Source organism: Pseudoalteromonas sp. B62 (assembly GCF_037162565.1).
GTDB lineage: Bacteria > Pseudomonadota > Gammaproteobacteria > Enterobacterales > Alteromonadaceae > Pseudoalteromonas > Pseudoalteromonas fuliginea.
The window spans coordinates 3,113,046-3,170,716 of sequence record NZ_JARLVB010000002.1 but is presented as its reverse complement, the minus strand read 5'-3'; the positions used below and the strand labels follow the sequence as shown (position 1 = coordinate 3,170,716).

Here is a 57,671-nt window from a genome sequence, read left to right as displayed (position 1 = left end):
TTTCCGTGATAAACTATTAAATAACCTTAGTATTGATATACCTTATAATAAATTAGGTATGTTGATTGATTTAGCGCCCACACTGCCAGTTTCTGCAAAAAAATGGGTAATGAGTAATATTGGCTCTCGTTTAATTAAAAATGATCCTGATATGGCACGTGATTGGCTGAAGTCATTAATGCCGAGTAATGAAGCTAGTTATGCAAAACGTTTTGTTGGCGAAAAATCTCTTGAACGTAATTTACCTTTTGCTATAGAGCTTGCTAATGATATATCGGATCAAGATGAGCGAATGTTATTAATAGAATCAATATTAAAATTTGTTTACGGACAAAATGATTTTGATTTTGAATTATTATACGAAACATTAAGATTGTCATCGAGTGAAATAGATCAAGCGAAAATAAAATTTTATAACGCTGATACACACTAGCGCCTGTTTATCTTTTGAGGTTGAATTTACAGCACTGTGTTTGGTATTTAGGCAAGGCAGAGCCTATGTAGTATGGCTATTCTCCTAAATAGGTGACAACTATACATAAAGAACACACGGGCTGCCCACGGTTTCTTTCATAGTTGCCTGTTGTAGGTAAGGAGTGATTAGGACGTGGCAGCAGTTACCCAGCCCACTAGATTACAAATCTCGCGCTGCAATTAAATTACCCCTGAGTTGAACAAATTTAATCCTCAAAGATCAGCAAGCGCTGCTAGCGCCATAAAGCTGTTAGCTTAATGATTAAGCCGACAAAGTATTTATGAACAAATTTATTTTTATGAAGATAATAGTAGATGCCGATTTTTATTTTTAATTAAATAGAGGGTGGTGATGTATTTATTTTTTGAGATTAATTAATCTGAACTTTGGTCAAGATACTTACTAATATATTGAATTATAAAGATGTTTAAATTTATTTTCTCTAGCCTGAGGTTTTCAGTGAAAATAAGGCGAATTCACGCGTCAATAGCTGCTCGAGATAGATTTACTATCCAGAGTTCAGATTAATTATACTCAATGCGGCTTTAATAGCCGCATTGAGTAGTTTTGGGAGCTTAAATTTTATTACTCCGTGTCGTATAACGAGAAGTAATAAAACCTAGTATTACAAATATTTTAGAATGACTTAGTTTGCTTTGTAAACACGTACCCAATCAATCCAAAATATACTTTTGTTTGAATCAGCTAGCTCGGTTGAATTCGGTTTTACATCACGCCAAGGCTGATGTTCCATATCTAAAATGATGTGCATTGGTTTATTTAGCCCTGTGCCGCCTGTATAGCCTTCAGGATCAATTATATTCGGACCCGAAACGCTGCGAACTAATACACCATCAATATAGTAATCTAGGTTCCATGCGTCCTTCCAATGTACACCGTAGCGACGAAATTTATTTCGGTATGTTTCACCGCTATTGTATACCCATGCGCCTGCGTCTTTTGGTTGGTAATCTTGAAATGGCTCACGTATAAAAACATGGTGACTTACGTGCATACGTTGGTCAAACCACTCTTGCCCTACACGATCACTGCCGTAGGACTCCATTGCATCAATTTCTTGAGTTGAATCAGAGCTCAGCATCCATACGGCATTAGCCATAGTGTTATTACTCGGTTTTACCATTGCCTCAAGATAAAGTGGGTATGTAAAAGTTGCTTTTGAAGAAACAATTCCCGAAAGCACTTTATTTGTTCCTGCTTTTTCAGTTGCCTGAAGGCCTAACGCACCACCAGTAGTGTAGGAATGACCTGAACTGAATTCAGTATCACCAGGCCCAAGCCAAGCATTAATATACGAAGCATTCCAACGATTGGTAAATGCTGCCGGTTTATTTGAAGTACCGGCTTGGTAGTTAAATTGGTCGGAAACAGTTTGTAATTGCCATGTTTTACCTGATCCAGCAGAAGCCGGAATACTATATGCGTCCCAATCTGCAGAATGTGTTGCTGTGCAGAGTATTGCGCAAGTAGAACAGGATAGTAGTTTTAATATATTCATATAAAATCTCCATGCAAATTAATGTAGATATGCTTCTTTAACTAGTGCGAGTAACTTTAGTGAATTTAATCATCGAAAGATAAACAGGCCCTAGATGAAACAATCTCTTTTGTGTGTACCTTCTATTATTTGTATCCATATTCAAACTCAAGCTTATGAAAATACCAGCATAAGCACACCGACATGGATACGTTTTAATAAAAGTGAAATAGTGTGTAATGTAACTTTGTTGTACTGATTTTAAAGTAACACCAAAGCAACTGTTTAATGTTTACATAATTACACATTGTTAACAATAGATAATTAAATATTTATTTTGTTAATAACTTAATCGCACCTGTTAACATTGTGTTTTTGCTTGGGCGAGATGTTTTTTCTCTGTATCAATCAGTTTAACTTTTATCAAAATAGAGATATTACTACTGCTAATAAATACCTAATATTGGAACTAGAGAAATATTTTTAATGAAGCAAGGTTGGATTTTTTTATAACTTGATGTATAAATTGAAAAATAATTTGTTTTTATTTTTACAATTTTTATTTAAATCTATAGTAAAGAGCTATGCTAGGGACGTTGAGTTATTAATATTTTAACAATTAGAAATATGAAGTGAATGAACGTTTTACAAAGCAGTGAACGACACTAATATTTAGACAAATGTTTCATGAAACAAAAAATTTACATTTAAAGCGAAGAGCCTTGTAAGCAGCTTCGCTTTTATGTTTTTAGTTGCATCAAAATAAAGGCTAATATCTAGGGTCTTATATGATCAATCTACTCCTATAAATCCGCCAGTTTGGTGAGTCCAAAGTGCAGCGTAAATTCCGGCTTTAGCGATTAGTTCCTCGTGAGTGCCTTGTTCAACCACGCCCCCATCATCGAGTACAATTAATCTATCCATTTGCGCAATGGTTGAGAGCCTATGCGCTATGGCAATAACTGTTTTGCCTGTCATTAAATCATCAAGACTTGCCTGAATTGCAGCTTCTACTTCAGAGTCGAGTGCGCTGGTGGCTTCGTCGAGTATAAGTATGGGGGCATTTTTAAGTAGCACACGTGCAATAGCAATACGTTGGCGTTGACCGCCCGAAAGCGTAACACCGCGTTCGCCCACTTGTGCATCAAAGCCTTTATTGCCTTTGCTGTCGACTAAGTCATTTATAAACTCAAGTGCTTTAGCTTGTTTGGTGGCGTTGAGCATTTCATCGTGGGTTGCATCGGGGCGACCGTACAAAATGTTGTCTTTTACTGAGCGATGAAGCAAGGAGGTATCTTGCGTTACCATGGCTATATATCGGCGTAGGCTTTCTTGGCTTACGTCTGTGATGTTTTGCCCATCAATTTTTATTGTTCCTGAGTTTGTATCGTAAAAGCGCAGTAATAAGTTAACAAGTGTTGATTTACCCGCGCCAGAGCGACCGACTAAACCAATTTTTTCGCCAGGTTTAATATTTAAGTTTAAACCGTTCATTACTGGGCTTCGATTAGTTTCGTTTGCCGCTTTACCGTAGTTAAAGTGTACGTTGTTAAACTCAATGGCGCCTTGGCTTACGTTAAGCGTATCGGCATTTGGTTTATCGGCAACTTCAATAGGGTTAGAAAGTGTTTTCATGCCATCGGCTACGGTGCCAATGTTTTCGAACAAGCTGCTTATTTCCCACATGATCCACTGCGCCATACCGTTTAATCTAAGCGCTAAGCTAACAGCAACTGCAATAGCTCCGGCGCTAATTGCGCTAAGCGACCATAAATAAAGTGATACAGCGGCAACCGAAAATACTAATAGGTAATTTAAGCTTTGAATAACAAAGTTTAAGCTGGTTACTAAGCGCATTTGCTTGTACACGGGCTGTAAAAATACATCCATGCTTTGTTTTGCGTATTGCTCTTCACGTTGGGTATACGAAAACAATTTAATGGTAGAAATATTAGTGTAGCTATCAACAATACGACCAGTCATTTCTGAGCGCGCATCGGCTTGTGAGCTGGCAATTTTTTTAAGGCGCGGTACAAAATAAAGCTGTACGCAAATGTATAAAACTAACCAAATCAGTAAAGGGATCATTAAGCGCCAATCAGCTTCGGCAACTAAAAATACCATTGAGCCAAAATAAACCACGATATACATTAATACATCGAGTAGTTTAGTCACTGTTTCGCGAACGGCTAAAGAGGTTTGCAGTACTTTAGTGGCTATTCGTCCAGCAAATTCATTTTGATAAAAGCTCACGCTTTGACGCAGTAAATAACGATGCGCTAACCAGCGAATCGACATAGGGTAATTGCCCAGCAATGCTTGGTGCAAAATAGCAGAATGAAAAAATACGACTACGGGCAATACCAGTAAGAGCATGACAGCCATTTTGATAAGTTCTGATTTTTGCTCTACAAACAAGGTTTCGGGTGTGTAGGCCGTTAACCAATCAACAAGCTGCCCCATATAGCTAAATAAAGAAACCTCTAAAATAGCGAGTATGGCGGCGCTGATTGACATTAGCACCAACGACAGTTCCATTCCTTTGGTGTAGTGACGACAAAAAGCAAATAAAGTCGAAGGCGGCTGAGTAGGTTGATCCTCAGGAAATGCTTTTGTCATTTTTTCAAATAATCGATACATTTTAAAAACTTAAATGGCAAATAATGGCGAGTATTATACCATTTAAGTATTTTTAAATGCAGGTTTGTAGGTCATTAATTATGAGTATTATTCTTATTTATTGCGTTGGGTTACTTAGATTTATTCCTTCGCTCATGTATAAATCATCGTATTTGAGCCCACCATTACCATAAGGTTTTTTAATTGGGCCCGTATTACAGTTTGCTAAAAAGTATATAAGCGGTTGTTCGCGCTTCATTCTAAATTGTGCATTTTTATATACCAGAGTTCGCTTGCTAAATTCACCACCTTTTACATAAACATCATATTGCTGACCTTGCTCTGAGGTTGCTGCGTTATTAACAACATACCATACGTCGTACCAGGTATTTGTTTGCAGAGGCTTGGCTGATTGCTTACTAGTGTAGTTTTGAATATTGCTATACCCGCTATCGGTTTTAACCATTAATGCGCCATCGTTTACAAGCCCGTTTGATTCTGTTTTATCGGTTACGCGAAGTGTTGGCTCAAATGCATCGTACGCATGTTTATTAATTAACTCCGGAGTAAGATTACTCAGCCCAAAAGCGTGATTATTGGGAAACGCAGCGACGTTTATACGTATATAAAATGTGTAGGTTTGACCAACTTCAACCGCTAGTGGAAGCTTTGTATAAGAAAGCGCTTTACGATTTCCTACAATGCCTTCTGCCGCAGGCTTTTTTAGTAAATAATGATTAACAGATGCGATTGCTTGTTCTGGTTGTATAACTGTTATTTGTGGAATTTTAACTTGTGGTTTGGTTTCATTTTGAGTATCAACACTTTGCCACTTGCTAAGTGAATGTTCAAAGTCATCAATAAGCAGCCAATCGCTCGATGTGTTTTCTTGAATGTTTGAACATGCTGATAGCGTGCTGAATAAGTAAAGAAATAAAATGTGTTTAGAAGACATAATTGGCTCTCGTAATATTATTGATATTTGGTTAACCAATTTAAATTTTGGCTATAGTTTTTATTAAAAGCCATATAACCAATTTAACTTTTTTATGTCAATCATTAAAACATTAGTTATGGTTTGATAGAGCTTGAAAAATGTAATATTGTCATTGTATTCAATCAGCTCAGCGAATTTTAGCTGAGTTGAAATTAATTAAATTATTAGGACGTTTTATGTATACGGGTTCGTGTTTGTGCGGTGAAGTAAGTGTTGAAGTATTGGGTAGTATAACCAGCATTATTCATTGCCATTGTTCACTATGTAGAAAAAATAGCGGGACTGCATTTGCAACTAATGGCTTTGTAAATACAGATGACTTTACAATAACGAAAGGGCAAGAACGACTCAGTGAATATAGTTTTAAAGCAGGGCGTACGCGCTATTTTTGTAAATGTTGTGGCTCTCCTGTTTATAGTAGTAATGCAGATGACAAAAGCAGAATACGAATTCGTCTAGGTATATTTGATAGCGATATTACTGAACAAGTATTGTCGCATAACTTTGTTACATCTAAGGCTAACTGGGAGCTGTTAGAAACAAGCTTACCGTGCTATGAAAAACATGAACCTGGGCGGTAAGACGTTTTATTCAATGTGGTAAATACTGTTAATACTTTTATAAAGGTCTGGCGCAAAATTTTTAAACACAGGTGAGTTTTGTATTTCATCAACGTTAATATGCATCAACGTATGTTGGCACAATATCAATACTATATTTTTATATTCATTAAACTCTATTAGCGCCAAGCATTTAAAATGTTGCCTTATCAGTACCAAAAGGGCTTGTAATTCTTGACCTGTTTGCGGGTTTAAATTAACGATTACTTGAGTATTTGGCTCACTACAGCGATTTATGTTTTGCCAAAAGCTGTCACTGGTTAAAAAAGGCTGATGATGTTCACCACTAAAAATATCAATAGTAATTACGTTAAAGTTAGCTGTGCATTTTGAAATATACTGCTCAGCGCATTGTAAGTGGATATTGTGGTTACTTGGTAGGTTAAATAATTGCGTTGCAATAGAGGCTATATTTGGGTTTATTTCGATTGTACTAAATGTATTAATGATATTTATGTAAGGCGTATGGTTTTGCAGGTGATACATGATTCGCTCAAACCCTGCGGTTCCTAAGCCTAAATTTAATATGTTTAGTGTATTTACAGGTTTAAGTAAAAAGAGCAACATGCATTGATTTACAGGGACGATTACTTGTTCTGGATGCACAAGGCACATAACACCTTGAATAGTAATATCTTCATCTTTTTTTGTGCAAGTGTTAGCCAACGATACTGTTGATTTTGAAATACAGTTATAGGGCCAAAATCAGTTTGTTCTGATTTGATTTGGTTTGCTTCAATGGTATCGTTTTTTAGCTGACGCATAACTTAAACTTTTTTATAAACACATTCATAGTGTGCCACGAAAAATAAATTTTTAAATAGATTATTGTGCAGAACACATGTAATTTCACTTATTACTATAATATTGTATTGGCAATTAACTACTTAAGTATTATTCAAGGATTGAAAATGGGATTAATTTTAGGGCCAGCTGTTTTAGTATGGTTTGCAGTATTTATTTATTCTTTACAATTAGGACATGCGCTTATTTATAAAAATATGAGTCTATTAACGACAGTATCTACTTTTGTAATTAGTATTATTGGTATGCTGGCTTTTATTACGTATGGATATAGGCAGTTTGTAAACAATACCTCTGTTTGGGCATTTGAGATCCCAAGTTACTTTTTATTTAACAAAATTGCTTTTATAGGTGTATTAAGTGGTTTTTTACTTAACTACTATATTAATCCTGCAAATAATTCTGATTTTTTGAGCTGTTTAGCATTTGTATTAATATTTATGTTTTCTGCTGGTGTGCTTGCAAGCTTAGGAGGACATAAGGCGTTTTTAAAAGAATTTGGTATTAAAACCACTCATTAAAGTATACATAATCAGTTTTGGCCCAGTATCTATTGGAATTAAATGGCTTTTACTATCCGCGTAACCTCTTGTAAATGCGCTTTAGCGTGCTCCTTTCTACATCTACCTCAAATGTATTGCCATAAAATCTTAGTTAAGTAATGGTTACACTATAATAATTAGGAGCTAATAAATGCTTAAAACACCTTTGAAAATAACAACAACGTTACTTAAATTTACTGCAATTGCAGGCGCCTGCACACTTGCACTATCAGCACATGGGAAAACACAACTTCAATATACCGACCAACAAAAGTTACATGATATAGCAGCTAAAGTATCAGCCGAACGTATTGGTAGTGACATTCAAACGCTGGTGGATTTCGGTACTCGCCATACGCTTTCAGAAACTAAATCGGATACTCGAGGCATTGGTGCGGCTAGGCGCTGGATAAAAAAGAATTTGAAAAAATATCCGCACAGTGTGGCGGTTGCCTAGAAATTATTGAAGTAAAGGACACTATATCGGGCGAAAAACGCATTCCTAATCCTGTTGAAGTGGTTAATATAGTGGCTATTCAGCGAGGGTCGAGCGAGCCTAATCGGATGGTGATGATGTCGGGTGACATAGATTCTCGTGTAAGTGATGTTATGGACTTTACGAGTGATTCACCTGGGGCAAATGATAACGCATCAGGCGTGGCAGGAGTAATAGAAGCAGCTCGTGTTTTAAGTAAATACAAATTTAATGGTTCGGTAGTTTACGCGGCGCTTTCGGGCGAAGAGCAAGGTTTGTTTGGCGGGAAAATATTAACGGCTTATGCACAAAAGCATAACTGGCAAGTTCATGGCGTTTTAAACAACGATATGATTGGCAATATTACCGGTATTAATGGGGTAACCGATAATACAACTGCACGTATATTTTCAGAAGGTACCCGTGTTGTAGAAACAAAAGAGCAAGCTAATACTCGGCGCTTTACAGGTGGTGAAGTTGATTCTGCGAGTCGTAATTTAGCGCGCTACATAGATACTATTGCTGATAGATACATTCCTAATTTAGATACAATACTTGTATATCGATTAGATAGGTTTGGCCGTGGTGGGCATCATCGTCCATTTAACGATGCAGGTTTTGCAGCAGTGCGTATTATGGAAACTAACGAGCATTACGATCGCCAGCATCAAGATTTACGCACCGAAAATGGGGTTGAGTATGGTGATACTATTGAGGGCGTTGATTTTGACTATACGGCCAAGTTAACTTCACTTAATGCGGTAACGATGGCATCAATGGCGTGGGCGCCCGCACCGCCAAAAGAAGTTAAAATAACAGGAGCAGTTACAGCTGATACGTCGTTTTCATGGCAACAAAGCAGTGATGAAAATATTGCGGGTTACAAAATTTATTGGCGTTACACGAGCGAGCCGCAATGGCAGTTTAGTAAATACGTTGGTAGGGTTTCACAGTACACACTTAAAAATGTAGTGATTGATAATTATTACTTTGGTGTAGCCTCTGTTAGTAAAGACGGTGTTGAGTCTCCAGTAGTTTTTCCGGGTGATGTAGGTTCGTTTGATCACAATATAAAATAGTAGTTTGGCTGAAAATTCAGCAAACAGAGCGCTTGAAGGTGTAAACGGCCATTTTATACTTGCACCTTATTTACTAAGCCCTTAGAGTGTAAAAAAAGAAGTAAAAGGTTATTAAAAATGCAGCAACAAGAAAAAAACCGTTAACAGCACAAGAGCAAGCTTTAGCTGAGCAACAACGTGTTGCATGGCAGCGTGAATGTTTTCAGGCAGCGCAAAAGCACTTAGCTGAAAAGGGCATTATGCCAAAATCAGTAGTTGATAAAGATAGCCGATTTTTAGCGCCACTTTGCGCAATGTGGAAATTTAAAGCACAAAATGGTAAAACATATTGGGTGGTAACAGGGCGGTTACCTACAGATCATGCTGAGGTTAGTGCGGCTACAGATGCCCGCGATGCAATGCGTTACTTTTCTTTGCAGTGGCAATTAAAAGCGGATCAAATTATGAGTACAGGCGTCCGTGACAAAACGCAGGTAGATTTTGCTAACTTACTTATAAATAGAGCACATGGCTTGTATGAAATGTATGAAAATGAACCTCTGTGGGCAAATGAGGCAAAGTAACTACAGCTTGGGTTAAGTAAAAAAGTAGAGGGTGATGGTTTATTTATTGCCCTTTTCTTAATCTAATGGACAAGTGTGAAAGGCGTTGTATTAAACGCCGAAACAGAGCATTGCATACGTTGCCTAGGAATTCCCGCCTCCATAAACACATTTCCTTGCTGAATAAAGCCATTTCGCTTAAAACGTTCTACTTCATCTAGAATACAATTAATACTGACAGCTTCTATCCCCTGATTTGATGCTAAATCAATAATGAAATTGAGAAGCGATTTATATACATTGCGGTTTCGGTGTGCGGGTAGCACAGCTATTCGACCAATTAAGCCATCAGTACATAATCGGCCTGTAGCAACGGGGCAGTGAGTGTCGTCTGTAACAAGTACATGCAACGCAAATTTATCTAGGCTATCAAATTCTATACGTTTAGGTATGTGTAATTCATAAACAAAAACACGCTCACGAATTAGTTGAAGCATATCCTTACGTATAGCCCATTCTACTTTATCAACTTGATAGCCCATGGCAAACTCCTAGTTAAACCAAATTCCCTCATTAACGAGTGTAGTAAAGGTTTGAATAAATACTAGGCTAGGTTTTAAAAATTTTAACTGCGAGGCTTCAAACTCGATATCGTCAGTTAGTAGTTTCACAGCAGCTAAGTCAGTTAATAACACAGTGTAATTTTCGCCGTTTACACTTAACAAAATGTTTTCTTCAAGCAATTGATAAATAGCGCGTGTGCCACCTAAGCGTTCAAACACAATGGTGTTATTAGTTAATGCATTCGTTATTTGCTCAGCTGAAAATGGCTCTTCAACAGGCGCTAAGTCCATTTCATGTTTAGGTTGGCTTAAGGTTGTTCCTAGCCATTGTTTGAATAACGTGTCGTTTTCAAGCAGTCCTTGCATTAATGTTTTAACTTTAGTGACTTCAATATTATTAAGCTCACCTTTAGATTCTCTGAGTGTGAGATTACCATCGGTGTAGCGTTTTTGACCACTTTCGGTATCAATAATATGATCGGCGAAGCTCGACAATAAATCTTGTTGATTAGGGGCTCTAAAACCAACTGAGTAATTGAGTGCATTTTCTACAGCGTAACCTTCGTGAGGACACCCAGGTGGAATATATAAAATATCGCCGGGCTCTAATATGCAATCTATTACGGCTTCAAATGCTTCTACTTGCAGTAATTTTTTGTTTTGAGCAAACTGCTTAAGTGTCGGATCAGGCAGACCTACACGCCAATGACGTTTGCCTTCGCCTTGAATAATAAATACATCGTACTGATCTAAGTGTGGGCCAACACCACCATTAGGCGTTGAATAGCTGATCATTAAATCATCTATGCGCCAGTTTGGAATAAACCTAAATGGTTCTAGTAGTTGTGCAGCATCGCTATGCCAGTGATCAACTGCTTGCACGAGCAATGTAGAGTGATCGTCTGTTAACTGCTCAAAGTCTTCAAATGGACCTTGGTGCGTTTGCCAATCATTTTTATGATTGGTGATAATGCGTGACTCTATGCTTTCTTCCATTGCGAGACCGGCAAGCTCATTAGCATCAAGTGGGTCTTGAAAATCAGTAAAACCTTGTTTGATTAAAAGCGGTTTTTTTGCCAATAATGGCTTAAAAACTCTTGCTCAGACAAATTATTTATTTTTAATTGATACATACATTATGCCTACTAGTTAGTGCAATGGGGTAAAACAAAAAAAGCGAAAGGATGATCCTTTCGCTTTTTAAAAGAGCAATTTAGTTTTTAAACTAAATCATCAATAAACTCAACAGCACGACCAATGTAATTAGCAGGTGTTAGTTTTTTCATTTCTACTTTGGCGTGCTCTGGAAGGTCAAGACCATCGATAAAGTCAGCCATTATTTCTTGATTTACACGTTTACCGCGTGTTAAATCTTTAAGTTTTTCGTATGGCTTTTCAATGCCATATTTACGCATAACGGTTTGAATCGGCTCGGCTAGCAATTCCCAGTTTTGATCAAGCTCGTCAGCTAAACGTTGCTCGTTTACTTCAAGCTTGCTTACACCTTTAAGTGTTGATTGGTATGCAATAATCGCATAACCCATACCTACACCTAAGTTACGTAATACCGTTGAATCGGTAAGGTCACGCTGCCAGCGAGAAACTGGTAATTTTTGTGCAAGATGAGCAAAAATAGCGTTTGCTAAGCCTAAGTTACCTTCTGAGTTTTCAAAATCAATTGGGTTAACTTTATGCGGCATTGTTGATGAGCCAATTTCGCCAGCAATTGTTTTTTGCTTAAAGTGATTAAGGGCAATGTAGCCCCACATGTCACGGTCAAAATCGAGCAAAATAGTATTAAAACGTGCAATTGCGTCAAACAACTCTGCAATATAGTCATGCGGTTCAATTTGTGTAGTAAATGGGTTAAGTGTTAAACCTAAGCTTGATACAAATTTATCTGCGTGAGTATGCCAGTCGTAATCTGGGTATGCACTAAGGTGAGCGTTGTAGTTACCAACAGCACCGTTAACTTTACCTAGCATTTCTACTTGAGCAATTTGGTCTCGTTGACGCTTTAAACGCATGTATACGTTAGCAAACTCTTTACCCATCGTTGATGGTGTAGCTGGTTGCCCGTGCGTACGAGTCATCATTGGGATTGCTTTGTACTCAATCGCTTTTTCTTTAATTGCGCTTAAAAGCTCATCGCAATAAGGAAGCAAAACCTTGTTACGTGCTTCGCTAAGCATTAAACCATGAGATAGATTGTTAATATCTTCTGAAGTACAAGCAAAGTGAATAAATTCATTGATTGCATGAAGCTCACTGTTATCGGCTACTTTTTCTTTTAATAAGTATTCAACCGCTTTAACATCGTGGTTTGTAGTGCGTTCAATATCTTTAACGCGCTGTGCATCAGCTTCACTGAAGTTATCTACAATAGCGTTAAGTAGTGCATTAGCTTCTTCGCTAAATGCAGGTACTTCTTTTATATCGCTTGCTGCAGCTAACGCTTGCAACCAACGCACTTCAACAATTACGCGGTATTTAATTAAGCCAAATTCGCTGAAAATACTGCGTAGTTCAGTGGTTTTGCTGCCGTAGCGACCATCCACTGGAGAGATAGCCGTTAACGCTGAAAGCTCCATAATAACTCCTAAATTTTAGTTTGAACGATAGTTAAATTTTTGATTTAGCAATGGCGAGTATTTTTCTTTTTGAAAAGAAAAAGTGACGGCGTTTACCGCCCATTTGTCGCCATAATACTGCACTTCTAACACCGGCTAGTAATAGCGCACGGATTTTATTTTGAGTGAGCTGCTGTTTTAATAACTCGGGTTTACCATAAACCTGTATTCGGTGCCCAAGGGGCTCAGCACCGACGAGTATATATCTGCTAAGCCGGCAACAACGCTCTCGTCGGTAATAGCAAAATGATCTAAACGACGATGAATATCATCAATTCGTTTGCCTAATTCGTTTAAGCTCTTGTCGTTTGCATTTAGTGCACGTTCAAGCTGCATTAAACCACCTACGTACTTTACTATTTCAACATCTTTTTGAGCACCTGCGGTTAGCTGCGCCATTAATGTTTTATAGCCATCACGTAAGTTTTCAGTACCTTGGTAAACATCTTCTGGCGAAGCCGGTGATGTTTGAATAATGCTTGAAAGTAATACTTCTAAGTCGTGCTCATTATTACTGCCGTACTGGGCAATTTTTTGAACTTGCTTAGCAACTTGACACATGGCGGCAAGCGCCATGACTTGGTATTGATTCATTACTTGATCACCGAATCAATAATACCACCGCCTAAACACACATCTTCTGCGTAAAATACGGCAGATTGACCAGGTGTCACTGCTTTTTGTGGCTCGTCGAACAATACGCGGGCCATGCCGTCTTCACCTACAAGTAGGGTACAGCTTAAGTCTTCTTGGCGGTAACGTGTTTTTACTGTGCAGCGAGTGGTACCTTTAGGACCAATGCGATCAACCCAATGCAATTGGTTTGCATTAAGACCATTACTGTATAGGCGAGGGTGATCTTTACCTTGGCCCACAATAAGTACGTTACGTTCTAAGTCTTTATCAACTACGTACCATGGTTCGCCAGAACCTTCTTTCATACCACCAATTAACAAGCCTTTGCGTTGTCCAAGTGTGTGGTACATTAAGCCTTCGTGCTCGCCTACGTTATTACCGTCAGTGTCTTCAATAACGCCAGGTTGTGCTGGTAAGAACTTTTGTAAAAAATCTTTAAATTTACGCTCACCAATAAAGCAGATACCTGTGCTGTCTTTTTTATCGTGTGTGATTAGGTCTTGCTCTTCTGCTATGCGGCGTACTTCTGGTTTTTCGATATCGCCTACCGGGAATAACGTTTGGCCAATATGTTCATGGCTTAGGGTATATAAGAAGTAGCTTTGATCTTTATTGTTATCAAGTCCGCGACACATAACGTATTTGTCATCGCGAAGCTCACGGCGAACATAGTGACCCGTTGCAATAAAGTCAGCACCGAGTGCTTGAGCCGCAAATTCTAAAAAGGCTTTAAATTTAATTTCTTTATTACACATTATGTCTGGATTCGGTGTACGACCTGCTTTGTACTCTGCTAAAAAGTACTCAAATACGTTGTCCCAATACTCTGCTGCAAAGTTAACAGTGTGAAGCTCAATACCTAATTTATCACACACAGCTTGCGCATCTTTTAAATCATCAGCGGCGGCACAATATTCATCATTGTCGTCTTCTTCCCAGTTCTTCATAAACAGGCCTTCAACTTGGTAGCCCTGTTGTTGTAATAAATATGCAGATACAGAAGAATCAACACCGCCGGACATGCCAACAATGACTTTAATGTGACTATTTTCGCTCATGAATAATTTCGCTTATACAGATTGCTGTTAACTTGGAAAGGCCGCGATTATAGCATGTATTTTGTTTGTGCTTAAAGAGCGTAGGGCAGCAAAGACATAATTTGTCACTATTTTATTTGTATAACAAATAGCAAACTAGCCTTAAGAGCCGTTTGAGCGGACATAACTTCACGCATTAATTAGTGCCTGTTTACCTTTCGCGGTTGAATTTGAAACAGTATATTGATTTTTAGGGAAGGTAACGCTTATGGTGTGTGGCTATTTCTTATAAATAAGCGATAACGTTGCATAAATACTAAACATTCGCGCCCTTTGGTTTGTCCGTGGGCAATCAACTCATTTTTAACGACGGATGTAGTATGTACGGTAACGATGGAGTAGATACCGCCTACTAGGCTGATACCTCGCGCACTATTTAATTTCACTTATATAGAACAAATTTTAATCCTAAAGGTCAGTAGGCACTAAGTTTATTAGTTTTTTTCATGCAAATATTGAATTTTATTAATAGTATTTTCTTTTAAAACTACTTGGGTAAATATACACTTAGGAAATAGGAAATAGGAAATAGTAAATAGTAAATAGTAAATAGTAAATAGTAAATAGTAAATAGTAAATAGTAAATAGTTGATATTGTTTAAATGGTATCAATTTTAGGGACGCTACCTATATAGTCAACGGAATGAATATATGAATTATGCTTATCAAATAAATGAGATAAAATCACTCGTAGAGCATTACACTCTAAAGTCTAGTTTTTCACCAAATGATTTATCAGCAAATACAAATACTGAATTTAAGAAAGCCGCTTATCATCTTTTCTATGAACTGATAAAACTAAAAAGCCTTCGTATTTATCAAGAACCAAATCATATAACTGAGTTATTCGGCCTCATTAAGCAATCATCTTTTCAAGATCGTATTGAAAAAAAAGCATTGGCTCACGTTGAATATTGGTGGCTTGAATGGTATTTCGCGTTAGAAATGGATGAAAAGATAAATACTGAAAAAAATAATACGGCAATGAGTTATTTATCGCAAAGTACACAGCATCCAATGCGTAAACATGAACTTAGCCACTACGCTAAATTATTCGCAGCATTACCTATGCCAGTGTGTAATGTATGTGCAAGAACTGGCGATATTTTAAGAGTAAATCAACGCTTTGTAGACGTTTTTGGTTATACGGTCAAAGATGTCCCCAACCTAAATGTTTGGTGGCAAAAAGCTTACCCAGATATCAAGTATAGGGAGTTCGCTAAAACACTTTGGGACAATTCTTTGCAACTAGCCCTGAAAAATAACAACGACATTCCAGCTAATAACTACCGAGTGTCATGTAAAAATGGTTCTCAAGTAATGATGGAGGTATCAGGAATTGATATTGGGGAAGAATTTTTGGCTGTTTTTAAAGATGCTACTGAGCGTTTACAAGCAGAAGATATACTCAGAGATATGGCTTTTTTGGATGCGCTGACGAAAATAGCGAATAGACGTCGATTTGACGAAAAGTTAACACATGAGTTTGAGCGTGCGAAGGCGTACGAAGGTTCATTGTCATTAATCATCCTTGATATAGATCACTTTAAAGAATTTAATGATTTATACGGGCACGTAGCGGGTGATACTTGTTTATATGATGTGGCTCAAAAAATAGCATCAACAGTGAGTCGCCCTGAGGATTTTGTTGCTCGCTATGGTGGGGAAGAGTTTATAGTTTTATTACCACAAACGGACAAGCAAGGTGCTTTGTTTATAGCTGAGCAGATACAAAGAGCGATAGAAAACTTAGCCATTGCGCATGAAGGTAGTTTTACCGGTTTTTTATCTGTAAGTATGGGTATAAATACAATAGATAAATGCACAGCTAGTGATGAGCTAAATTTTATAAAAGCAGCCGACAGCGCACTTTATTATGCAAAGAGACAAGGCCGCAATTGTATTGCTTTAAGTGCTAATTAAATAACCTGCATATTATTTTGTTTGGTATTTATGCTGCATTAGCGCCTATTTATCGGGGATAACCACGCACTACAGGCGCAGACATACCTAAAAACTAAACATACGGCTGCAAACTTAACCTCGAGAGATAAACAGGCCTTAGGCTTAAAATAGTTTAAGCCTAATTGTATATAGTTTCGAGACTTAATATTGGCCGATTTAGACTATCATCAATACACTTTAAAACTAAGGGACTTCTGAGCGGTAGCGATTTTATTTGCTCGTAGGTGTGCCAATTCGCGCTAATAATGTTGCTATCTAGCGGTTTTGGGACTGGTATATTCTGAGGTGCTTCAAATAAGAAGCAGAACCGTAAATAGTGCACTGCGTTATCGGCATGCAAATTATACACACCTAAAAAGCCAATAGGCTCAAGCGCTAAGCCTGTTTCTTCAAGTAACTCTCTGCTTGCAGCTTGTGCAAGTGTCTCATTTTTCTCTAAATGACCCGCAGGTTGATTGTAACAAATTTGCTTTGTAAATTTATCGCGCTCTTTTACAAGTAAAAACTCATTTTGCTTTTTTACTATAGCTGCAACCGTAACATGCGGTTTATGCATCAACTACGCCCTTAATTACTTTGTATTCACCACAATTAATATCATCCAACGTATAGTTACCAATGCTATAGCGAATGAGGCGAAGAGTAGGGTGGCCAATATGAGCCGTCATGCGGCGGACTTGTCTGTTTTTACCTTCGTTAATGGTAATGCTTAGCCAAGTAGTGGGGATTGCTTTTCGTTCACGTACAGGCGGATTACGCGCCCAAATCGTAGGTTCATCAATTATTTTAACGTTAGCGGGGAGTGTAAGCCCGTCTTTAAGTTCTACGCCATTACATAAATCATTAATTGATTCACTCGTTGGTTCACCTTCAACTTGTGCCCAGTAGGTTTTATTCGTTTTTTTATCAGGAGCAGTCAAGGTGTTTTGTAATTTTCCACAGTTTGTTAAAAGCAATAAACCTTCACTGTCTCTGTCTAATCTTCCTGCGGCGTAAACTTCTTTAATCGGGATAAATTCTGCAAGCGTTTTTCTGTCTGCGTCATCTGTAAATTGGCATAGCACATCAAATGGTTTATTGAATAACACAATTTTTCTGTCTTTAGATGCTATTTGCGGCTTTATTTCTCTTTTACCTGAAGGCGTTTTATTAAGTGCACTGCGAGAATAAGTACGGCCAGTACTTCTTTTGGCTTGGCTTGTGCTGCTTGATTATTGCCTGATTTAGCTCTCATTATATGCACCTAGCTGGTTTTGGTAATCCGGCAATTTTTGTTGCTTGCTTAGCTGGGCCTTTAGGAAATAATTTATATAAATAAAGGCTATTACCTTTGTCCTCACCGAGTGCTTTAGCCATTGCTTTTACAAGCATTCTAATTGCTGGGCTGGTGTTATATTCAATGTAAAAATCACGAACAAAATTGATGACTTCCCAGTGTTGCTCACTCAGTGTGATGTTTTCTTGAGTAGCAATTACAGGCGCCAGCTCCTTTGACCATAAAGTATGGTCGAGCAAGTAGCCTTGTTTGTCGGTTTCAATCTGTTGGTTGTTAAATTCAAGCATGAGTTACCACGTAATTGATTGGTTAGTTGATAATGTGAGTGCCACAAAGTCTTCATAGCTAATTGCTTTATCGTTATCTGCTAATTTTATTGCACGTACTTGCGCGTCTTGTTCAAGTATTAACAGTGTATCTGCAAACTGCCTAAATTGTTTTTTTGCAAAGCAGGCATCACCAACCAGCAAAATGCTATCGGTTGGTAAAATTAAATTTTCTAATTGATTTGCACAGTAGTAGTTAAGCGGCTTTGAAAAAATATGTAACGTGCTCATAGATTCACCACATGCTGCTGGGCTTTAATTAATGTTTGTTGTTGGCTAAAGTTGAGTGCTTTTGCCTCTATGAGTAAATCATGTTTATTTAAACCATAATCAAGCAATGATTTTTCACACACGTAAATGTTTTCAACATCGTAAATTTCGAGTGTTTTAATATTTTTAAAAAAGTCTTTTAAGCCAATATCATTTGGTTGCTGATGCTTTTTTAAAGCTAAAACGGCGGGGCCGCTAAACAACCAACTTACATTTTGGTCAACAGCAGCAAATATCAATGTCATATCAAGTGCATCACGAATATTTAAATCGTCAAATGGGCTGCACTGACTCATTACTAATACGTTTATCATTTAAATTGCACCCATTTATCTGCGTCGCTTGCAAGCATTGCAAATTCAGCTAACCCTGTGACTTTAAATACACCTGTGTTTTTAATATCCAACCCGCGCTTTTGCGCGGCGGTAACACACAGCATTAAATTTAGTTTTTGATCAGCGAGTTGCTGCCAAAGTGCTGAAATTCGAAGTTCGTCTGAGGATAAATCAAAGTGTGTAGATGCATGATAAATACCTTGCTGGTATAAAAAAATAGCATCAATGGTATGCCCTTGGGCTAAACATGCATTCGCAAATTTAACTATGCGTTGCGTGGTATCGTGATCGGATGGTGGTGTATGTAATGAAAGAACAAAGCGTGTCAAAACAATTCCAATAAAAAAGCCCCAATAAAGGGGCTATTTTAACAGAACTATTTAATTAGTCATCACTTGCGCCAAGTAGAGCAAGCAAAGAAGTAAATAAGTTATATACGCTTAGGTATAAAGACACTGTTGCACGAATGTAGTTAGTTTCACCACCGTTTATGATTCGGCTTGTATCGAATAAAATCAAACCAGACATAATCAGTACAACTGCTGCATTAATTACCATAAACATCAATGAACTGCCAATAAAAATATTAACGATGCTTGCTACAATCACAACGATTAAGCCAACCGTTAAAAAGCCACCCATGAATGAGAAGTCTTTTTTAGTATTTAGTGCATAAGCAGATAAACCAAAAAAGATAAGCGCTGTAGAACCTAAGGCTTGCATAATAAGCATTGGGCCATTTGGTAATGCAGCATAATGATTAAGCAATGGACCTAAGCCAGCCCCCATTAAACCTGTGAAAGCAAACACCCAAAATACACCCGATGCTGTATCTGCTTTTTTATTTACAACAAATAATAAACCGAACGAAACGAGTGTAAACACAATTCCCATAAAGTAAGGTAATTGTAGTGCCATTGAAATACCGGCTGTAACTGCACTAAATGCAAGTGTCATAGCTAGTAAAAAGTAGGTGTTTTTAAGTACCTTGTTTGTTTCAATGGTAGACATTACCGGTTTCGCGGTATTGTACGATTGATTAAACGCCATTGTAGAGCTCCTTTAAGTGAAACGTGTGTGTTTCGATAATTTAACTAAAATTAGATTACCAACTCTTATATGTTTGGGCAAACCTTTGTAGATCAATAGAGTTAAATATTTAAATAAAAGTTCATTAGCGATTAAATTAAAAACACTTTGTCTTAACTTTAAACAAATCAATTGTTTTTTAAGCACTTAAACAATTAATTTAAAAAAAGCTTCACAAAAGGGATGGGTTTCCCTATTATGCAGGCCGTGCGGAGAGATGGCAGAGTGGTCGAATGCACCGGTCTTGAAAACCGGCATGGGTTTATAGCCCATCTAGGGTTCAAATCCCTATCTCTCCACCACTTATTTAATAAGTGTGTGGTAATTAAAGTATCATTCATTTAAATAGTTATTAGTACACTCTTACTTTTAACTTAGCAGTATCGGAGAGATGGCAGAGTGGTCGAATGCACCGGTCTTGAAAACCGGCATGGGTTTATAGCCCATCTAGGGTTCAAATCCCTATCTCTCCACCATATAACAAAATAGCCCGCTAATTTAGCGGGCTTTTTTGTGTCTATAAAAAACTAAAATGCATTATTGTTAAATAGAGTCTATATGGGCAGATTAGGGCCTTTTTATCTTTCGAGCTTGAATTTACAGTAGACTGTTTGGTTTTTGTTCAAGGTAGAGCCTATGTTATGTGGTCATTTCCCCATAAATAGGCGATAACGCAGCTCAAATGCCAAGCGTGCGCTGCTCTTGGGTTTGCCTACATATAGTATGTAAGTAAGGGGCGTGAGCAGGACGCGGATGTTTTACTCAATTTTTACTTATTCTTACATGAATGTAAGCCAGTAGGATAACGCAGGAGCAGTTACCAAGCCGACTAGGTATAAAAATTCGGCTAGTTATAGCGCAATTTCTTTATCGTTAAATAGACTTCATATATAAGCTAATTGGTATTACTTATCATTTTATATTTACTGAGAAAATGAAACCAGTAATTAGCGATGAATTTGTGGTATTTTATTAGCAAGCATGTTTTTAAAGGTATGTAAAATATGACGTTGTGGCTTAAAGATGATTTAGCGTCAAGAAAATTGGTTATATACAGGGCAATTTTATTTTCGATAGTAACTCTATTTATTCTATTCGTATTCCAACCTTTTGGTACAACCAACGATACTGAACCTTATAAATTACTCCGCCTTTCAGGCTACGGCTTAGTCACGTTTTGCGCTTTATTGCTTTCGGGTTTTATTGAGATCTTTTTAATTCGCTTAAATCTTAGCAATAAACTTCAAATAATAGTGACCCCCAGCCTTTATATTTTAATTACTGCTTTGTTTAACCACGGATATTTTGTTGTTGCTATGTTAGGGGCTTGGCATTGGCAAAACCAAATACTCTTCATTGTATATACATTAGCAGTGGGGTTATTCCCGATTAGTTTCATATTTGTTGTCAATCGTCATGCAAAGCATATGGTCTTAACAACTGAAAAAATACCGGTTGTTAAGACTAAACAGCGTGCTTGTGAAGAGGTAGAAAAAAATAACGTCCCCCCACATCGTCTAATAACACTTATTGGCGATAATAAAGGTGACAAGCTAACAATTGCGCTATCGGATATATTGTTTATTAAGTCAGCCGATAATTACTGTGAGCTCGCAACGATAGAAAACGATGTTGTTTCTCATAAATTGCTGCGTATAACGTTAACTGGTTTATTAAAACAATTACCCCAAAATACATTTTTATATCGCTGTCATCGGTCTTATGCAGTTAATTTACAATTAGTCGCAGTAAGTAAAGGGAATGCCGGAGGATTACAGTTATCGATGAACTCATTTGATTTCACAATTCCAGTTTCGCGAACTTATGTTGATGTCATTAAACAAGCCTTGCTGTTAACCCCTGATGTTTGTTGATGGCCCCAAAAACATGTAGTTAGCAACTAAAAGTGAAATTTAGCCCTAATTGATCGATTTCATAATTAGTGATTGCCATGATTAAGTTGAATTTAAAATTGTAACTTAAGAAGGTAAGTATGAAACATACAATTAAAGCACTGCTACTAATCACCACATTTATATTTTGTCATTACATGATGAAAGAGTTCTGGGGGGATAACTGGGTAAGTGTCCTATCTGACCTTGATCAACAATCAGCCCTTTTGTTATTTCCTGCTAAATACTTGTTTATTTATGGGCCATTGTTAGTTCTGGCAACATTATTATTTAAACATGAGAGTTGGTACAACGTTTTAGGTGTCGACATTGAAGGTTTTCAACGTTATTTACTCGCAGCGGTAGTTTGTTGCACACCTATGGTGATAGGTTACGCTTATTTGAGTAACGCGCTAAACCTTTCAATTACGGGGATAATTACAGGTTCAATATACGCGGGAGTTTTTGAAGAAATAATTTTTAGAGCTGCTTTGTTCGGCGTGTTATTTCGTTTTTGTCGTTGGGGGTTTATTCCCGCCGCATTAATTAGCTCAACGATATTTGGTTTGGGTCATATTTATCAAGGACATGATGCTATTTCAGCTGTGATGGCTGTTGCAATTACAACAATCGCAGGAACTTGGTTTGCGTGGTTATTTTGCGAATGTGGATACCGTATTTGGTTTCCATTATGGATGCATATATTTATGAATGCGGCTTATGGCATATTTAGCATGTCAGGTGGTGCAGCAGGGGATTTAAAAGGCAATTTGTTCAAGGCAACTGCAATAATTTTAAGCATAGTCTACGTAAACTTACTTATCCGTCGTGGTAAACCGCGCCAAATAACACTCTCTACGCTATTTAAAAAACGTCCAGGTTTTTCGTCTCAGCATTATAAATTAGCAACACAAAACACTTGAAGGAGATAATAATGTTTGAATTATTTTTAATTATAATGATTTTTTTGTCGCCTTTTTTACTTTTAGTGCTAATTAAAAATTACTTTACCTATAAAACGACTACTAAAGAAAAGTCACTTTTATTACAAGATAAAAATCAGAAAAATACGATTGTTATGCTGCAAAGAAAGTTAGACGTTTTAGTTGAAAGAGTCATAGTGCTTGAAGAGTTGGCGATAAATAAAAATATCGATTTATCACAAAAAATAGCTCAGTTGTAACTACTGAGCTATTTGTTATTTCTTTTAAAAACTGGGCTTTTATTACTTTATTAAATTACCTAGCTTATATGTTGTATGTTTTATCATCATAAGTTACGACCATAGTCTCTATTTCTAAGCTTTAGATCTTGGTGCATGCTTAATACATTAAATTTTATACGCTGTATTAAGGATTATTAGATGAAACATCAACTTGCAAAAAGCGTCGCGCTTTCATTATTGTCCCCGGTGATTGTTGGCAGTTTATTAGGTTTGTATTATGCACTAGCGTTGCAGGGTGATTTTCTATCAGTGTTCTTTCAACTATTGATGACAGCCATATCAAATGCACATATTGTAGGTTTAACAATGGCGGCTTTTGTTGTGCCGGGTTATTTACTCATGTTTAAGTATTCAAAAGTTAATTATTCAGGTGTTTTAACACTTGGGTTATTAGGTGGGGCTATTTTTAGTTATCTATTAAGTGCTTCAACAGGCGAGATATTTTTAATTAATAGTGTGATGTCTGGATTCGCCGCAGGACTATTTTTATTTGGCCTTCGTAATTGTGCAAAAATAATCGCAGAATTATTGACCAAGCGCGCTGATAAACAGCGCAATTTCCTTTTTTACCCTTTAAAGGTTCCAATTTTTAACGACAAAGAGTACCTTTAGCTACTGTCTGTTTAATAAGAAGTAGTTTGGTATGCAAAAGTACGATTTTTACCAGTCATTAGTTAAGCAAACTGAATCACTAATAGCTGGTGAATCTAATGTAATTGCCAATTTGGCAAATATAAGCGCGTTATTATTTACCTCTTTAGAAGATGTGAATTGGGCGGGTTTTTACTTTATGGATTCTCCTACTGAATTAGTTCTAGGCCCGTTTCAAGGTAATCCTGCATGCATTCGTATTCCAGTAGGAAAAGGAGTATGTGGAACTGCTGCGGCAACCGCAGAAACACAATTAGTTGAAGATGTTCACGCTTTTGACGGTCATATTGCCTGTGATGCGGCGTCAAATTCTGAGATTGTTGTACCTATCTTGAAAAATGGTAAAGTATTTGCTGTTCTTGATATCGATAGTCCAAGTGTTGGTCGATTTGATACTGACGATAAAGCCGGACTTGAAGCGCTAGTGAAATGCTTAGAGGCGAGCCTGTAATGAAAGATTTGCTAAATGTTCAAGACTACCTGTTTGCTGTGCAAGATGTTGGCGACTGGGAAGGCGAAGAAGAACATGTAGCGGAAACGCTCAATGATTTGATTCATATTGCCTGGGATCGTCTTCCGGACGATTCTGAATGTGAATTTATTGATGAAACGATTAATGGTATTTGGGAACACCTTCGAGGCGATATGGCTGTAATAGAAGCCGACTTTGAAGAGCTGGTCGACTGGGTAACACACTACGTCGATTCGTCCCTTGATGAAAAGATGTGAAAAATAGGTTCTAAAATGGAAACCACAAACAAGCTAAAAGATATTAACGAAGTATTGGAATTTTTGTATCAAGAATTCCCACAATGTTTTAAACAAAAAGATGGCATCAAGCCGCTTAAAGTAGGTATTTTCAAAGATATCGCTGAGCGTATTGAAGGCTCTGACAAAGTAAGCAAGACTCAAGTTCGTCAAGCGCTCAGAAAATACACGTCTAACTGGCGTTATTTAGAAGCGGTAACTAAGTCAGAGTTTCGTATTGATCTTGATGGTAATCAAGGTGAAAAAGTTGAGCAAGAGCATATCGACCATGCACAAAAAGCATTGGAAGAAAGCCGCGCTAAAATGGCAAAACGTAAAAAACAACAACGTCCACGCCAAGACTCAGATTCTAAATCTTTTAAGAAAAAACCAGCGCATGCTAGTAAAACAGGTGATAAAAACGCTTCTGCAGCTAATAAACCTGCCAAAGCAGCTCCTGCTAAACGTTCAGGAAAAATTGAACCTTTACCAGCTACTGAGGTCAAGGTTAATAATAAGGTTAAGGTTAAACTTGGCCAAGCACTTGTAAATGCAGTAATCACTGAAGTGAACAAAGATGACGTTCATGTTGAATTAGTGACAGGCATGCAAGTTAAAACCAAAGCTGACAGTTTATACATCGTTTAAACTGTAAATAAATTAAGGAGTTTGTATGAGTAAAAAGTTTACGCTCATTCCGTTAGTTGCTGCCCTGTTTTCAGGTTCATTATTTGCTGCTGTAGAAGCCGTCACTATTGACGATTTACCACTGCTCAAGCAAGAAAGTCAACATGGTACTGCCAGCAAACGCGTGGCTAGCTTATTTACTCGTTCACACTATATCCCGGTTCGATTTAACGATGAGCTTTCTAGTAAAGTGTACGATCGTTATATCGAATCCCTTGATTTTAATAAAAGCGTATTTTTAGCAAGCGATATTGCTTCTTTTGACCAATACCGCGATGACTTTGATAACGCTATAACTACCGGCAAATTGGGTTTCACATTTGATATCTTTAATTTAAGCCTTAAACGCCGTTTTGAACGTTACGAGTATTCCCTAGCATTACTTGAAAAAGAAATGACCTTTGATAAAGAAGATGAATACTTTTTTGATCGTGAAGAAGCTGCGTGGCCTGTATCTCAAGCCGAGCTTGATGAAATTTGGCGCGAACGTGTTAAGTACGATGCACTGCGTTTAAAAATGACAGGTAAAGATTGGGAAGGCATTAAAGAAGTGCTGACCAAACGCTATAAAAATGCAGAAAAGCGTTTAGTGCAATCAAATCCAGAAGATGCATTTCAATTAGTATTAAATTCTTTAGCACGCAGTATTGAGGCGCATACGTCTTATTTATCGCCGCGTCGTGCTGAACAATTTAAAATGGATATGGACCTAGAGCTCGAGGGCATAGGTGCAGTATTGAGTCCAGATGAAGATTACACAGTTATTCGCAGTTTAGTACCTGGTGGTCCTGCGGATAAAACAGAGCAAATTAAAGCCGATGACCGAATTATTGGTGTTGCTCAAGATGGTGAAGAATTTGTTGATGTTATTGGCTGGCGCTTAGATGACGTTGTTGATTTAATTAAAGGCCCTAAAGGTACTAAAGTACGTCTTCAGTATTTAAAAGGCGCTGATGCTCACGGCACACCAAAAGTTGTTGAAATTACCCGTGATAAAATCAGATTGGAAGACAGAGCCGCTAAATCAGAGGTCTTTGAAGCTAAATATTCAGATTTAACAAGCAAAGTGGGTGTGATTGAAATCCCTGGCTTTTACAATAATCTTTCGAAAGATGTAAAAGTTGAACTTGCTAAGCTTAAAGAGCAAAAGGTTGATGGGATTATTATCGATCTACGCCAAAATGGTGGTGGTTCATTATATGAAGCTACCCAGCTTTCGGGATTGTTTTTTGACCAAGGACCTGTAGTTCAAATACACACTTTAAATAACCGTATTGAAGAACAAAGAGACCGCGATGGCATTACCTATTATGATGGTCCACTTACGGTATTAGTTGATAGATACAGTGCGTCAGCATCAGAAATATTTGCAGCGGCAATGCAAGATTATGGCCGCGCAGTTATTATTGGTGAGCAAACCTTTGGTAAAGGCACGGTTCAACAGCACAAAGGCTTAGGCCGTGCTTACGACTTGTATGATAATGCATTGGGTAGCGTGCAATATACAATTGCTAAATTTTACCGCATCAATGGTGGTAGTACGCAACATAAAGGTGTGATTCCAGACATCTCGTTTCCATCAGCAATCGATCCTGCAGAATGGGGCGAAAGTAAACAAGACAATGCACTGCCTTGGGATAGCATTGTTAAAGCGAAATATAAAAAACTTGGTAATTTAACGCCAGTTATTACCTATCTTGAGAAGCAACATGAGGTACGAATTAAATCAGAACCTGAGTTTGGCTATGTATTTAATGATATTGCCTTATACAACGAAGAGAAAGATCGTAAAACGATCTCTTTAGTTGAAGCAGACCGTATTAAAGAAAAAGACGAAGGTGAGGCACGTGCACTTGTACGTACTAATGAACGTCTTAAGCGTTTAGGTAAAGATCCGGTAGAAAACTTAGATGATTTACCTGAGGTTATTGAAGAGCTTGACCCATTTTTAGAAGAAGCCGCTTTAATTACCCAAGATTATATTAACTATGGTCGCATAGCTAAGAAGTAACCCCTGGTTTTACCTCTATAAAAAAGGCGCTTTTGCGCCTTTTTTGCTACCTATAATTTACTAAATTGTTATAATCTCCCATTACATAAAGTTGAGCTAGATCATTAAAGTTCAATTAATGCGCTTTACGTGCTAAAAATAATAATTAAACACACATTGAGTGTGTGTAGGAGTCTCTACTTTGAAGCCATTGGAAGATAAACCAATCAAGCCTGCCTCGTTTTTTGATGCATTAGTTCCTATCTCTGTATTAATTTGCCTACTCGGCGCTGCCGTATACTTATTTGGTGATAATTCTTCATCAGGTCCTAACCAGATTGCACTTTTGTTCGCAACTTTTGCAGCTGCTTTAATTGGTCTTAAAAATGGTTATACATGGAAAAAGTTAGAGCAAGCAATGATTGAAGGCATAACGCTTTCACTTGGTGCTATTCTAATTTTACTCATGGTAGGTGCATTAATTGGTACTTGGTTACTATCAGGAACTGTACCGACCTTAATTTATTATGGCTTACAGGTTATCAATCCGAGCTGGTTTTATGCAGCTAGCTGCTTAATTTGTGGCATTGTTGCAATGAGTATTGGTAGTTCGTGGACTACGGCTGCAACAATAGGTGTTGCTTTACTTGGCGTAGCAACCGGTCTTGGGCTTGAACAAACAGTAACAGCCGGCGCGGTTATATCGGGCGCGTACTTTGGTGATAAGTTAAGCCCACTGTCAGAAACTACAAATCTTGCACCTGCAGTTGTTGGGGCTGATTTATTTGAGCATATCCAACATATGTTATGGACGACAGTACCTAGCTTTGTTATTGCATTGATTATATTTATATTTATGGGTTTTAATGCAACGGCTTCAAGTGAAGCAGGGCGTATTGACGAAATTACAGCTATTTTACAACAAAATTTTAATATTGGTTTTGAAATGCTAATACCACTAATTGTATTGTTAGTTTTAGCAATTAAAAAAATGCCAGCCTTTCCTGCTATCTCTATTGGTGCTGTTGTGGGCGCTGTTTGGGCCATGTTGTTTCAATCTGATTTAATTGCTAGCCAAATTGATGTCTCTCAAGGACAGTTAGTAGGCTACTTTAAGCTTGTTTGGACCACTTTTTTTGACGGTTTTAGCATAAACACCGGCGATGATAAAATGGATTCGCTACTTAGTGGTGGTGGTATGGCTGGAATGCTTACAACGACCTGGCTTATTATGACCGCACTTATGTTTGGCGCTATCATGGAAAAAACAGGTCTTCTTGATATTTTTGTTAAAAGTATTCTTAAAATAGCTAAAAGTACGGGATCGTTAATTGCGGCAACAATAGCAACGTGTATTGGTACTAACGTGATAGCTGCTGATCAATATATTGCTATTGTTGTACCCGGTCGTATGTTTAAAGATGAATATAAAAAACGTGGTTTGAAGCCTGTTAACTTATCTCGTACATTGGAAGATGGCGGTACAATTACCAGCCCACTAATTCCGTGGAACACTTGTGGCGCTTACATGCAAAGCGTTTTACTCATAAATCCGTTTGACTATGCACTGTACGCTTTCTTTAATTTAATTAACCCTGTATTAGCGGTTGTTTATGCCTATTTAGGTATTAAAATTTTACGTATCAAACCAAAACAATCGGCCTAATTTTAAACAGCTCTTTTAAATTTAAAAGAGCTGTTTTGGAGCATCTATGACTGAATCAAGTAAACCTCAAGCACAATATCTTAAAGACTACAAAGCCCCAGACTTTTTAATTGACCACACTGAGCTAACATTTGACTTACAGCCATTAACAACGAAGGTAAGTTCCTTATTAACACTTACACGAGTAGGTGATAACAAAGCACCCTTAGTGCTTGATGGTATTGATTTACGCCTGCTCTCTTTATCAATTGATACTGTTGATATAACGGATTATGAAATTATTGGCGAGCAACTAATAATTAATAATCTACCGGATAGTTGCCAATTAAGTATTGTCACCGAGATATCACCTGAGACTAATACTTCACTAGAAGGTTTATATTTATCAGGTGGTGCGTATTGCACGCAATGTGAGGCGCAGGGGTTTAGAAAAATAACCTATTACATGGATCGCCCCGATGTTTTATCTACATTTGATGTGATCGTAATTGCAGATATAAAATTTTCTCAGCTCCTATCTAATGGTAATCAAGTAGACAGTGGTGAAACTCAAGATGGGCGTCATTTTGCTAAATGGCAAGACCCGTTTAAAAAGCCAAGTTATTTGTTTGCTTTGGTTGCAGGTGATTTTGATGTATTAAAAGACAACTATATTACTCAAAGCGGTAAAAATGTTGAACTTGCTCTATTTGTAGATAAAGGTAATTTATCTAAAACACCACATGCTATTGCCTCACTTAAAAAAGCAATGCAGTGGGATGAAGCGCGTTTTAATTTAGAATATGACCTAGATATTTATATGATTGTAGCCGTTGATTTTTTCAACATGGGTGCAATGGAAAATAAAGGTTTAAACATATTTAATAGTAAATGTGTTTTAGCCAACCAAGAAACAGCGACAGATAAAGACTATCATACGATTGAATCTATAGTAGGGCATGAGTATTTCCATAACTGGACAGGTAATCGGGTAACGTGCAGAGATTGGTTTCAGTTATCGCTTAAAGAAGGTTTAACTGTATTTAGGGATCAAGAGTTTAGTAGTGACTTAGGCTCTCGTGCGCTTAATCGAATTGACGCTGTAAAAGTAATGCGCACACACCAGTTTAGCGAAGATGCTGGCCCTATGGCTCATCCTATTCGTCCAGAAAAAGTTATTGAAATGAATAACTTTTACACGGTTACTGTGTACGATAAAGGCGCCGAAGTAATCCGAATGATGCATACATTATTAGGCGAGCCAAACTTTCAAAAAGGCATGGCACTCTATTTTGAGCGCCATGATGGACAAGCTGTTACTTGTGATGATTTTGTAAGTGCAATGAGCGACGCATCAGGCGTTAACTTAGATCAGTTTAAACGTTGGTATAGTCAAGCAGGTACATCTCGTTTAAATGCAATTCAAAATTTTGATCTGGATTCAAATACATACAGTTTAACAATTGAACAATTTGCACCGCTGAACCAGCAAAGTAATGCACCTTTGCACATTCCATTTGCAATTGAACTGTTAGATGTAAATGGACAAAGTATTGAGCTTGAGTACCAAGGCGAAAAAGTTAACCACGTTCTAAATGTAACTCAACCATCACAGACATTTCACTTTGATAATATGACTGCTAAACCTGTTGCAGTATTACTTGAAGACTTTTCTGCTCCATGTATTTTAAACCAAGAGACAGATGAACATGAGCTACTTCATATTATGCGTTTCGCACGCAGTGACTTTTCTCGTTGGGATGCACAGCAGCAGCTATTTATTAAAGCAATGAAAGCGAATCTGAACAGTGTTGAAAGTGTTGGGCTTAGTGATGAGATAATTAATGCGCTTCGTGGATTAGTTAATGAAAAACAGGGCGATCTAGCGCTTATTGCAGAGCTATTAAAATTACCAAGTTTTGATACGTTGGCTGCTGAATTTGAAGTAATTCCAGTAGATGAAATAGTCAATATTGCTGAGCAATTTGAAAGGCAAATAGCGGATGAGTTAACTAACGAGTTTATAACGTGTTTTGAATCGTTAATCGATGATGGCAGTGTAAATGCAAGCGCCGTTGCAATTCGGTCTTTAAAGCAGCTATGCCTTCATTACCTTGCTAAAACTAATGACCCGCACGCTGCTGATTTTATTAAACATGCTGCAAGCTCAAAAAATATGACGAATGTTTTAGGTGCACTAAGTGCCGCTGTTAAAGCGTCACATGAGCTATGTGAAGAATTGTTAAACTACTTTGATAGTCAATGGCGTCACGATGTATTAGTAATGGATAAATGGTTTGCTTTGCAAGCGATGCAAACTGGTGACAATGCAATTGATAATATTAAGGCGCTTTACGAACATCCGTGTTTTGATTTTTCAAACCCCAATCGTGTACGAGCACTTGTAGGTAGCTTTAGCCATTTTAATACGTCTCAGTTTCATCGCCTTGATGGTAAAGGTTACGCGCTCTTAGGTGATTTACTCATTAAATTAAATGCTATAAACCCTCAAAATGCATCTCGTATGCTAACGCCGTTTATGTCGTGGAAGCGATACGATAATACACGTTCAACAGCAATGAGACTGCAACTAGAACGTTTAGCTAATTTAGATGGGTTAAGCGCCGATTTATTTGAAAAGGTTGAAAAAGCACTTAAGTAAATGATCGAATATTATTTTAATTTAAGATTGAGCTACAGCGAATGCATGGATTACTACCATGGTCGTTTTAGCTCATTGCAGGTTGTCGAAGATGGCGGGAAAACAGTGCGTTTTTCTGCTAATCACTTAAGGCCATTTATTACTAGCTTAGGTATAAGAGGGCGTTTCAGAATGTTACTAACCCTTGAAAATAAATTTATTCGTATTGAACGAGTGGCTTAGTACGCTGTTTTTATGTTATAAAATCATAAAATATTGTCTTTTTGTTAATTTCAATTTGTTCTATTGTTAAATTACGTGTATAAATTATCTGGTACGACGTCTTACCAATACGTAAACGTCAACCAGAATGAAAATATATAACAGATTGAATGCGACTATTTGTAATTTATCCATTTCGCTTCTATCGTTACGATTACACTAAAAACAATAACTTGATCACACAAAATGACCCGCGACAGGGGGAACCAAAAATGATAAGAAGATCGCTTTTTGTTAAAAATAAAATCGCTATAGGTTTAGCAGTCGCTAGCCTTGGTTTATCAACAGCTAATGTACAAGCTGCAACATTTGAAGCCGGAGGGTTTGATATTACCTTCGATTCAACCTTTTCATATGGGCAAAGTGTCCGTGTAGAAGACCGAGATTTTAGCTTAATTGGTAAAAGTAATAACCCGGCGTTTAACTGGGCAGGTTACAATCCTGCGTTAAGTAATACCGTTTATTCATCTCAAGATGTGTGGGCTCAACCAGGCTCTTACTCAAATAATGGTGACGCGGGTAATTTGAATTTCGATAGTGGTGATTCATTTTCTAAATTATTAAAAGGTACACACGACCTTTCAATAAATAAAGACAACTACGGTTTGTTTACACGTTTTATGTATTTTTATGATTTTGCCTTAATGGATGGCAATCATGCATATGCTAATCCTACATCAGGTCAAGGTGTTGACCCATGTGACGATAAAGATACTAAAGCACAAAGCTGCGCCGACATTCGTTTATTAGATGCGTTTGTTTGGGCTGATTTTGATTTAAATGACGGTAACAACCCATTATCAGTGCGTTTAGGTCAGCAAGTTGTTAACTGGGGTGAAAGTACGCTTATATCTCATGGTATTAATGTAAACCCTGTAGATATAGATCGTTTAAAAGCACCTGGTGCTGAGCTTAAAGAGGCATTCATTCCGGTGGGCATGTTATGGGCTTCATTGGGTATAACAGACAATATTACGCTTGAAGGTTTTTATCAGTATCAATGGCAAGAAACGCGTTTGCCTGCAGCAGGTACTTACTTTTCTACTAATGACTTTGCGGCAGAAAATGGTTATCAGCAAAATGTTCAGTTAGGTTTTACATCTAACCCTGATATTGATGTTGCATTTTTAACTGATAGTCTAAACAACCTAACATCTGACTTTGCTTTAGCGGCAGCTACGCAGGGGATTGATCCATCTAGTGCTGAAGGCAGTGCTTTACTTGCTCAAATGTACCTTGCTTACCCCACTAAAGTTGCACTTAAAGGTAAAGGCGGTAATGGTAAAACAGAACCTGAAGATGGCGGCCAATACGGTTTACGTTTAGGTGTATTTTTGCCTGAATTTAATGATACTGAAATTGCACTGTATCATGTGAATTATCATAGTCGTCGTCCGCTTATATCTGGTCGTGTATCAAACTTTACTCAAGCAGCTATTGCACAAGATTTAGCAATGATTATGACAACAGAAATTACGTCTGATAATGTTGCTGATTTAACTGCTTTCTCTAAAGCGGAAAACGATTACCCTGAAGATATCAAATTATACGGTTTAAGTTTTAATACCACGATAGGCGACACAGCCTTTGCCGGTGAATTTGCTTTTCGTCAAGATGAACCACTGCAAATTGATGACGTAGAATTACTCTACACAGCAATGCCTGAACAGTTAGCTGTTGCGGGTATTCGTCCTGATTTTGCGGGTATTTCGCAAATGAGTTTTGGTGATGCTATAAGCTCAGTTGGTCCAGGTGAAGTTGCCCAAGGTTATATTGAACGTGATACATCACAGATTCAGTTCACTGCGACCCATTTATTTGGCCCTTCGTTAGGTGCTGATAGCTGGGCTGTTGTTGGTGAAGTGGGTGCTGTAAAAATTCACAATATGCCTGAATACGATGAAATGCGCTTAAATGTATCTGGCACTGGCCGAAGTGGAACAATTACGGGCCCAGGTACTACCGATTATTCAACGCTACAGCTTGGTTTATCAAATGGTGCTGAAGAAAAGTCTTTTGCAACCGCTTCTTCTTGGGGTTACCGCTTAATTGCTAAAGGTGATTATTTTAATCTCTACAATGGTATTAACTTTTCACCACGTTTTGTTTTTTCTCATGACGTAAATGGTAATACACCAGATCCTATGTTCTTGTTTATTGAAGACCGTAAATCTTTAGGTGCTACCATGAACTTTAATTACCAAAATGCATGGTCACTTGATGTGAGCTATAACTCATTTTGGGGCGGCGGCGGTGTTAATACATTCTCAGACCGCGATTACGTTTCTTTCAATTTAAAATATTCTATTTAGGGGTAACATTACTATGATTAAAAAACCTACCCTCATTGCTACTGCTTTTTGTAGCTTGTTTGCAAGCAGCGCGGCATTAGCCAAATTAAGTGCTGATGAAGTTGCTCACTTAGGCCAAGATTTAACGCCAATGGGTGCAGAAAAATCAGCCAATGCTGATGGTTCTATTCCTGCATGGAATAACGGGATTACATCTGCGCCAGCAGGTTATGAACCTGGTATGCATCATCTTGACCCGTTTTCAACAGATAAAGTGCTTTTCACTATTGATAAAAGTAATATTGAAAAATACAAAGCAAATTTAAGCCCCGGGCAAATTGCTTTATTTGAAGCGTATCCAGACACGTTCAAAATGCCAGTATACGAAACACGTCGTTCTGCTTCGTATCCTCAATTTGTTTATGATGCAACGAAAAAGTTTGCAGCAACGGCAGAGCTAGTTGAAGGTGGTAACGGGATTAAAAATACTGCAATTGGTATCCCTTTCCCTATCCCTAAAACTGGTTTAGAGGCAATTTGGAATCATTTATTGCGCTATCGTGGCCAATCTATTGAGCGTTTTGGTGGACAAGCTGCACCAACAGCATCAGGTTCTTACAATTATGTTGGCTTTGATGAGCAATTATTAGTTAAATATTCAGACCCAAGCGCAACACCAGCTGAGCTACAAGACTCAAACATTTTGTTTAAGTTTAAACAAAAAGTAACAGAGCCTGCTCGTTTAGCGGGTACAGCGTTATTAGTTCATGAAACGATGGACCAAATATTAACACCACGCCAAGCTTGGACGTATAACTCAGGTCAACGACGTGTTCGTCGCGCACCTAACGTGGCATATGATGCACCAGGTACTGCAGCGGATAGCTTACGTACTACCGATGACTTTGATATGTTTAATGGCTCGCCTAATCGTTACAATTGGACGTTAAAAGGTAAGCAAGAATTATATGTGCCGTATAATAGCTATAAGCTACATAGTGACAAACTTGAATATGATGACATTTTAAAACCAGGTCATATTAATCCAGAACATACGCGTTACGAAAAGCACCGTGTATGGGTTGTTGAAGCTAACTTGAAAGATGATACACGCCATATTTATAAAAAACGTGTATTTTACATTGATGAAGATAGCTGGCAGGTACAGGTCACTGATATTTATGATAACCGCGACCAACTTTATCGTGTAGCAATGGCTTATGGCCTTAACTATTACGAAGTACCTACACAGTGGAGTACGCTTGAGGTTTACCATGATTTGAACTCTCGTCGTTATTTAGCAATTGGTTTAGATAACCAAGAAAAAATGTACGATTTTTCACAGTCATTTAACGATAACGAATTTACTTCAAGTGCTTTACGTCGCGCAGGTAGATAGTATTAAACTAGGCACTTAACAATATGTTAAGTGCCTTTTCCTTTCTCATCGCGTTTGTCTTACAGCGCGCAACGCACTCCCTAGTAAAAAGACAAACAACTCTCTCGTACAAGGCGATTAAAATTTATGAAGTATTTGGTATATGCCAGCCTGATAATAAGCGGTGCGAGTGTTGCACAAGAAGCCCCTAACTATGCAATCAGTGCAACAAATGCAGCTAAAACCTTGCTCACCGATATAACTAACACGGGTAATGGCTTAATTGCTGTTGGTAAACACGGTACTGTTATTAAAAGTACATCGGGTGATTCATGGCAACAAGCTGAGCTAGTTCCAACTCAAGTGCTCTTAACTGCCGTTGATTTTAGTAACGAAAATAATGGATGGGCGTGTGGCCACGATGCAACAATCATAAATACTACTGACGGTGGTCTTAATTGGCAATTACAACAAGTAAAACCTGAATTAGATAAACCGTGTTTAGATATTTTATTTGAAAACGATTTACAAGGCTTTGCCGTTGGCGCATATGGTATGTTTTACCACACCACAGATGGTGGAAAGCATTGGCAAAAGCGTTTTTAGACTCTTTGTTATTTAGTGATGATCGCGATTATTTAAATGATTTAAAAGAAAATGATCCTGAAGGTTATGAGGCTGAAACAGCTTCAATTTTACCGCATTTTAATCGTATAGAAAAAACGACTAACGGATTAATAATCGTTGGTGAAATGGGGTTAATGGCCAGAAGTTCTGACAATGGTGTTACTTGGGAACGTTTAGAAGAAATTTACCCTGGTTCCTTTTTTGCGTTTAATTCAGATGAACAACAAGAAGTTGTTGCAGGTCTACGCGGTAACGTATTTACGAAACAACGAGGGGAGCAAGAGTGGCAGCATTTAGAAAATGTAAAAGCTGCAACCGTTAACAGCATCATTAATTATAACAATGAACAATGGTTAATGCTGGCCAACAGTGGAGTTATTTTTCATTTACAAGATGGGTTACTTACTCACGAGCAACTCGCTGATGGTAAAGCAATACTTGATGGTGTGATTATAAATAATAACCTAATCATGGCTACAGAAGATGGCATTAAAGTGAAGGAGTTGACCCCTTAATGCATAAGATTTTAGATTTAATAGAAAAAGCGATTTTTAGACATCGCTTAATCATGCTTATAAGCTTTGCACTCATAACGTGCTTACTTGTATTTAAAGCAACGCAAATTCAACTTGATGCATCGTTTAATAAAAATATCCCGTTAAACCACGATTATATGAAAGTGTATACCAAGCATGAAAAGCAGTTTGGTGGTGCAAACAGTATTCTTATTTCAGTCTGTGACGACAGTGGTAATATATTTAATCCAGAATTTTTTACTCAGCTAAAAGCGGTTCATGATCAGCTTTATTTTATACCTGGAGTAAACCGTCCATTAGTAAATTCTATATTCTCCCCAGCGCTCGTTTTGTTGAAGTAGTCGAAGATGGCTTTGCAGGTGGTCCAATTATTCCTGCAAACTTTAAAGCAGATACGCGTGGTTTAGGTGTAGTAAAGGAAAACATTGAAAAAGCAAAAGTTGTAGGGCGTATGATTGCCAGCGATTATTCGTGCGCGATGGTAACGGCTCAACTTTTAGAAACAGATCCTCAAACACAACAAAAATTAGACACATTAGCTTTTGCACAAAAGCTAGAAAGTGATTTAAGAGAGCCTTTAAGTACAGACAAAGTAAGTATTCATATTATTGGCTTTGCAAAAATGGCCGGTGATATAGCTGAAGGCGCAAAAGGGGTGGTTGTTTTTTTGCAATTGCTATCGCCTTTACTTTTATTATGGTTTGGCTGTTTTGTGGTAGTTTAAAGTTAACGATCTTACCTATTGCGTGTTCCATCATTGCTGTTATTTGGCAGCTAGGTTTACTTTCGAGTTTAGGCTTTGGCCTTGATCCTATGTCTATTTTGGTGCCATTTTTAGTCTTCGCTATTGGCGTAAGTCATGGTGTGCAGATGATCAATGCAATAGGCAAAAAAGTAGGTGAAGGGAAAAGTACTAGGATTTGCTGTCAATCAAGTTTTAGAACGTTACTTATCCCAGGTGGTATTGCACTTTTATCAGACACTGTTGGCTTTTTAACATTATTGACTATTGATATTGGTATTATCCGTGAGCTGGCAATAACAGCCAGTTTAGGTGTTGCGGTTATTATATTTACTAATTTAATATTATTGCCTGTTTGGGCTTCTTACATGAAATTTGAAGGCAGTGTGCATATTCAATCAGGTGATGCGGATAAACCAAATCTGCTTGATGCGATTCGTGACATACTCGTTAAAGCAACCGATCCTAAAGTTGCTAAAATGATTATAGGCTTTACTTTGGTGTTATTTGCTTTGGGCTATTGGCAAGCAGATAAAATGCGCATAGGTGATTTACATGCCGGAGCACCTTCCCTTCATCAAGACGCTCGCTATAATCAAGATACTTTCTTAATATCAGATAAATATACAATTTCATCTGACATTTTAAAGGTCATTGTTGAGGCCTATCCTGCAGCGTGTACTGAACATGATGTTATGGAGCGTATTAGTCGCTTTCAATATAAAGTTGAAAATGTAGCCGGCGTGCAATCAGTTGTTAGTTTGAGTTCAGTTGCGCAGTCAGTTAATGCAGGCTATAACGAAGGTAACCTTAAGTGGCAAAGTCTTCCACGAAATTCTGCTAGTTTAGTGCAATCCACTTCAAGAGTAGAAACGAGTACGGGTTTACTCAATGGTGATTGTTCTGTTATGCCTGTTATTATCTTTTTAGATGATCACAAAGCACAAACGATTGACCGCGTAATTGAAAACGTTAAACAGTTTTCAATAGAAGAGGGCACTGATAAATTAGCCTTTAAATTAGCGTCAGGGCCGGTTGGGGTAATGGCTGCAACAAATGAGTCAGTATCTGAAGCACAAATACCAATGATGATATACGTTTATGGTGCAGTAATTATTTTATGTTTATTAAGTTTCAGAAGCGTAAAAGCAACGATTGCTGTGGTATTACCACTTTATATTGTATCAACACTTGCTCAAGCACTTATGGTTCAACTAGAAATAGGCTTAACGGTTTCTACATTGCCGGTGATTGCTTTAGGAGTCGGTATTGGTGTTGATTATGGCATCTATATCCTGTCATCAATGATGGGGCAGCTTAAACAAAACGTGCCACTGAGTGTTGCTTATCGCAATGCATTGGTTGAACGTGGTAGTGCCGTGTTATTTACGGGTATTACGCTTGCAATTGGTGTTAGCACATGGATTTTCTCTGATTTGAAATTTCAAGTAGACATGGGAATACTGCTTACCTTTATGTTTTTAGTAAATATGTTAGGTGCAGTACTGTTATTACCTGCGATTGGAAGTTTACTCTGGACTGACCAGAAGAAATAAAGTGAATAATTTTGCTCCTTAATGGCCAGTAATGGCCATTTATATCTATAATTTGTGAATAGATGACCAAATAGCTGAAAAGCTTAAAATGTTTTCATCGAAAAGGCTGTTTATTAGCTGTAAAAGGGTTAGAATTTAACTGACTCCACGCTAATAAATGGCTGTACAAATATTCTGCCACTAGGCAGTAATAGATTAAGGAACATACAATGACACGAAATGAAGGCCAAGCCTCGGTTATCCTAGATAATGTTTGTAAGCTGATCCAAAAAAAGTTCACGCTGATAATGTGTTACTCGTTGAAAAATTCGCCAAAGCCTTGTACAGCAACATGTCTAAAGAGGATTTGGCTAATCGTAACGATAGTGACTTATATGGCGCTGCACTAAGCCTTTGGAATTCGCTAGAAAAGAATACAACTGATAATGCTGTTATCCGCGTTTTCAATCCCGAAGTGGCTAAAGATGGCTGGCAGTCATCACATACAATTGTTGAAATTATTGCTAAAGATATGCCTTTTTTAGTAGATTCAGTGCGTATGGCCATGACTCGTGAAAATATCGCCTCTCACTTATTACTTCATAGCCCACTTAAAATTCGACGTGACAAAAACACGAAAATATCGGGTTTATCTAATTTAAAAGCAGAGCAAGAATCGACGTCGACTAAAACGGTTTTCTTTATTGAAATTGATCGTCAAACAGATTCTTCTGTAATTGAGTCTTTCAAAAAAGAATTAGAATCAGTACTCGTTGATGTATCCGTTGCAGTTGAAGATTGGCAGCCTATTCGTAAAAAATTAATTGCGGTCACCAAAGAGCTACCTAAGCGTCGCCACAATAAAAATGAAAACGAAGTTGCCGAAACGGTAGAGTTTTTAGATTGGTTAGTTAAAGATAATTTCACACTAATGGGCTATCGCGAATATGAATTAAGCCCTGTGCAAGGTGACTACCAATTAAAAGGCAAAATGGACACTAGCCTTGGCTTGATGAAAAATTCAACTGAAGAACACACACGATTATTATCAGAATTACCAGAAGTAGCACGCCAAGAAGCGCGTAGCAGTAATTTATTAATTTTAACAAAAACCAATTCACTTTCTCGTGTACATCGCCCCGCTTATATTGACTATGTTGGTATAAAACGTTTTGACGATGAAGGGAATGTAATTGGCGAAGACCGTTTTATTGGGTTGTTTTCTTCAAGTTTTTATAATAATAGCGCCGCGGATGTCCCTGTATTAAAGAGTAAGATTAACCGCATCATGGAGATATGTGACTTTGCTAAAGGCACGCATGCTTACAAAGCGGTTTTAAATATTTTAGAAACCTATCCCCGCGACGAGCTAGTTCAAGCGCGTGAAAACGAACTACTTGAAGTTGCCATGGGGGTTTTACAAGTACAAGAGCGCGATATGTGTCGCTTGTTTGTACGTAAAGATGCTTACGGCCGATTTTTCTCATGTATGGTTTATGTTCCTCGAGAACGTTACAACACAGCGCTTCGTCGTGAAACGCAAGATATTTTAGGCAACGCATTTAATTCTGACAACAAAGTCGAATTTACTACTTACTTTTCTGAGTCAACACTGGCGCGTACCCATTACACTGTTCGTGTGACCGATAACAATATTGAATATAACGTGAAAGACATCGAAAATAATTTAATAGAAGCTGCGCGTACTTGGGAAGACAAGTTGCAGTCTGCGCTTTTAGAATCAGCTGGTGAAGCACGCGGTAACGATTTAAACCGTAAATACTGTAATGCGTTTGCACGTTCATATAAGGATGAAGTGCTTCCCAGTGCCGCAGTTGTAGATATTGAAAAACTAGAATTATTGACCGACGAAAATAAACTAGAAATGTTGTTTTATCGTCCACAAGAAGAAGCTAATAGCAATATTGTACGATTAAGCTTATTCCATAAAGATGAGCCAATTCATTTATCTGATGTTATGCCAATGCTTGAAAACTTTGGTCTACGTGTTGTTGGCGAAACGCCATATTCAGTTAAAACCAGTGATGGTCGTATTAATTGGATCATGGATTTTTCTATGCTAATAGACAGCAAAGGAATGGCTGACTTTGATAAAATTTCAGCACGTTTTCGCGCTGCATTAACAAATGTTTGGGGCAACCGTCTAGAAAACGATGGTTTTAACCGTTTAGTTTTAATGGGTGGCCTAGCAGGTCGTGAAGCTTCTATTTTACGTGCTTATGCTAAATATATGCGTCAAATTGGTGTTACGTTCTCGCAAACGTATATTGAAAGTACTTTTGCTAATTACCCAAATATTGCTGCGCAAATAGTTAATTTGTTCGCTAAAAAGTTCTCAATTAAAGCCCCGGCTAGTGCTAAAACACTTGAGAAATTAATAGCACAAATTTACCTAGAACTTGAAAATGTTGCCAACCTTGATGATGACCGAATTATACGTTTATACGTTGATATGATTGTTGCAACGCTTCGTACTAATTATTATCAAAAAGATGCACAAGGTCAGTTTAAATCTTATGTCTCATTTAAGATTCAACCTAGTCTAATTCCTGATGTACCATTGCCACTTCCTGCATTTGAGATTTTTGTTTACTCCCCACGTGTTGAAGGCGTGCATTTACGTTATGGTAAGGTGGCTCGTGGTGGACTTCGTTGGTCTGATCGTCGTGAAGATTTCCGTACAGAAGTCCTTGGTCTGGTAAAAGCGCAACAAGTTAAAAATACAGTAATTGTACCTGTTGGCTCTAAAGGTGGTTTTGTATGTAAACAGCTACCGACTGAACGCGAAGCGTTTATAAAAGAAGGCCAAGAATGTTATAAAATATTTATTCGCGGCTTATTAGATATTACAGATAACATTGAACGTGGTGAAATAGTGCCAGCTCGAGATGTTGTTCGTCATGACGAAGATGATGCTTACTTAGTAGTTGCGGCTGATAAAGGGACAGCCACCTTCTCAGACATTGCAAATGGTATTGCGAATGAATATAACTTCTGGCTAGGTGATGCGTTTGCTTCAGGTGGTTCTGTTGGTTATGACCACAAGAAAATGGGTATCACTGCTAAAGGTGCATGGGAATCAGTTAAGCGTCATTTCCGTGAAATGGATATCGATTGTCAAACTACCGACTTTACAGTGGTCGCCATAGGCGATATGGCAGGGGATGTGTTTGGTAATGGTATGTTGTTGTCTAAACATATTCGTTTACAAGTTGCATTTAATCATATGCACATTTTTATTGATCCTAACCCAGATGCAGCGACATCTTACCCAGAGCGCGAACGTCTATTTAATATGCCGCGCTCATCTTGGGAAGATTATAACAAAGACCTTATTTCTGCAGGTGGAGGTATTTTTTCTCGCGCGGCTAAATCAATAACATTAAGCCCTGAAATGAAAAAAATGCTTGGCACTAAAAAAGCAAGTATGACACCAAACGAATTAATGAAAGCATCATTAATGATGAACTTCGATTTACTGTGGAATGGCGGTATCGGAACGTACATTAAAAACTCTAAAGAAACTGATGCAGATGTTGGAGATCGTGCAAACGATGCACTTCGCATTAATGGTAATGAGTTGGGTGCAAAAATTATAGGTGAGGGCGGTAACTTAGGCGCAACTCAACTTGGCCGTATAGAGTTTGCAGCAAAAGGCGGGCGTGTCAACACTGACTTTATCGATAACGTAGGGGTTGCGTGTTCTGATAACGAAGTTAACATTAAAATTTTACTTAATGGCTTAGTTGCGGAAGGTGATTTAACCCGTAAACAACGTGATGAGCTACTTTATTCAATGACTGATGAAGTCTCTGAATTAGTGCTTAAAGATTGTTATCGTCAAACGCATACGATTTCAATTACGCAATCGAAGGGCACGTCTACTCTTAAAGAAAAAATACGTTTTATTCATGCGCTTGAAAAAGACGGCAAGCTAAACCGTGCTATCGAGTTCATTCCTAGTGATGAAGAATTGGCAGAACGTGCAGCCGCAGGTAAAGACTTAACTCGCCCTGAGCTTTCAGTGCTCGTGTCTTACGCTAAAATGGTATTAAAAGAGTCTTTAGTAAGTGATGAAATTACTGAAAACCCATATTACCGCCAGCTGCTCGTTAAATCGTTTCCACGGCCATTACGTGAGAAGTTTAACGATGCGATGAACAACCATCCACTTCGTAAAGAAATTATTGCAACTAAACTTGCTAACAATATCGTTAATGATATGGGTTTAAACTTCATGGTACGTATGCATGAAGAAACTGGCGCAAGCGAAGCTGAAATAGCAATGTGTTATTCAATTGCCAGTGAAATTTTTGAAATGCGCGATACATGGTCTTCTATAAGCGCACTAGATAATAAGATTCCAGCAGCTGTACAAACTGAGATGCTTTACCAACTTCGTCGTACTGTGCGTCGAACTACACGTTGGTTCTTACGTCATCGTAATAAGGCGCAAACGATTGAGCAAGGAATTGAGTATTTTGCACCAACATTCAAAGATTTAAGTGAAAACTTAAATACTTATATCGTTGAGAAAGAAAATGATCGCATAGTACAAGAAGCTAATAAGCTAATTGAAAGTGGTGTACCGGAAGCTATCGCTAAGCGAATTGTGGCATTATCAAGTTTGTTCTCGGTAATGGACTTAGCGGAAATTGCGAATAGTTCGGGCCGAGGTATCTCAATGGTATCTAATACGTACTTTAAACTTGGTGCGCGAATGGGTCTGCATTGGTTCTTAGATCAAATTACCCATCAACCGGTTGCAAACCATTGGCAAGCGCTTGCTCGTTCTTCTTACCGTGAAGAGCTAGATTGGCAACAACGTACGTTAGCTGAAGTAGTATTAAATAGCTTTGAAGCTGATGAAAAAGATGTTGATAGTCAAATAGATGAATGGATGGATAACCAAGAGTTATTATTACTTCGTTGGAAACAGATGTTGGCTGAATTTAAAACTTCACAAAGTCATGATTTTGCTAAGTTCTCTGTAGCACTTCGTGAATTAATGTTATTGAGCCATAATTGTAATACTTCAGGAAAATAATTTAGCCTTTCATTTGTTTTTATTTCACAAAAAATAAATGAATTGATTATTTTGTTATACAATACCTCAGCCTTGTCTGAGGTATTTTTTTGTCTGTATTTTAATAGAGGATTATATTCATGTTTTACGATTTAGCTCGCCGTTTTATGTTTACCCGTGATGCGGAGTGGGCGCATGAGTTTGCTCTAAGTAACCTACGTCGCTTCGCTAACACACCGTTAAGTGCCGCTTGGTCGCAAAGTATTGCAGACAAACCAGTTAATTTTTTAGGCCTTGAATTCAAAAACCCAGTTGGGCTTGCTGCAGGGCTTGATAAAAATGCTGAATGTATAGATGCATTTAGCCAAATGGGCTTTGGTTTTATCGAAGTCGGTACGGTTACACCGCGCCCTCAAGTGGGTAATGATAAACCTCGTATTTTTAGGTTGCCAGAGTCAAATGCAATTATTAATCGCATGGGGTTTAATAATAAAGGCGTTGATAACTTAATCGCTAACGTAAAAGCGGCAAAGTACAGTGGGATACTCGGTATCAATATTGGTAAAAATAAAGATACACCTAATGAGCAAGGTAAAGATGACTACATTTATTGTATGCGTAAAGTATTTGAGCATGCCTCATACATTACGGTAAATATTTCATCACCAAATACCCCTGGACTTCGTGATTTACAATATGGTGCAGCGCTTGATGATTTACTGCAAAGCCTTAAAAGCGAGCAACTTGATCTAGCAGCTAAACACAATAAGCAAGTTCCGATGCTGATAAAAATTGCGCCGGATCTGGATCAAATACAAATAGAGCAAGTAAGTGAGTCACTTTTAAATAATAAAATTGATGGTGTGATTGCAACTAACACTACACTTGAACGAGCTGCAGTTATGGGGCAGCAATATGCAGAAGAGGCCGGCGGTTTGTCAGGTCACCCTGTTAGAATGCGCTCTACAGAGGTCGTAAGCGAATTAAAGCGTTTAACAGAAGGTAAGTTGCCAATCATCGGAGTAGGCGGTATTGACGATGCTACATCTGCAAAAGAAAAGTTAGATGCAGGCGCAAATTTAGTTCAAGTTTATACTGGGTTCATCTACAAAGGTCCACAATTGGTAAAGACGATCGTTAACGGCTTATAAGGATCAGTTATCTAAGCTTTTGATCGTTCGATAAATGTTCTAAGCAAGCATTTTAAAAATGGTCAGAAGCCGTTATACTCTAAGCAACGTCTAATTATTTTAATAAACCCAAGGAGGAGTAAATGTTACAAGCATCAAAGCAATGGCAGTGGATTGCTTGTCCTGATAAAAACCGTTTATTACTTGATTTAAATGACGATATGCAATTATGTACGCCTTATAAGTTAAGACAGTTAACGGATTCTGTTTTTAAGAATCCACGCTTTAGCCTCGAAGATGCGGCATTTTACGAGCAAGTTTATAATTACCTTGATGGATTTGAATTGTGGACTGCGGCTCAAGTTTGTCAAATATCGCTAAATGCGACCGCTGTTAAGTATCACTTAAAGCCCGTTTTAGCAAAAAGTTGGTTTTTTGAAGAATACACCGGGACAGAGCCAAGCGTAGAGGCAATAATAAAATTAACATCTAAAGCGCAATCGGGTGATTTCTTAATTGTAGAGCACTGCTCTGATGCATCTATTTGTTTGAATCTAAGTGAAACATTTAAATTGGACGAAAACTTATCTTTAGCACAATTTGAAGTAATCCGTATTTTGAATAATCGAGTCCACCCCATCCTAAATCAGCAATACCAAAGTCAAACCGCCTAAGGTCTGCTGATCTTTGCGGATTGAAATTTGTTCAAACTAGGGGCTATTTAATCGCGGCGCGAGATTTGTAACCTAGTGGGCTCGGTAACTGCTCCTTCGTTACCATACTGGCTTACATCCATGTAAGAATAAGTAAAACCGAGCAAAGCTTCCGCGTCCTGCTCACGCCCCTTACCTACACCCACTTAGGCAACAAAGAGTAAATAGCCCCTAGGAAGAACCGTTTGGGCAGCGCCTGTTTGGCTTTAATGCTACGTTATCGCCCATTTATGGGGAATGACCACACTGCATAGGCTCTGCCTTGCCTAAATACCAAACAGACTGCTGTAAATTTAACCTTGAAAGTTCAACAGACCCTCATCAAATTTAAGTTTTTAAGCGTGTCTTTATGGCGTGTATGTCACTCAACCTATGTTATAATCCTGCGCAATTAGCTATTAAGGGTTATTACTTTGCAATTTATCGCACTTACTTCTATCGGAATCGAAAATTTATTGGTTGATGAACTAACAGAACTTGGCGCAACTGTGTCTAAGCAAACTGTGGGTTCAGTTCGTTTTGAGGCTGACTCATTACTGGCGCAAAAGGTTTGTTTATCAAGTCGTTTTGCTACGCGTGTGCTTATGCTTATTGAAGAAAAAGAAGGCGTAGATGACAAAAGTAGCCTGTATAACTTTGCCCGCTCGCAACCTTGGCAAGAATGGTTTGGACCAACGCAAACATTCGCAGTTGATTTCAATGGTACTAACGACTCACTAAAAAATACACAGTTCTCTGGTCTTGTTATAAAAGATGCAATTGTTGATTATTTTAATGATTTATTTGAACAGCGCCCAAATGTTGATAAACAAGACGCTAACGTACGAGTTGTCGCTCGTTTAAATCGTTATGGCGTATCAATGTATATTGATTACTCTGGTCCGCGTTTATCTGAACGTGGTTACCGCCAAGGTCAAGGTAAAGCGCCTATTAAAGAGCACCTAGCTGCTGCACTAATTAAGCGAAGTGGTTGGCTTGATAATGTAAAACAGCCTTTATTCGATCCATGTTGTGGTGCGGGTACTATTTTAATCGAAGCGGCCGGCATGGCACGAAACGAAGCGCCGGGATTATTCCGTGAAGGCTTTGCTTTTGAACGTTTACCCAGTTTTAGAGCCGCTAAGTTTAAAGAACTTAAAGAAGAGTTACTTGCTAACATTACCGACCCTAAATTGTGGTTAATTGGCCACGATTACGATGAACAAGTTTTAAGTAAAGCGATTGATAATGCCAAACGGGCTGAGCTTGATGATGTTATTAAGTTTAAGCAAAGTGATGCCACTAAGCTTACAGCCGTTGCTAAGTTACCTGGTGTGGTAATTTCAAACTTACCTTATGGTGAGCGTATTGGTTCTATGGCTGAGCTTGTTGATTTACACCGTAATTTAGGTGTTGGCTTTAAAAAGCACTTTAATCATTGGAAACTTGCCTTACTGGGTATGGACGAGAGCTTATTTAAACTTTTAAAACTTGTGCGTCTTAAGCGTTATAAGTTTAAAAATGGCCCACTTGATGTTGAACTCAACTTATATCAATTAGATGATAAGCAAGTAAGTTTGACCACCGATGATAAAAAAGCGCTTAATTTTGAAGGCTCTACGTCATTCGCAAATAGATTGAAAAAGAATAAGCAAGGCTTAAAAAACTGGCTTAAACAAAATAAAGTAGACGCTTATCGTGTTTATGAAGCGGATATCCCTGAGTACAATGTTGCTGTAGATATTTACGGTGATTCAGCGGTTATTTTTGAATATGCAGCGCCTAAAGAAATTGATGAAAAAACATCAGAAAAACGCCTGCAAGACGTAATAACATTGACTTCGCAACAACTTGATATCTCGCCTGAAAATATTGCTGTAAAAGTGCGTAAAAAGCAAAAGGGTGAAGACCAGTATACGGCCATGTCTAAACAAAACCGAACTATGGTAGTTGAAGAGTTTGGTGCTAAGTTTAAAGTTAATTTATTTGACTACTTAGACACAGGTTTATTTTTAGATCACCGTTTAATGCGTCGTTATATTCAAGAAAATGCAAAAGATAAACGCTTTTTAAACTTGTTTGCATACACAGGTACTGCCTCTGTGCATGCTGCACTTGGTGGCGCTAAAGCAATTACAACAGTTGATTTATCTAAAACCTATTTAAAATGGGGCCAAGATAACTTCGATTTAAACAATATCAGTAATACACGTTACCGTTTTGAACAAGCAGATTGTTTAAAGTGGTTAGAGCATGCGACAGCACAATATGATTTGATATTTTTAGACCCTCCAACGTTCTCAAACTCAAAACGTATGAAAGACGCGTTTGATGTGCAAAGCGATCACATTAAATTATTAACGTGGGTTAAAAAGATTTTAAGTCCATCAGGTACTTTGATTTTCTCTAATAACAAACGTGGTTTTGTAATGGATGAAGTTGGCCTGATTGGTTTAGGTTTAAAAGCCGTTAATATCTCAGATAAAACACTATCACCAGACTTCAAACGTAATAAAAAAATCCATAATAGCTGGCTAATTACGCATGGCTAAATGGATTTTATATCATACTGATGGTTGCCACTTGTGCGAGCAAGCTGAGCAACTTATCACTGATGTACTAAATGACAACAGTGAGTTATTACTAATCGATATTATGACTGATGAGCAGCTTATTGCTGAGTATCAAATTACTATTCCTGTATTAAAAAGTGAAAAAGGCGAGAAATTATATTGGCCTTTTACTTTACACTCTGTGCGCGAATTTTTAGCACAAGCAGAATAAGAGCAAATAAGAACTATGGATTTAATTAGAATTTTAAAAGCACAACTTGCTTTTGGTACACATGCTTTGCTTAACAAAGCAGATGCGGTTATAGAAAGTGGCGAAAGAGTGTGTGTTGTTGGTCGAAATGGCGCGGGCAAGTCAACGCTGCTAAAAGTACTTGATGGACAAGTTGTTTTAGATGATGGCGAAATAAATCAACTCGGTGGCATTCGAATTTCTCGCTTAGAGCAAGATCCACCAAAAGGTGCAAGTGGCACTGTATTTGATTACGTTGCGCAAGGTATGCCAGAAATTGCTAACTTACTCATTGACTTTCATCATGTTAGTAACGAATTGCAAACACAGTGTACTGATAAGTTATTAAACAAGCTTGAACGTTTATCAAACCAACTTGAAGCCGCTGATGGCTGGCGCTTTGATAGCCGAATTCAATTAGTCTTAACACAATTAGAACTAACGCCAGAGGCTAAACTTGAGTCCCTTTCTGGTGGTTGGTTACGCAAAGTGGCACTTGCGCGTGCACTTGTAAGTGAGCCTGATTTATTGCTACTAGATGAGCCGACAAACCATTTAGACATGGCAAGTGTCATGTGGCTTGAACAGTTTTTAAAAGAATTTAAAGGCGGCATTGTATTTATATCACATGACCGTGCGTTTATTCGTGCTGTTGCTACGCGTATTTTAGATTTAGATCGCGGTAAACTTATTTCGTACCCAGGTGATTACGCGACTTATCTAGAGCAAAAAGCGCATGATTTAAAAGTAGAAGAAGCGCAAAATGCATTATTTGATAAGCGTTTAGCAGAAGAAGAAACGTGGATCCGCCAAGGTGTTAAAGCGCGTAGAACACGTAACGAAGGGCGTGTTAGAGAGTTAAAGCAGCTACGTAATGAGCGTAAACAACGTGTTGATCAAGTTGGTAAAACTGACTTTAATATTGAAACAGCAGACCGCTCTGGTAAATTAGTATTTGAAGCTCAGCACCTTTGCCATGCATTTAAAGACAAAGTTATTGCTGATGATTTTTCGACACTTGTTATGCGTGGTGACAGAATCGGCTTAGTAGGTCCAAATGGTATTGGTAAAACAACACTATTAAAACTAATGTTTGGTGATTTAGAACCAGATAGCGGCATAACTAAGCAAGGTGTTAATTTAGAATTTGCTTATTTTGATCAGTACCGTGAAAAACTTGACGAAGAAGCAACAGTTCAAGATAACGTTGCCGAAGGTAAACAAGAAGTGATGATGGGCGGTCGTTCACGTCATGTTTTAGGTTATTTGCAAGACTTTTTATTCCCGCCAGCACGCGCTCGTACACCGGTTAAAGCACTCTCTGGTGGTGAAAAAAATAGACTGCTATTAGCTAAACTGTTTTTAAAACCATCTAATATACTTGTTCTTGATGAGCCAACGAATGACTTGGATATTGAAACGTTAGAGTTACTCGAGGACATTATTAATCAATACCAAGGTACAGTGCTGATTGTAAGCCATGACCGAGAATTTATTGATAATACATGTTCTAGTGTATGGGCATTTGAAGGCAATGGTAAAGTAACAGATATCGTTGGTGGTTATAGCGACTATGAAGCCTATGTTAGTTACTTAGCTGAACAAGAAAAAATTCAGCAACAACCAGTAAAAAAAGTTGAAAAAGTAGTAACTCCAGCTGCCAAACCTGCAGCTAAGACAAATAAACTCTCTTACAAATTAAAACTTGAATTAGAGCAACTACCGAATAAAATGGAAAAACTAGAAGCTGAAATTGAAGCTCAACAAGCTGTAGTGAGTGACGCAGACTTTTTTAAACAAGAGAGTGATGTAACAACTAAAGCATTGAACCATTTAGCACAACTTGAGTCTGACCTTGAAGCTGCCCTTGAGCGCTGGGAAGAACTTGAAGAATTACAGAATCAGTAGTAAGGACTAAAATGAAATATAAATTACTCGCTGCCAGTATTTTAGCGACATTAAGCACTTCAGCAATAAGTGCGACATATCAATTAACTGAGTTAGGGTCTTCTGAAAACGCTAAACACTCTTACGTTACCGATGTTAGTGAAAGCGGCCATATTATTGGTGTCGCTAATGGTTTATATAATTTACCAATTGATACAAGCTATATAGATTTTTCAGAAAGTATTATCAAGAATAGTTACAGTAATACAGAAGATGCATTTGAGTTAAGCGATAAAGTAATTACCTTTACGCTTGATGATATCGAAAACAATGATGCTGTTGCGACTAACTCTGACGCTCATAGTTTTATGATTAGCTTTTTATCATCGATTTCTACAAATTTTGAGTATCAGAAAATAAGTTCATTAATAGGCGTTAATTTTAATGATTCTACTTTAACAGAGCAGCCTTTATTTGATATAGCTTCAGTTGATTACGATGGATTAACGCGCTCTACTACGAATTTGTATAATGCTGTTAGCGAAGATGGTGTTTCAGTTGGTTGGGGCAGTGCACCCTACGATAAAGTTTTATTCACTCCTGATGGAGATGACGAAGCTGAAACATGGTTCACTCATGAATTTATTGAACGAGGCATCGTAATTGGCGCAGATGGTTTACAAGTTCCGTTAATCCCTGAGTTTAATGAACATGGCGGTACAAGTCGTGCTAACGATATTATAAAGACAAACAGCGGATACACGGTTGTTGGAAATATATCAATAGATATTCCAGCGGATAGGTTAGAAAATATTGAAGATAGTTGTGATAATGAAGATGAACCTATATCAGTATGTGTTAATTTATTAAATTCTAATATATCACGAGGCTTATTTAATAAGCGTGCTGTAAAATGGGAACTTGATGAATCGTTAAATATTACTTCTGTCGAAGAGCTTGGTTTAGCACTGACACCTGATGAAGGTGAAACTGAAGATGATGCATTTATAAGTACTGCACTTGCGGTTAATAGTAATGGTGTTGCTGTAGGTTCATCGCATACGCGATACTACAAAGATGATGACATTATATTAACCATGCCCGTTTATTATAAAGATGGTGCGGTAGTTGATTTTATAAATCAAGAAGATGATTGGCAAGGCGGTAAAGCATTAGCAATAAGTAATAATGATGTTATTACGGGTTATGCTATTAAACGAATTGAAGGAACACTTCGAAATAAGTTTTTTTATCATGATATAGCAACAGGCAATACGGTATTTCCTACTGACTATTTTTCTAGTTCAAGTTCTTATGGTAATGATATAAATAGCCAAGGTTATATTGTTGGGGAAGGTGAGGTAGGTGTTTCAGATAGCTCACGTCGTAAAGAGGCATTTGTATATAAGATTGGCGAAGATAAAATAACCAACCTAAATGACTTATTACCATGCTATGAAACTGATGGTGAGACAAATTATGCTTATACAATGGCTGAAGCTAAAGTAATTAACGAAAATAATGAGATTTTTGGTGTAGCAACCAAAACAGTTGAAAAACGTGATTCGTTAGGTGGAATTGTTACTGATATTGAAGGCAATATTGAATTTGAAAGTGTCGCAGTTGCAGTAAAAGTTAACTCCTATTGCTAATGGTAAAGTTGAAAACTGTGCACCTCCTGAAGCAGAAGTTTATGAACGTAACTCTGCGAGCTTTCCTTGGTTCACATTATTATTACTCCCCTTAGTTGGCATAAGACGTATATTCCGTTTTTAATTAACTAAAGTGATTCGCATAAAAAAATCCCAACTTCATTAAGTTGGGATTTTTTTCGTCTATAGTAATTAGAGCTTATAAATATTTGGTTATTTGTTGCGTGTTGCCCACGCTTTGACTACCGAACGTCGCCAAATAATATCTATACTAAAGTAAGCAATTATGCTCGCGATAGAGGCGCATACCAATGAGCCAATTAAAAAAGCGGGTCCAATGGTTTCTATACTTTCTAGAAACCAAGCCCAGCTAGGTTCAAAGGCAAAGTGTTGCTCTGGCTGGTTTAAAATTAATGTACCAACTAAATACGAACCGTAGAATATAGGGGGCATAGTTAATGGATTTGTAAGCCAAACTAAAGCAACCGAAATAGGTAAGTTAACTCTAAATACTATAGCTCCAGCTGCGGCTAAGACCATTTGAAAGGGAACAGGGATGAAAGCAAAAAATAGCCCAACAGCAAATGCTCCTCGAGCGGACCGTCTATTTAAGTGCCAAAGATTTGCATCTTGCAAAAGGTGCCCAAAAATTCTTAGATATTTATGATGTCTAATTTTATTTGGATCAGGTAAAAATCTTTGGATCGTTTTTTTAGCCATTTAAAGCAACCATTTACATCAGTGTGGATAAGTCTTGGGTTTGTAATTGGCTGTATCGCAACCGTATTTTATTATCAAACTCTCGAATTTATAATATTCACAATATCAGTCCTTATTGTGAGTTTGTATTTTAAGCCGTTTTTAAATGTATTGTTAGGCTTTATTTGCGCTATTTGTTGTGTATCACTGCATTATTATACTTTTTATAATTTTGAAAGCCCAAAACAGGATGAAAAGTATGCATATGCAACTGAGCTAATTGTCGAAGATATAATTTCAAATAAGCAACCTCAATACATAAGAGTAAAAATAATAGAATTTGATACTGCTCAATACGCATATTTTAGGGCACCGAGTGCAATGCTGAGTGTGAATTCTGAACAAATACTTTTTGTTGGTGATACTTTTAAAGCAACAATAGCTATAAAAAACTTTCGAAGTACTAAAAATTTTAATGTATTTGATAACGAGAGATATGCTTTTACACAACGAATATTTTTTAAAGGAAAAATACTCAATAAAGAACTTATTGTTGCGCGTAATAAAAAAACACAACCACCTTATAAATTATAGGGAATATATAAAAAGGACTTACAGTAATACAAAACTTAGATGGCTATATTATGCACTATTAACGGGTGATAAGTCGTTAATGAGCTTTACAGATAAGCAATTAATGCAATCATTGGGGTTGAGCCATTTACTGGCAATATCCGGATTACACATCGGGTTAATATTTGGTTTTTGCTATGTAATTACGCGATTTTTATTTAAACAAATAAAATACGCTGGTGAGCAGACTAAAAACCTGTCTGTTATTTATAGTCTAGTTGGCTTTATTGGATCGTTTTTCTATGTATATTTGAGTGACTTTTTAGTTTCAGCTACACGCGCCTTAATCATGCTTGGGTGTTATTTAGCACTCTACTTTTTGGCAAAACAACCATTACGTTGGCGAAGTATTTTATATGCACTTGTTATTCTGCTTATAATTAATCCTTTTAATGTATTAAACGCTGGGCTGTATTTCTCGTTTATTGCTGTGGTTATTATATTTCTAGTTGTTAAGCAAATACCGGTTTTTAATACATCATTTCTAAATAAGGTCGTTGCATTAACTGTCGTTCAAATTGCTTTATTTATTGGTTTATTACCAGTTTCATTATACTTCTTTAATGGCGTGAGCTTAGTTGGTTTAGTACTGAACTTAATTGCTATCCCATTACTTTCTTTAGTCGTTATGCCTTGTCTAATTATTATCACATTTATTAGCAGCTTACTTGATATAGGCATGATTATTAGTGTTTTTGATGAAGGCTTAAGTTATTTATTCGAATGGCTATTGAAAATACCTAGTTATATTCGTTGGTTAAATATAGGTAATATTGACGCTATTGTTGTTGTTTTTTCATACATTACTATTTCGATTTTTTATTTAGTACCATATAAATGGCTAGCAGGTGTTCCATTAAGTGTCATATTGTTTAACTACTTAATAGTGGATAAGCCAAAATGGCAATTACATGTTTTTGATGTAGGACATGGATTAATGGTGCTAATAGAAAAAGATAAACATGCACTAATTTATGATTTTGGGCCTAGTTATTTCAATCGTTTTAGTCGTACCCGTAGTATTTTACTGCCCTTTATTGAGTCAAACAATCTTACTGTATCAACAGCTATTTTAAGTCATGAAGATAACGATCATGCGGGGGTAGAGCATTTTATAAAAGCAGGCTACGAAACTCGTTTTACCACATTTCATCCCCATAACTTACAAGACACTTGCAAAGTAACCAAAATAGATATTTTTGGCCTTCAAATTGAAAGCTTTAAAACGTTAAACTTCAAAAATGAGAATGATGATTCATGCGTTATTCGTGTTGCTGATAAAACCCACAGTGTTTTATTAACGGGTGATATATCTAAACAACGAGAGTTGCAATTATTGCAAGAGAACTATTTTTTAAAAAGTACCGTTATGCTAAGCCCACATCATGGTAGCGATACATCGTCTAGTAATGAGTTTATAAGTGCTGTAAATCCTAAAATTGTTATTCATTCTAGTGCTTACAAAGGACAATGGCACTTCCCGAAGGAGGAGGTTGTTGATCGTTACGAAAAAATAAATGCAACTCAATATGTGACAGGTCAACAAGGACAAATAAGTATTGAATTTTACAATGATAATGTTCGAGTAAAAGCGGCTCGAGAGGATGAAAGTTACTGGTTTATCAAAAATTGACGTTTTGTTTTAGTTTCCCTAAGGATACAATAGAGTCTGTAATTGTATGAAGAGAGTGTTATGGATCAAAGTACTACACAAATTTATAAACGGTTAATTTCTTACGTCGGTGCATATAAGAGTGTAGCCTTCGTCGCTATTATAGGAATGATTGGCTATTCAGGAATGGACGCGCTATTTATTCAATTAATGAAACCATTTATTGATGAAGGTTTGAACCAACGAAACAGCGATGTATTAAAGTATGCTCCATTTGTTGTTATTGCACTGGTGATTGGGCGTGGTATTTTTAATTTTATGTCATCGTATTGTTTAAGCTATGTAGGTTCACAAGTTGTACGATCTTTACGCCAAGAGTTATTTGAGCACATATTGCATTTACCCGTTTCTTTTCATGACAAAAACTCTACGGGCGATTTAATTTCAAAAATCACTTTTGACACAGAGCAAGTTCAACAAGCAATAACTAAAGCGCTACTTATTGTTGTACGTGAAGGGGCCTTTGTCGTCTTTTTACTTGGTGTAATGTTTTATACCAGTTGGAAGCTCTCACTTATATTTCTAGTCATCATCCCTCTTGTCGCTATTATTGTAGCGGTTGTATCGAAACGTTTTCGCCATATTTCTAAAAGTATCCAATCAGCTATGGGGCAGGTTACACGTAGCACTGAACAAATGCTTAGCGGACATAAAGTAATTCACGGGTTTGGTGGACAAGAGCAAGAAATAAATAAATTTTCTAAAATTAATAATCATAACCGTCAGCAGCGTATTAAAATGGATGCGACAAAAGCCTTAAGTGTATCCATTATTCAAATACTCGCCGCAAGTGCTATGGCTGTTATTTTATGGGTGGTATCGATGCCTTCTATGATTGATACTATAAGCTCTGGGGATTTTGTTGTTTTGATATCATCAATGATGATGTTGCTGCGCCCACTTAAACAATTGGCTAATGTTAATAGCGATATGCAACGTGGCATTTCTGCATCTCAAAGTATATTTTTAATACTTGATGAAAATGTAGAGAAAGATACTGGCACAGTCGCTGTTGATAAAGTTAAAGGGTTAATTGAAGTTAAAAATGTAACCTTTAAGTACCCAACTAAAGATGAAGCCGTATTAAACGATTTGTCGCTAACGATTAAAGCGGGTGAAAGTATTGCCTTAGTAGGGCGCTCAGGCTCGGGTAAATCAACTATTTCTAATTTATTACCACGTTACTATGATTTAGATCTGCCGAGTGAAATATTACTTGATGGCATAGCCCTGCAGGATTATAAATTAACAGATTTGCGTCGCCAATTTGCTTTGGTTTCTCAGCAAGTCGTGTTATTTAACGATACGATTGCCAACAATATTTGTTATGGCATAAAGCATGATGTAACTAATGACGAATTAGTACAAGTAGCAAAACAAGCGCATGTTTGGGAGTTTGTTAAAGATCTTCCAGAACAATTAAACACCATGGTAGGTGAAAATGGCGTAATGCTTTCTGGTGGTCAACGCCAGCGTATAGCGATAGCGCGTGCAATATTAAAAGATGCACCTATTTTGATTTTAGATGAAGCAACATCAGCACTTGATACAGAGTCTGAAAAGCTTATTCAGCAAGCGTTAGAAACGCTAATGAAAGACAAAACCTCAATTGTTATTGCGCATCGCTTATCTACTATTGAAAACAGTGACCGAATTTATGTTATTGATAACGGTCGTGTAATAGAAAGTGGCGATCACAATAGCTTATTAGCAAATGACGGTACGTATTCAGCCCTATGCAAAATGCAGTTTGGTGATCAGGCGTGAGCAAAATAGAACAAAGTTGGTATAAACCATTTAGTCTAATTACTTTATTGTTATTACCATTGAGTGCTCTGTTTTGGATTGTATCGACATTTCGAAAATGCTTGTACAGCGCTAAAATAATTAAAGCGTTTGAGTGTAAAACGCCTGTTATTGTAGTCGGCAATATAAGTGTAGGCGGCAATGGTAAAACACCTTTTGTTTTGTGGTTGTATGAGTATTTGACCGAGCAAGGTTTATCAGTGGGTATTATTAGTAGAGGCTACGGTGGGCAATCAGATAATTACCCGCTGTTAGTCACTTCAGTTGTTAACGCCCAACAGGCTGGAGATGAGCCTGTACTTTTATACCACCGTTTAAAATGCCCAATAGCGGTTGGTCCTAATAGACAACACAATATCGATTTATTAGAAAATAACTATACGCTAGATGTCATTATTTCTGATGACGGAATGCAGCATTATAAAATGCCACGTAGCATTGAGTGTTGTATTGTTGATAGTGAACGCCGTTTTGGTAATGGCTTTGTTATGCCAGCAGGGCCACTTCGCGAAACAACTAAACGCTTACAAAATGTGGATATAGTAATTGAAAATGGTGGTGAGGCTAATAATAGCTACACGCTAAAAGTAAGTAACTTACGATTAGTTAATTCAAGTGATGATGTAAAACACACAGTGACTCATGCACATGCAATAAGTGCAATTGGTAATCCTAAACGGTTTGAAAACTCACTTGAAACACAAGGCATTACGTTATTATCGACTCATCATTTTAAAGATCACTATGCTTATACAGCCGATGATTTTGCCCAGTTTGGCGATGATTACATTATAATGACCGAAAAAGACGCCGTTAAATGTCAGCCCTTTGCCAAACTTAATTGGTATTATTTACCAGTAGATGCACAACCTACCGATAGCGTTATAAATAAACTAAATTCATTATTAAAAGAAAAAGGAATACTCAATGGCCTTTGATACAAA

The 57,671-nt window shown here is 37.5% G+C and carries 37 protein-coding genes, 2 tRNA genes and 12 pseudogenes (2 of these 51 cut by a window edge); 34 read left to right on the top strand and 17 right to left on the bottom strand.

Annotated elements, in window-relative coordinates:
• On the top strand, positions 1 to 433 hold the 3' end of the coding sequence (locus P4S71_RS18810; protein ID WP_337151269.1) for a hypothetical protein. 887 nt of this gene lie to the left of the window's left edge; 433 of the gene's 1,320 nt are visible here — the last part of the coding sequence; its start codon lies off the left edge, out of view; the stop codon is at positions 431 to 433.
• A gap of 688 nt (positions 434 to 1,121) precedes the next feature.
• Here P4S71_RS18810 and P4S71_RS18805 read toward each other — a convergent pair.
• The 3 genes from P4S71_RS18805 to P4S71_RS18795 all read right to left on the bottom strand — a co-directional run bounded on the left by P4S71_RS18805 (position 1,122) and on the right by P4S71_RS18795 (position 5,547).
• Positions 1,122 to 1,994 (bottom strand): beta-agarase, encoded by an 873-nt coding sequence (locus P4S71_RS18805; protein ID WP_198402992.1) that lies wholly within the window; start codon positions 1,992 to 1,994, stop codon positions 1,122 to 1,124.
• A 771-nt stretch (positions 1,995 to 2,765) separates the two neighbouring features.
• Positions 2,766 to 4,613 (bottom strand): ABC transporter ATP-binding protein, encoded by a 1,848-nt coding sequence (locus P4S71_RS18800; RefSeq protein ID WP_337151268.1) that lies wholly within the window; start codon positions 4,611 to 4,613, stop codon positions 2,766 to 2,768.
• A gap of 97 nt (positions 4,614 to 4,710) precedes the next feature.
• A complete protein-coding gene (locus P4S71_RS18795) occupies positions 4,711 to 5,547 on the bottom strand; it encodes a hypothetical protein (RefSeq protein ID WP_337151267.1) in 837 nt (278 codons plus the stop codon).
• A gap of 218 nt (positions 5,548 to 5,765) precedes the next feature.
• On the opposite strand from P4S71_RS18795, the gene P4S71_RS18790 reads away from it, so the two are divergent.
• On the top strand, positions 5,766 to 6,170 hold the full coding sequence (locus P4S71_RS18790) for a GFA family protein (protein ID WP_007375699.1): 405 nt from the start codon (positions 5,766 to 5,768) through the stop codon (positions 6,168 to 6,170).
• A gap of 6 nt (positions 6,171 to 6,176) precedes the next feature.
• On the opposite strand, the pseudogene P4S71_RS18785 reads toward P4S71_RS18790, so the two are convergent.
• Positions 6,177 to 6,973 (bottom strand): annotated as a pseudogene (locus tag P4S71_RS18785) (hypothetical protein).
• Positions 6,974 to 7,120: 147 nt separating this feature from the next.
• Between P4S71_RS18785 and P4S71_RS18780 the strand changes: the two are divergent.
• The 3 genes and pseudogenes from P4S71_RS18780 (at position 7,121) to P4S71_RS18770 (ending at position 9,672) form a co-directional block, all read left to right on the top strand.
• Positions 7,121 to 7,534, top strand: coding sequence for a hypothetical protein (locus P4S71_RS18780; RefSeq protein WP_337151266.1), 414 nt, complete (start codon positions 7,121 to 7,123; stop codon positions 7,532 to 7,534).
• A 172-nt stretch (positions 7,535 to 7,706) separates the two neighbouring features.
• Positions 7,707 to 9,109: pseudogene (locus P4S71_RS18775) on the top strand (M28 family peptidase).
• Positions 9,110 to 9,226: 117 nt separating this feature from the next.
• Positions 9,227 to 9,672: pseudogene (locus P4S71_RS18770) on the top strand (DUF4826 family protein).
• 62 nt (positions 9,673 to 9,734) lie between these two features.
• Here the strand turns inward: P4S71_RS18770 and P4S71_RS18765 are convergent.
• The 5 genes and pseudogenes from P4S71_RS18765 to mnmA form a co-directional block, all read right to left on the bottom strand.
• Positions 9,735 to 10,193, bottom strand: a complete 459-nt coding sequence (locus P4S71_RS18765) for a GNAT family N-acetyltransferase (protein WP_007375704.1) — start codon at positions 10,191 to 10,193, stop codon at positions 9,735 to 9,737.
• A 9-nt stretch (positions 10,194 to 10,202) separates the two neighbouring features.
• Positions 10,203 to 11,347, bottom strand: a pseudogene (locus tag P4S71_RS18760) (ribosomal protein uL16 3-hydroxylase).
• A gap of 87 nt (positions 11,348 to 11,434) precedes the next feature.
• On the bottom strand, positions 11,435 to 12,805 hold the full coding sequence (gene purB, locus P4S71_RS18755; RefSeq protein WP_149602566.1) for an adenylosuccinate lyase: 1,371 nt from the start codon (positions 12,803 to 12,805) through the stop codon (positions 11,435 to 11,437).
• Positions 12,806 to 12,836: 31 nt separating this feature from the next.
• Positions 12,837 to 13,438 (bottom strand): annotated as a pseudogene (gene hflD, locus P4S71_RS18750) (high frequency lysogenization protein HflD).
• Positions 13,438 to 14,538 carry a tRNA 2-thiouridine(34) synthase MnmA gene (mnmA, locus tag P4S71_RS18745; RefSeq protein ID WP_007375708.1) on the bottom strand — a complete coding sequence of 367 codons (1,101 nt, stop codon included), beginning with the start codon at positions 14,536 to 14,538 and terminating at the stop codon, positions 13,438 to 13,440. Before mnmA ends, hflD begins: the two are co-directional and overlap by 1 nt.
• A 690-nt stretch (positions 14,539 to 15,228) precedes the next feature.
• On the opposite strand from mnmA, the gene P4S71_RS18740 reads away from it, so the two are divergent.
• Positions 15,229 to 16,500, top strand: a complete 1,272-nt coding sequence (locus P4S71_RS18740; RefSeq protein ID WP_096793206.1) for a sensor domain-containing diguanylate cyclase — start codon at positions 15,229 to 15,231, stop codon at positions 16,498 to 16,500.
• 160 nt (positions 16,501 to 16,660) lie between these two features.
• Here the strand turns inward: P4S71_RS18740 and P4S71_RS18735 are convergent, their stop codons facing one another.
• The 7 genes and pseudogenes from P4S71_RS18735 to P4S71_RS18705 form a co-directional block, all read right to left on the bottom strand.
• Positions 16,661 to 17,098: an NUDIX hydrolase gene (locus P4S71_RS18735; RefSeq protein WP_033039907.1), complete on the bottom strand. Its 438-nt coding sequence runs from the start codon at positions 17,096 to 17,098 to the stop codon at positions 16,661 to 16,663.
• Positions 17,091 to 17,776: pseudogene (locus P4S71_RS18730) on the bottom strand (pseudouridine synthase). Before P4S71_RS18730 ends, P4S71_RS18735 begins: the two are co-directional and overlap by 8 nt.
• The gene (locus P4S71_RS18725) at positions 17,776 to 18,105 is read right to left on the bottom strand and encodes a TusE/DsrC/DsvC family sulfur relay protein (RefSeq protein WP_007375712.1); all 330 of its coding nucleotides are present in this window, start codon (positions 18,103 to 18,105) and stop codon (positions 17,776 to 17,778) included. Before P4S71_RS18725 ends, P4S71_RS18730 begins: the two are co-directional and overlap by 1 nt.
• Positions 18,106 to 18,108: 3 nt before the next feature.
• Complete coding sequence (locus P4S71_RS18720; RefSeq protein ID WP_007375713.1) at positions 18,109 to 18,375, bottom strand: DsrH/TusB family sulfur metabolism protein; 267 nt, start codon at positions 18,373 to 18,375, stop codon at positions 18,109 to 18,111.
• A complete protein-coding gene (gene tusC, locus P4S71_RS18715) occupies positions 18,372 to 18,728 on the bottom strand; it encodes a sulfurtransferase complex subunit TusC (protein WP_024600506.1) in 357 nt (118 codons plus the stop codon). The genes P4S71_RS18720 and tusC overlap by 4 nt, the downstream gene beginning before the upstream one ends.
• On the bottom strand, positions 18,725 to 19,078 hold the full coding sequence (tusD, locus tag P4S71_RS18710; protein ID WP_337151265.1) for a sulfurtransferase complex subunit TusD: 354 nt from the start codon (positions 19,076 to 19,078) through the stop codon (positions 18,725 to 18,727). Before tusD ends, tusC begins: the two co-directional genes overlap by 4 nt.
• Positions 19,079 to 19,133: 55 nt before the next feature.
• Positions 19,134 to 19,799, bottom strand: a complete 666-nt coding sequence (locus tag P4S71_RS18705) for a Bax inhibitor-1/YccA family protein (protein WP_007375716.1) — start codon at positions 19,797 to 19,799, stop codon at positions 19,134 to 19,136.
• Between the two features lie 250 nt (positions 19,800 to 20,049).
• Here P4S71_RS18705 and P4S71_RS18700 point away from each other — a divergent pair.
• The 24 genes and pseudogenes from P4S71_RS18700 (at position 20,050) to P4S71_RS18585 (ending at position 52,041) form a co-directional block, all read left to right on the top strand.
• Positions 20,050 to 20,140, top strand: a tRNA-Ser gene (locus tag P4S71_RS18700).
• A gap of 83 nt (positions 20,141 to 20,223) precedes the next feature.
• Positions 20,224 to 20,314: transfer RNA gene (locus P4S71_RS18695), tRNA-Ser, on the top strand.
• 528 nt (positions 20,315 to 20,842) lie between these two features.
• Positions 20,843 to 21,712 (top strand): LytTR family DNA-binding domain-containing protein, encoded by an 870-nt coding sequence (locus P4S71_RS18690; protein ID WP_008133669.1) that lies wholly within the window; start codon positions 20,843 to 20,845, stop codon positions 21,710 to 21,712.
• 119 nt (positions 21,713 to 21,831) lie between these two features.
• Positions 21,832 to 22,653, top strand: a complete 822-nt coding sequence (locus tag P4S71_RS18685; RefSeq protein ID WP_337151264.1) for a CPBP family intramembrane glutamic endopeptidase — start codon at positions 21,832 to 21,834, stop codon at positions 22,651 to 22,653.
• An 11-nt stretch (positions 22,654 to 22,664) separates the two neighbouring features.
• On the top strand, positions 22,665 to 22,913 hold the full coding sequence (locus P4S71_RS18680; RefSeq protein ID WP_096793202.1) for a hypothetical protein: 249 nt from the start codon (positions 22,665 to 22,667) through the stop codon (positions 22,911 to 22,913).
• Between the two features lie 180 nt (positions 22,914 to 23,093).
• A pseudogene (locus P4S71_RS18675) lies at positions 23,094 to 23,468 on the top strand (hypothetical protein); the annotation flags it as partial.
• A gap of 130 nt (positions 23,469 to 23,598) precedes the next feature.
• A complete protein-coding gene (locus P4S71_RS18670) occupies positions 23,599 to 24,057 on the top strand; it encodes a GAF domain-containing protein (protein ID WP_007375721.1) in 459 nt (152 codons plus the stop codon).
• On the top strand, positions 24,057 to 24,335 hold the full coding sequence (locus P4S71_RS18665; RefSeq protein WP_002961910.1) for a hypothetical protein: 279 nt from the start codon (positions 24,057 to 24,059) through the stop codon (positions 24,333 to 24,335). Before P4S71_RS18670 ends, P4S71_RS18665 begins: the two co-directional genes overlap by 1 nt.
• A 15-nt stretch (positions 24,336 to 24,350) precedes the next feature.
• Positions 24,351 to 25,001: an RNA chaperone ProQ gene (gene proQ / locus P4S71_RS18660; protein ID WP_007375722.1), complete on the top strand. Its 651-nt coding sequence runs from the start codon at positions 24,351 to 24,353 to the stop codon at positions 24,999 to 25,001.
• A 25-nt stretch (positions 25,002 to 25,026) separates the two neighbouring features.
• On the top strand, positions 25,027 to 27,051 hold the full coding sequence (gene prc / locus P4S71_RS18655; protein ID WP_337151263.1) for a carboxy terminal-processing peptidase: 2,025 nt from the start codon (positions 25,027 to 25,029) through the stop codon (positions 27,049 to 27,051).
• Positions 27,052 to 27,232: 181 nt separating this feature from the next.
• Positions 27,233 to 28,696 carry a Na+/H+ antiporter NhaC gene (gene nhaC, locus P4S71_RS18650; protein ID WP_198402991.1) on the top strand — a complete coding sequence of 488 codons (1,464 nt, stop codon included), beginning with the start codon at positions 27,233 to 27,235 and terminating at the stop codon, positions 28,694 to 28,696.
• 46 nt (positions 28,697 to 28,742) lie between these two features.
• Complete coding sequence (gene pepN / locus P4S71_RS18645; RefSeq protein WP_337151262.1) at positions 28,743 to 31,337, top strand: aminopeptidase N; 2,595 nt, start codon at positions 28,743 to 28,745, stop codon at positions 31,335 to 31,337.
• Positions 31,338 to 31,559 (top strand): DUF2835 family protein, encoded by a 222-nt coding sequence (locus P4S71_RS18640; RefSeq protein WP_033014893.1) that lies wholly within the window; start codon positions 31,338 to 31,340, stop codon positions 31,557 to 31,559.
• Positions 31,560 to 31,810: 251 nt separating this feature from the next.
• Positions 31,811 to 33,910, top strand: a complete 2,100-nt coding sequence (locus P4S71_RS18635) for a DUF1302 domain-containing protein (RefSeq protein WP_337151261.1) — start codon at positions 31,811 to 31,813, stop codon at positions 33,908 to 33,910.
• 13 nt (positions 33,911 to 33,923) lie between these two features.
• Positions 33,924 to 35,288, top strand: a complete 1,365-nt coding sequence (locus tag P4S71_RS18630; RefSeq protein WP_007375728.1) for a DUF1329 domain-containing protein — start codon at positions 33,924 to 33,926, stop codon at positions 35,286 to 35,288.
• A gap of 126 nt (positions 35,289 to 35,414) precedes the next feature.
• A pseudogene (locus P4S71_RS18625) lies at positions 35,415 to 36,409 on the top strand (WD40/YVTN/BNR-like repeat-containing protein).
• A pseudogene (locus tag P4S71_RS18620) lies at positions 36,409 to 38,728 on the top strand (efflux RND transporter permease subunit). Before P4S71_RS18625 ends, P4S71_RS18620 begins: the two co-directional pseudogenes overlap by 1 nt.
• A gap of 209 nt (positions 38,729 to 38,937) precedes the next feature.
• Positions 38,938 to 43,775, top strand: a pseudogene (locus tag P4S71_RS18615) (NAD-glutamate dehydrogenase).
• A 119-nt stretch (positions 43,776 to 43,894) separates the two neighbouring features.
• Positions 43,895 to 44,905, top strand: coding sequence for a quinone-dependent dihydroorotate dehydrogenase (gene pyrD / locus P4S71_RS18610; protein ID WP_337151260.1), 1,011 nt, complete (start codon positions 43,895 to 43,897; stop codon positions 44,903 to 44,905).
• A gap of 122 nt (positions 44,906 to 45,027) precedes the next feature.
• Positions 45,028 to 45,558, top strand: coding sequence for a cell division protein ZapC (locus P4S71_RS18605; protein ID WP_337151259.1), 531 nt, complete (start codon positions 45,028 to 45,030; stop codon positions 45,556 to 45,558).
• Between the two features lie 452 nt (positions 45,559 to 46,010).
• Entirely contained in the window at positions 46,011 to 48,128 is a 2,118-nt protein-coding gene (rlmKL, locus tag P4S71_RS18600; RefSeq protein ID WP_337151258.1) for a bifunctional 23S rRNA (guanine(2069)-N(7))-methyltransferase RlmK/23S rRNA (guanine(2445)-N(2))-methyltransferase RlmL, read from the top strand.
• A complete protein-coding gene (locus P4S71_RS18595) occupies positions 48,121 to 48,360 on the top strand; it encodes a glutaredoxin family protein (RefSeq protein ID WP_002961779.1) in 240 nt (79 codons plus the stop codon). The genes rlmKL and P4S71_RS18595 overlap by 8 nt, the downstream gene beginning before the upstream one ends.
• A 15-nt stretch (positions 48,361 to 48,375) precedes the next feature.
• Positions 48,376 to 50,286: an ATP-binding cassette ATPase Uup gene (gene uup, locus P4S71_RS18590; RefSeq protein ID WP_337151257.1), complete on the top strand. Its 1,911-nt coding sequence runs from the start codon at positions 48,376 to 48,378 to the stop codon at positions 50,284 to 50,286.
• Positions 50,287 to 50,297: 11 nt separating this feature from the next.
• Positions 50,298 to 52,041, top strand: a pseudogene (locus tag P4S71_RS18585) (DUF3466 family protein).
• Positions 52,042 to 52,130: 89 nt separating this feature from the next.
• On the opposite strand, the gene P4S71_RS18580 reads toward P4S71_RS18585, so the two are convergent.
• The gene (locus tag P4S71_RS18580) at positions 52,131 to 52,637 is read right to left on the bottom strand and encodes a DUF2062 domain-containing protein (protein ID WP_033014898.1); all 507 of its coding nucleotides are present in this window, start codon (positions 52,635 to 52,637) and stop codon (positions 52,131 to 52,133) included.
• Between P4S71_RS18580 and P4S71_RS18575 the strand changes: the two are divergent.
• The 4 genes and pseudogenes from P4S71_RS18575 to kdsB all read left to right on the top strand — a co-directional run.
• Positions 52,617 to 54,882 (top strand): annotated as a pseudogene (locus P4S71_RS18575) (DNA internalization-related competence protein ComEC/Rec2). The gene P4S71_RS18580 and the pseudogene P4S71_RS18575 sit on opposite strands and share 21 nt — an antisense overlap.
• A 60-nt stretch (positions 54,883 to 54,942) precedes the next feature.
• Entirely contained in the window at positions 54,943 to 56,688 is a 1,746-nt protein-coding gene (gene msbA / locus P4S71_RS18570; protein ID WP_337151256.1) for a lipid A export permease/ATP-binding protein MsbA, read from the top strand.
• Positions 56,685 to 57,665, top strand: coding sequence for a tetraacyldisaccharide 4'-kinase (lpxK, locus tag P4S71_RS18565; protein WP_337151255.1), 981 nt, complete (start codon positions 56,685 to 56,687; stop codon positions 57,663 to 57,665). The genes msbA and lpxK overlap by 4 nt, the downstream gene beginning before the upstream one ends.
• On the top strand, positions 57,655 to 57,671 hold the 5' portion of the coding sequence (kdsB, locus tag P4S71_RS18560) for a 3-deoxy-manno-octulosonate cytidylyltransferase (RefSeq protein ID WP_337151254.1). The gene runs 931 nt beyond the window's last position; 17 of the gene's 948 nt are visible here — the first part of the coding sequence; it begins with the start codon at positions 57,655 to 57,657; its stop codon lies off the right edge, out of view. The genes lpxK and kdsB overlap by 11 nt, the downstream gene beginning before the upstream one ends.

Coding starts and splice junctions, on each gene's coding strand:
- P4S71_RS18595 (WP_002961779.1), top strand. CDS start 48,121: ATGGCTAAATGGATTTTATATCATACTGATGGTTGCCACTTGTGCGAG.
- P4S71_RS18735 (WP_033039907.1), bottom strand. CDS start 17,098: ATGCATAAACCGCATGTTACGGTTGCAGCTATAGTAAAAAAGCAAAAT.
- P4S71_RS18800 (WP_337151268.1), bottom strand. CDS start 4,613: ATGTATCGATTATTTGAAAAAATGACAAAAGCATTTCCTGAGGATCAA.
- msbA (WP_337151256.1), top strand. CDS start 54,943: ATGGATCAAAGTACTACACAAATTTATAAACGGTTAATTTCTTACGTC.
- purB (WP_149602566.1), bottom strand. CDS start 12,805: ATGGAGCTTTCAGCGTTAACGGCTATCTCTCCAGTGGATGGTCGCTAC.
- P4S71_RS18805 (WP_198402992.1), bottom strand. CDS start 1,994: ATGAATATATTAAAACTACTATCCTGTTCTACTTGCGCAATACTCTGC.
- tusC (WP_024600506.1), bottom strand. CDS start 18,728: ATGATAAACGTATTAGTAATGAGTCAGTGCAGCCCATTTGACGATTTA.
- P4S71_RS18690 (WP_008133669.1), top strand. CDS start 20,843: ATGACGTTGTGGCTTAAAGATGATTTAGCGTCAAGAAAATTGGTTATA.
- P4S71_RS18605 (WP_337151259.1), top strand. CDS start 45,028: ATGTTACAAGCATCAAAGCAATGGCAGTGGATTGCTTGTCCTGATAAA.
- P4S71_RS18720 (WP_007375713.1), bottom strand. CDS start 18,375: ATGAGCACGTTACATATTTTTTCAAAGCCGCTTAACTACTACTGTGCA.
- proQ (WP_007375722.1), top strand. CDS start 24,351: ATGGAAACCACAAACAAGCTAAAAGATATTAACGAAGTATTGGAATTT.
- prc (WP_337151263.1), top strand. CDS start 25,027: ATGAGTAAAAAGTTTACGCTCATTCCGTTAGTTGCTGCCCTGTTTTCA.
- P4S71_RS18630 (WP_007375728.1), top strand. CDS start 33,924: ATGATTAAAAAACCTACCCTCATTGCTACTGCTTTTTGTAGCTTGTTT.
- P4S71_RS18740 (WP_096793206.1), top strand. CDS start 15,229: ATGAATTATGCTTATCAAATAAATGAGATAAAATCACTCGTAGAGCAT.
- P4S71_RS18665 (WP_002961910.1), top strand. CDS start 24,057: ATGAAAGATTTGCTAAATGTTCAAGACTACCTGTTTGCTGTGCAAGAT.
- P4S71_RS18705 (WP_007375716.1), bottom strand. CDS start 19,799: ATGGCGTTTAATCAATCGTACAATACCGCGAAACCGGTAATGTCTACC.
- P4S71_RS18765 (WP_007375704.1), bottom strand. CDS start 10,193: ATGGGCTATCAAGTTGATAAAGTAGAATGGGCTATACGTAAGGATATG.
- pyrD (WP_337151260.1), top strand. CDS start 43,895: ATGTTTTACGATTTAGCTCGCCGTTTTATGTTTACCCGTGATGCGGAG.
- P4S71_RS18635 (WP_337151261.1), top strand. CDS start 31,811: ATGATAAGAAGATCGCTTTTTGTTAAAAATAAAATCGCTATAGGTTTA.
- P4S71_RS18580 (WP_033014898.1), bottom strand. CDS start 52,637: ATGGCTAAAAAAACGATCCAAAGATTTTTACCTGATCCAAATAAAATT.
- P4S71_RS18685 (WP_337151264.1), top strand. CDS start 21,832: ATGAAACATACAATTAAAGCACTGCTACTAATCACCACATTTATATTT.
- mnmA (WP_007375708.1), bottom strand. CDS start 14,538: ATGAGCGAAAATAGTCACATTAAAGTCATTGTTGGCATGTCCGGCGGT.
- P4S71_RS18795 (WP_337151267.1), bottom strand. CDS start 5,547: ATGTCTTCTAAACACATTTTATTTCTTTACTTATTCAGCACGCTATCA.
- uup (WP_337151257.1), top strand. CDS start 48,376: ATGGATTTAATTAGAATTTTAAAAGCACAACTTGCTTTTGGTACACAT.
- P4S71_RS18640 (WP_033014893.1), top strand. CDS start 31,338: ATGATCGAATATTATTTTAATTTAAGATTGAGCTACAGCGAATGCATG.
- pepN (WP_337151262.1), top strand. CDS start 28,743: ATGACTGAATCAAGTAAACCTCAAGCACAATATCTTAAAGACTACAAA.
- P4S71_RS18780 (WP_337151266.1), top strand. CDS start 7,121: ATGGGATTAATTTTAGGGCCAGCTGTTTTAGTATGGTTTGCAGTATTT.
- P4S71_RS18680 (WP_096793202.1), top strand. CDS start 22,665: ATGTTTGAATTATTTTTAATTATAATGATTTTTTTGTCGCCTTTTTTA.
- P4S71_RS18670 (WP_007375721.1), top strand. CDS start 23,599: ATGCAAAAGTACGATTTTTACCAGTCATTAGTTAAGCAAACTGAATCA.
- P4S71_RS18790 (WP_007375699.1), top strand. CDS start 5,766: ATGTATACGGGTTCGTGTTTGTGCGGTGAAGTAAGTGTTGAAGTATTG.
- P4S71_RS18725 (WP_007375712.1), bottom strand. CDS start 18,105: ATGCTTGAATTTAACAACCAACAGATTGAAACCGACAAACAAGGCTAC.